The 54,971-nt window shown below is 68.3% G+C and carries 58 protein-coding genes (1 of these 58 running past the window's edge); 38 read left to right on the top strand and 20 right to left on the bottom strand.

Annotated elements, in window-relative coordinates; genetic code table 11:
- The 4 genes in view from VDQ18_RS03060 to VDQ18_RS03045 are tightly spaced (at most 4 nt apart) and all read left to right on the top strand, a layout consistent with a single transcriptional unit that may run on beyond the window.
- Positions 1–434, top strand: partial view of an ABC transporter permease gene (locus tag VDQ18_RS03060; RefSeq protein ID WP_323019543.1) — the 3' portion only. 355 nt of this gene lie to the left of the window's left edge; 434 of the gene's 789 nt are visible here — the last part of the coding sequence; the start codon falls outside the window, past its left edge; the stop codon is at positions 432–434.
- A gap of 4 nt (positions 435–438) precedes the next feature.
- Positions 439–1,497 (top strand): ABC transporter ATP-binding protein, encoded by a 1,059-nt coding sequence (locus tag VDQ18_RS03055; protein ID WP_323019542.1) that lies wholly within the window; start codon positions 439–441, stop codon positions 1,495–1,497.
- On the top strand, positions 1,494–2,813 hold the full coding sequence (locus VDQ18_RS03050) for an amidohydrolase (RefSeq protein WP_323019541.1): 1,320 nt from the start codon (positions 1,494–1,496) through the stop codon (positions 2,811–2,813). The genes VDQ18_RS03055 and VDQ18_RS03050 overlap by 4 nt, the downstream gene beginning before the upstream one ends.
- Positions 2,810–3,709 carry a nucleoside hydrolase gene (locus tag VDQ18_RS03045; RefSeq protein ID WP_323019540.1) on the top strand — a complete coding sequence of 300 codons (900 nt, stop codon included), beginning with the start codon at positions 2,810–2,812 and terminating at the stop codon, positions 3,707–3,709. Before VDQ18_RS03050 ends, VDQ18_RS03045 begins: the two co-directional genes overlap by 4 nt.
- Here VDQ18_RS03045 and VDQ18_RS03040 read toward each other — a convergent pair.
- A complete protein-coding gene (locus VDQ18_RS03040; protein ID WP_323019539.1) occupies positions 3,687–4,844 on the bottom strand; it encodes a M20 aminoacylase family protein in 1,158 nt (385 codons plus the stop codon). The genes VDQ18_RS03045 and VDQ18_RS03040 overlap by 23 nt on opposite strands.
- 73 nt (positions 4,845–4,917) lie before the next feature.
- On the opposite strand from VDQ18_RS03040, the gene VDQ18_RS03035 reads away from it, so the two are divergent.
- From VDQ18_RS03035 to VDQ18_RS03000, 8 genes are all read left to right on the top strand, one after another.
- Positions 4,918–5,604 (top strand): phosphoribosyltransferase, encoded by a 687-nt coding sequence (locus tag VDQ18_RS03035; RefSeq protein ID WP_323019538.1) that lies wholly within the window; start codon positions 4,918–4,920, stop codon positions 5,602–5,604.
- Between the two features lie 386 nt (positions 5,605–5,990).
- Positions 5,991–7,085, top strand: coding sequence for an acyl-CoA dehydrogenase family protein (locus VDQ18_RS03030; protein WP_323019537.1), 1,095 nt, complete (start codon positions 5,991–5,993; stop codon positions 7,083–7,085).
- 11 nt (positions 7,086–7,096) lie between these two features.
- On the top strand, positions 7,097–7,876 hold the full coding sequence (locus VDQ18_RS03025; RefSeq protein ID WP_323019536.1) for an enoyl-CoA hydratase/isomerase family protein: 780 nt from the start codon (positions 7,097–7,099) through the stop codon (positions 7,874–7,876).
- Complete coding sequence (locus VDQ18_RS03020) at positions 7,876–9,060, top strand: acyl-CoA dehydrogenase family protein (protein ID WP_323019535.1); 1,185 nt, start codon at positions 7,876–7,878, stop codon at positions 9,058–9,060. The genes VDQ18_RS03025 and VDQ18_RS03020 overlap by 1 nt, the downstream gene beginning before the upstream one ends.
- Positions 9,061–9,065: 5 nt before the next feature.
- Positions 9,066–9,818 (top strand): ABC transporter ATP-binding protein, encoded by a 753-nt coding sequence (locus VDQ18_RS03015; protein ID WP_323019534.1) that lies wholly within the window; start codon positions 9,066–9,068, stop codon positions 9,816–9,818.
- Positions 9,811–10,515: an ABC transporter ATP-binding protein gene (locus tag VDQ18_RS03010; RefSeq protein ID WP_323019533.1), complete on the top strand. Its 705-nt coding sequence runs from the start codon at positions 9,811–9,813 to the stop codon at positions 10,513–10,515. The genes VDQ18_RS03015 and VDQ18_RS03010 overlap by 8 nt, the downstream gene beginning before the upstream one ends.
- A gap of 3 nt (positions 10,516–10,518) precedes the next feature.
- Positions 10,519–11,403, top strand: coding sequence for a branched-chain amino acid ABC transporter permease (locus VDQ18_RS03005; protein WP_323019532.1), 885 nt, complete (start codon positions 10,519–10,521; stop codon positions 11,401–11,403).
- Positions 11,400–12,326, top strand: a complete 927-nt coding sequence (locus VDQ18_RS03000) for a branched-chain amino acid ABC transporter permease (RefSeq protein WP_323019531.1) — start codon at positions 11,400–11,402, stop codon at positions 12,324–12,326. Before VDQ18_RS03005 ends, VDQ18_RS03000 begins: the two co-directional genes overlap by 4 nt.
- A gap of 54 nt (positions 12,327–12,380) precedes the next feature.
- Here the strand turns inward: VDQ18_RS03000 and VDQ18_RS02995 are convergent, their stop codons facing one another.
- Positions 12,381–12,788 carry a RidA family protein gene (locus VDQ18_RS02995; protein ID WP_323019530.1) on the bottom strand — a complete coding sequence of 136 codons (408 nt, stop codon included), beginning with the start codon at positions 12,786–12,788 and terminating at the stop codon, positions 12,381–12,383.
- A gap of 88 nt (positions 12,789–12,876) precedes the next feature.
- Here VDQ18_RS02995 and VDQ18_RS02990 point away from each other — a divergent pair, with 88 nt between their 5' ends.
- Positions 12,877–13,602, top strand: coding sequence for a helix-turn-helix transcriptional regulator (locus tag VDQ18_RS02990; RefSeq protein ID WP_323019529.1), 726 nt, complete (start codon positions 12,877–12,879; stop codon positions 13,600–13,602).
- On the opposite strand, the gene VDQ18_RS02985 is transcribed toward VDQ18_RS02990, so the two are convergent.
- The 3 genes from VDQ18_RS02985 to VDQ18_RS02975 form a co-directional block, all read right to left on the bottom strand.
- A complete protein-coding gene (locus tag VDQ18_RS02985; protein WP_323019528.1) occupies positions 13,577–15,217 on the bottom strand; it encodes a long-chain fatty acid--CoA ligase in 1,641 nt (546 codons plus the stop codon). The genes VDQ18_RS02990 and VDQ18_RS02985 overlap by 26 nt on opposite strands.
- Positions 15,218–15,294: 77 nt before the next feature.
- Positions 15,295–16,944 carry an NAD(P)/FAD-dependent oxidoreductase gene (locus tag VDQ18_RS02980; RefSeq protein WP_323019527.1) on the bottom strand — a complete coding sequence of 550 codons (1,650 nt, stop codon included), beginning with the start codon at positions 16,942–16,944 and terminating at the stop codon, positions 15,295–15,297.
- Positions 16,945–17,111: 167 nt separating this feature from the next.
- Positions 17,112–17,891, bottom strand: coding sequence for an IclR family transcriptional regulator (locus VDQ18_RS02975; protein ID WP_107753888.1), 780 nt, complete (start codon positions 17,889–17,891; stop codon positions 17,112–17,114).
- A gap of 242 nt (positions 17,892–18,133) precedes the next feature.
- On the opposite strand from VDQ18_RS02975, the gene VDQ18_RS02970 reads away from it, so the two are divergent.
- The 8 genes from VDQ18_RS02970 (at position 18,134) to VDQ18_RS02935 (ending at position 27,396) form a co-directional block, all read left to right on the top strand.
- Positions 18,134–18,892 carry an SDR family NAD(P)-dependent oxidoreductase gene (locus VDQ18_RS02970; RefSeq protein ID WP_107753886.1) on the top strand — a complete coding sequence of 253 codons (759 nt, stop codon included), beginning with the start codon at positions 18,134–18,136 and terminating at the stop codon, positions 18,890–18,892.
- Between the two features lie 51 nt (positions 18,893–18,943).
- Positions 18,944–20,164, top strand: a complete 1,221-nt coding sequence (locus VDQ18_RS02965; RefSeq protein WP_323019526.1) for an ABC transporter substrate-binding protein — start codon at positions 18,944–18,946, stop codon at positions 20,162–20,164.
- Between the two features lie 64 nt (positions 20,165–20,228).
- Positions 20,229–21,137 carry an SMP-30/gluconolactonase/LRE family protein gene (locus VDQ18_RS02960; RefSeq protein WP_323019525.1) on the top strand — a complete coding sequence of 303 codons (909 nt, stop codon included), beginning with the start codon at positions 20,229–20,231 and terminating at the stop codon, positions 21,135–21,137.
- Positions 21,130–23,220 (top strand): acetate--CoA ligase family protein, encoded by a 2,091-nt coding sequence (locus tag VDQ18_RS02955; protein WP_323019524.1) that lies wholly within the window; start codon positions 21,130–21,132, stop codon positions 23,218–23,220. Before VDQ18_RS02960 ends, VDQ18_RS02955 begins: the two co-directional genes overlap by 8 nt.
- Positions 23,217–23,747, top strand: coding sequence for a nuclear transport factor 2 family protein (locus VDQ18_RS02950; RefSeq protein WP_323019523.1), 531 nt, complete (start codon positions 23,217–23,219; stop codon positions 23,745–23,747). The genes VDQ18_RS02955 and VDQ18_RS02950 overlap by 4 nt, the downstream gene beginning before the upstream one ends.
- A 15-nt stretch (positions 23,748–23,762) precedes the next feature.
- On the top strand, positions 23,763–24,266 hold the full coding sequence (locus VDQ18_RS02945) for a flavin reductase family protein (RefSeq protein WP_323019522.1): 504 nt from the start codon (positions 23,763–23,765) through the stop codon (positions 24,264–24,266).
- A gap of 4 nt (positions 24,267–24,270) precedes the next feature.
- On the top strand, positions 24,271–25,803 hold the full coding sequence (locus VDQ18_RS02940; RefSeq protein WP_323019521.1) for an SDR family oxidoreductase: 1,533 nt from the start codon (positions 24,271–24,273) through the stop codon (positions 25,801–25,803).
- 459 nt (positions 25,804–26,262) lie between these two features.
- The gene (locus VDQ18_RS02935) at positions 26,263–27,396 is read left to right on the top strand and encodes an acyl-CoA dehydrogenase family protein (protein WP_323019520.1); all 1,134 of its coding nucleotides are present in this window, start codon (positions 26,263–26,265) and stop codon (positions 27,394–27,396) included.
- Positions 27,397–27,414: 18 nt separating this feature from the next.
- Here VDQ18_RS02935 and rfbA read toward each other — a convergent pair whose 3' ends face one another.
- The 5 genes from rfbA to VDQ18_RS02910 all read right to left on the bottom strand — a co-directional run bounded on the left by rfbA (position 27,415) and on the right by VDQ18_RS02910 (position 31,449).
- Positions 27,415–28,290: a glucose-1-phosphate thymidylyltransferase RfbA gene (rfbA, locus tag VDQ18_RS02930; RefSeq protein WP_323019519.1), complete on the bottom strand. Its 876-nt coding sequence runs from the start codon at positions 28,288–28,290 to the stop codon at positions 27,415–27,417.
- Positions 28,287–29,138 (bottom strand): dTDP-4-dehydrorhamnose reductase, encoded by an 852-nt coding sequence (rfbD, locus tag VDQ18_RS02925; protein ID WP_323019518.1) that lies wholly within the window; start codon positions 29,136–29,138, stop codon positions 28,287–28,289. The genes rfbA and rfbD overlap by 4 nt, the downstream gene beginning before the upstream one ends.
- On the bottom strand, positions 29,135–30,190 hold the full coding sequence (gene rfbB / locus VDQ18_RS02920) for a dTDP-glucose 4,6-dehydratase (RefSeq protein ID WP_323019517.1): 1,056 nt from the start codon (positions 30,188–30,190) through the stop codon (positions 29,135–29,137). The genes rfbD and rfbB overlap by 4 nt, the downstream gene beginning before the upstream one ends.
- Complete coding sequence (gene rfbC / locus VDQ18_RS02915; protein ID WP_323019516.1) at positions 30,187–30,753, bottom strand: dTDP-4-dehydrorhamnose 3,5-epimerase; 567 nt, start codon at positions 30,751–30,753, stop codon at positions 30,187–30,189. The genes rfbB and rfbC overlap by 4 nt, the downstream gene beginning before the upstream one ends.
- A 279-nt stretch (positions 30,754–31,032) precedes the next feature.
- The gene (locus VDQ18_RS02910; protein WP_323019515.1) at positions 31,033–31,449 is read right to left on the bottom strand and encodes a hypothetical protein; all 417 of its coding nucleotides are present in this window, start codon (positions 31,447–31,449) and stop codon (positions 31,033–31,035) included.
- 232 nt (positions 31,450–31,681) lie between these two features.
- Here VDQ18_RS02910 and VDQ18_RS02905 point away from each other — a divergent pair, with 232 nt between their 5' ends.
- The 3 genes from VDQ18_RS02905 to VDQ18_RS02895 are packed head-to-tail and all read left to right on the top strand — an operon-like array spanning position 31,682 to position 35,669.
- A complete protein-coding gene (locus VDQ18_RS02905; protein ID WP_323019514.1) occupies positions 31,682–33,103 on the top strand; it encodes a mannose-1-phosphate guanylyltransferase/mannose-6-phosphate isomerase in 1,422 nt (473 codons plus the stop codon).
- A 23-nt stretch (positions 33,104–33,126) separates the two neighbouring features.
- Entirely contained in the window at positions 33,127–34,293 is a 1,167-nt protein-coding gene (locus VDQ18_RS02900; protein ID WP_323019513.1) for a nucleotide sugar dehydrogenase, read from the top strand.
- 11 nt (positions 34,294–34,304) lie between these two features.
- Positions 34,305–35,669, top strand: coding sequence for a phosphomannomutase (locus VDQ18_RS02895; RefSeq protein WP_323019512.1), 1,365 nt, complete (start codon positions 34,305–34,307; stop codon positions 35,667–35,669).
- 6 nt (positions 35,670–35,675) lie between these two features.
- Here the strand turns inward: VDQ18_RS02895 and VDQ18_RS02890 are convergent, their stop codons facing one another.
- The gene (locus VDQ18_RS02890) at positions 35,676–35,981 is read right to left on the bottom strand and encodes a hypothetical protein (protein ID WP_323019511.1); all 306 of its coding nucleotides are present in this window, start codon (positions 35,979–35,981) and stop codon (positions 35,676–35,678) included.
- A 1-nt stretch (position 35,982) separates the two neighbouring features.
- Positions 35,983–38,457 (bottom strand): DUF2793 domain-containing protein, encoded by a 2,475-nt coding sequence (locus tag VDQ18_RS02885; protein ID WP_323019510.1) that lies wholly within the window; start codon positions 38,455–38,457, stop codon positions 35,983–35,985.
- Between the two features lie 176 nt (positions 38,458–38,633).
- Here VDQ18_RS02885 and VDQ18_RS02880 point away from each other — a divergent pair, with 176 nt between their 5' ends.
- From VDQ18_RS02880 to acpS, 4 genes are all read left to right on the top strand, one after another.
- Positions 38,634–39,221, top strand: a complete 588-nt coding sequence (locus tag VDQ18_RS02880) for a hypothetical protein (protein ID WP_323019509.1) — start codon at positions 38,634–38,636, stop codon at positions 39,219–39,221.
- 70 nt (positions 39,222–39,291) lie between these two features.
- Positions 39,292–39,915 (top strand): LysE family translocator, encoded by a 624-nt coding sequence (locus VDQ18_RS02875; protein WP_323019508.1) that lies wholly within the window; start codon positions 39,292–39,294, stop codon positions 39,913–39,915.
- 77 nt (positions 39,916–39,992) lie between these two features.
- Positions 39,993–40,451, top strand: coding sequence for a hypothetical protein (locus VDQ18_RS02870; protein WP_323019507.1), 459 nt, complete (start codon positions 39,993–39,995; stop codon positions 40,449–40,451).
- Between the two features lie 24 nt (positions 40,452–40,475).
- Positions 40,476–40,877, top strand: a complete 402-nt coding sequence (gene acpS, locus VDQ18_RS02865) for a holo-ACP synthase (protein ID WP_323019506.1) — start codon at positions 40,476–40,478, stop codon at positions 40,875–40,877.
- A 4-nt stretch (positions 40,878–40,881) separates the two neighbouring features.
- On the opposite strand, the gene VDQ18_RS02860 is transcribed toward acpS, so the two are convergent.
- The 7 genes from VDQ18_RS02860 to folK all read right to left on the bottom strand — a co-directional run bounded on the left by VDQ18_RS02860 (position 40,882) and on the right by folK (position 48,276).
- Complete coding sequence (locus VDQ18_RS02860) at positions 40,882–41,370, bottom strand: NUDIX domain-containing protein (RefSeq protein WP_323019505.1); 489 nt, start codon at positions 41,368–41,370, stop codon at positions 40,882–40,884.
- Complete coding sequence (locus VDQ18_RS02855; protein ID WP_323019504.1) at positions 41,367–43,271, bottom strand: nucleoside-diphosphate sugar epimerase/dehydratase; 1,905 nt, start codon at positions 43,269–43,271, stop codon at positions 41,367–41,369. Before VDQ18_RS02855 ends, VDQ18_RS02860 begins: the two co-directional genes overlap by 4 nt.
- Before the next feature lie 357 nt (positions 43,272–43,628).
- The gene (locus VDQ18_RS02850) at positions 43,629–44,375 is read right to left on the bottom strand and encodes a pyridoxine 5'-phosphate synthase (protein ID WP_323019503.1); all 747 of its coding nucleotides are present in this window, start codon (positions 44,373–44,375) and stop codon (positions 43,629–43,631) included.
- Entirely contained in the window at positions 44,372–45,019 is a 648-nt protein-coding gene (locus VDQ18_RS02845) for a DUF2062 domain-containing protein (protein ID WP_107753784.1), read from the bottom strand. Before VDQ18_RS02845 ends, VDQ18_RS02850 begins: the two co-directional genes overlap by 4 nt.
- A 30-nt stretch (positions 45,020–45,049) precedes the next feature.
- Positions 45,050–47,212 (bottom strand): bifunctional (p)ppGpp synthetase/guanosine-3',5'-bis(diphosphate) 3'-pyrophosphohydrolase, encoded by a 2,163-nt coding sequence (locus VDQ18_RS02840; protein ID WP_323019598.1) that lies wholly within the window; start codon positions 47,210–47,212, stop codon positions 45,050–45,052.
- Positions 47,213–47,235: 23 nt separating this feature from the next.
- The gene (rpoZ, locus tag VDQ18_RS02835) at positions 47,236–47,592 is read right to left on the bottom strand and encodes a DNA-directed RNA polymerase subunit omega (RefSeq protein ID WP_107753816.1); all 357 of its coding nucleotides are present in this window, start codon (positions 47,590–47,592) and stop codon (positions 47,236–47,238) included.
- Positions 47,593–47,691: 99 nt separating this feature from the next.
- A complete protein-coding gene (folK, locus tag VDQ18_RS02830; protein ID WP_323019502.1) occupies positions 47,692–48,276 on the bottom strand; it encodes a 2-amino-4-hydroxy-6-hydroxymethyldihydropteridine diphosphokinase in 585 nt (194 codons plus the stop codon).
- Between the two features lie 112 nt (positions 48,277–48,388).
- Here folK and VDQ18_RS02825 point away from each other — a divergent pair, with 112 nt between their 5' ends.
- A complete protein-coding gene (locus VDQ18_RS02825; protein WP_107753782.1) occupies positions 48,389–48,973 on the top strand; it encodes an NYN domain-containing protein in 585 nt (194 codons plus the stop codon).
- Between the two features lie 63 nt (positions 48,974–49,036).
- Positions 49,037–49,429, top strand: a complete 393-nt coding sequence (locus VDQ18_RS02820; RefSeq protein ID WP_323019501.1) for a YqaA family protein — start codon at positions 49,037–49,039, stop codon at positions 49,427–49,429.
- Here the strand turns inward: VDQ18_RS02820 and VDQ18_RS02815 are convergent.
- The gene (locus VDQ18_RS02815) at positions 49,410–49,979 is read right to left on the bottom strand and encodes a TetR/AcrR family transcriptional regulator (protein ID WP_323019500.1); all 570 of its coding nucleotides are present in this window, start codon (positions 49,977–49,979) and stop codon (positions 49,410–49,412) included. The two genes, VDQ18_RS02820 and VDQ18_RS02815, sit on opposite strands and share 20 nt — an antisense overlap.
- Positions 49,980–50,062: 83 nt before the next feature.
- Between VDQ18_RS02815 and VDQ18_RS02810 the strand changes: the two genes are divergently transcribed.
- The 8 genes from VDQ18_RS02810 (at position 50,063) to trxC (ending at position 54,807) form a co-directional block, all read left to right on the top strand.
- Positions 50,063–50,458: a hypothetical protein gene (locus VDQ18_RS02810; RefSeq protein ID WP_323019499.1), complete on the top strand. Its 396-nt coding sequence runs from the start codon at positions 50,063–50,065 to the stop codon at positions 50,456–50,458.
- Positions 50,455–51,009 carry a hypothetical protein gene (locus VDQ18_RS02805; protein WP_323019498.1) on the top strand — a complete coding sequence of 185 codons (555 nt, stop codon included), beginning with the start codon at positions 50,455–50,457 and terminating at the stop codon, positions 51,007–51,009. Before VDQ18_RS02810 ends, VDQ18_RS02805 begins: the two co-directional genes overlap by 4 nt.
- 60 nt (positions 51,010–51,069) lie before the next feature.
- Positions 51,070–52,020 carry a 4-hydroxy-3-methylbut-2-enyl diphosphate reductase gene (gene ispH, locus VDQ18_RS02800; protein ID WP_323019497.1) on the top strand — a complete coding sequence of 317 codons (951 nt, stop codon included), beginning with the start codon at positions 51,070–51,072 and terminating at the stop codon, positions 52,018–52,020.
- A complete protein-coding gene (locus VDQ18_RS02795; RefSeq protein ID WP_323019496.1) occupies positions 52,017–52,628 on the top strand; it encodes a LysE family translocator in 612 nt (203 codons plus the stop codon). The genes ispH and VDQ18_RS02795 overlap by 4 nt, the downstream gene beginning before the upstream one ends.
- Positions 52,625–53,209, top strand: a complete 585-nt coding sequence (locus VDQ18_RS02790) for a class I SAM-dependent methyltransferase (RefSeq protein ID WP_323019495.1) — start codon at positions 52,625–52,627, stop codon at positions 53,207–53,209. The genes VDQ18_RS02795 and VDQ18_RS02790 overlap by 4 nt, the downstream gene beginning before the upstream one ends.
- Entirely contained in the window at positions 53,202–53,654 is a 453-nt protein-coding gene (gene rnhA, locus VDQ18_RS02785; protein ID WP_323019494.1) for a ribonuclease HI, read from the top strand. The genes VDQ18_RS02790 and rnhA overlap by 8 nt, the downstream gene beginning before the upstream one ends.
- On the top strand, positions 53,651–54,280 hold the full coding sequence (locus VDQ18_RS02780) for a trimeric intracellular cation channel family protein (RefSeq protein ID WP_323019493.1): 630 nt from the start codon (positions 53,651–53,653) through the stop codon (positions 54,278–54,280). Before rnhA ends, VDQ18_RS02780 begins: the two co-directional genes overlap by 4 nt.
- Positions 54,281–54,360: 80 nt before the next feature.
- The gene (gene trxC / locus VDQ18_RS02775; protein ID WP_323019492.1) at positions 54,361–54,807 is read left to right on the top strand and encodes a thioredoxin TrxC; all 447 of its coding nucleotides are present in this window, start codon (positions 54,361–54,363) and stop codon (positions 54,805–54,807) included.
- Positions 54,808–54,971: the final 164 nt, after the last annotated feature.

The raw sequence follows: 54,971 nt of genomic DNA, 5'->3' as shown, positions 1-54,971 counted from the left end.
TGCGCTCGGTCACGGTGCAGGCGGGGGTCCCGGTCTGGTACGCGCTCTTGATCGGCCACACGCTCCTGGTCATCCCCTATGTGATCCGCGTCGTCTCGGCCTCGCTGGCGTCCTTCGACTTCTCCATCGAGGAGGCCGCCATCAGCCTCGGCTCGCCGCCCGCGCGGACCTTCTTCACCATTGTCCTGCCCAACATCCGCTCGGGCGTGATCGCGGCCTTCATCCTGTCGTTCATCACCTCGATCAACGATGTCTCGGTCTCGCTGTTCCTGACCGGGCCGGGGGTTTCGACCCTGCCGATCCAGCTTCTCGCCCATATGGAGCAGTTCTTCGACCCGACCATCGCCTCGGTCTCGGTCGTGCTGATGCTGCTCACCATCCTCGTCATGATCATCGTCGAGCGCACGCTCGGCCTGGCCATCGTCGCGAAATAGACCCATGACCCAGCCTCTCACCATCGACCGCATCACCGCCCATTACGGCACCACCAAGGTGCTGGAAGACCTCTCGCTTTCGGTGGCCGAGGGCGAGCTTGTCTCGCTTCTGGGCGCCTCGGGCTGCGGCAAGACCACCACCCTGCGGCTGGTCGCAGGCTTCCTGCAACCGACCGCCGGGGCCATCCGGCTGGGCGACAAGGACCTGACCAGACTGCCCGCGCATCAGCGCGACATCGGGCTGGTGTTCCAGAACTACGCCCTCTTCCCCCATCTGACGGTGCGCGAGAACGTGGCCTTCGGGCTGAAACAGCGCAAGGTGGCGGGGCCTGAGCGACTGAAACGCGCCGATGCGATGCTGGACCGTGTGGGCCTCGCGCATCTGGCCGACCGGCTGCCGGCGGCCCTGTCCGGCGGGCAGAAGCAGCGCGTGGCGCTGGCCCGGGCGCTGGTGATCGAGCCGCCGCTTCTGATGTTCGACGAGCCGCTCTCGAACCTCGACGCCAAGCTGCGCGTCGACATGCGGGTCGAGATCCGCCAGCTGCAGCGCGCGAACGGCACCACGGCGCTCTATGTGACGCATGATCAGGAAGAGGCCTTCTCGATCTCCGACCGGGTGGCGATCATGCATCAGGGCCGGATCATGCAGCTGGACACGCCCGAGGTGCTGTATCAGCGCCCGGCCAATGCCTTCGTGGCGAATTTCGTCGGTTTCGAGAACCTGATCCCGCTGCGCGTCACCGCCCGTAACGGCGCCGACATCACCGCCCAGACCGCCGAGGGCGCCGCGCTCACCCTGTCGCAGGACCAGCTTGGCCCGATCCCCGACGCCTTCACGCTCGCCACGCGGCCCGACGGGCTGCAGGTCACCGTGACCGGCGGCGCGGGTCTGCCCGCCACGCTGGGGCTGCGCACCTATCTCGGCCGGGCCTATCAGTATCAGGCCAAAGCGGGGGGTCTGGCGCTTCTGGCCAATGGCCCCCTCTCGCAACCGCTCGACCCCGGGACCGCCGTGACGCTGGTCCCGAACCCCGAGCAATGCGCGATCCTCAAACCGGAATGAGCCTCACCCTCGCCAATGCCTGGGTGCTGACGATGGACCGGGGCCTGACCCAGTTCCGCAACGGCTGGGTGAGGATCGAAGGCGAGACCATCGCCGCCCTGGGCGAGGGCCCGGCGCCCGAAGGGGGCGAGGTTCTGGACATGGGCGGCGACGTGGTCATGCCCGGCATGGTCAACCCGCATTGCCACCTGCCGATGTCGCTGTTCCGGGGCCTGGGCGAGGATGTGGACGACCGCCTCTCCCGCTACATCCTGCCCCTCGAACGCAAATTCGTCTCGCCCGCGATGGTCCGCGCAGGCACGGCGCTCTCGGCGCTCGAGTCCATTCAGGGCGGCGTCACCACCATCGCCGACATGTATTATTTCGAGACCGAGATCGCCGAGGTGATGGACCGCGCGGGGCTCCGCGGGGTGCTGGGCCAGACGCTCGCCGATTTCGCCGCCCCCGATCATGCCAGCTTCGACGAGGGTTTCGCCCTCTGCGATGCGCTGGCGGACAGGCTGGCCGGCCATCCCCGCCTCATCGCCTCCATCGCGCCGCATGCGCCCTATTCCACCGGCCCCGCCGTGCTGGAACGCGCCGCGCGCTGGCACGACGACCACCCCGGCACCCTCGTGCAGATCCATCTGGCGGAAACCGAGGCGGAAATCGCCTGGGCCCAGCGCGAACACGGCATGTCGACCACGGCGCTGGCCGCGAAGTCGGGCATCCTGCGCCCCGGCACAATTGCCGCGCACTGCCTGCTGATGGACGACGCCGACATCGCGATCCTGGCCGAGACCGGCGCGGGCGTGGCCCATAACGCCCGCTCGAACGGCAAGGCCGGGCGCGGCATGGCGCGGGTCGAGGACATGCGCCGCGCGGGCATCCCGGTGGGCATCGCCACCGACGGGCCGATGAGCGGCAACACGCTCGACCTTTTCGCGCAATTCGGCCCGGTCTCGATCTTCGCCAAGATCCTCGGCCATTCCCGAAAGCCCCTTCCGGCGGCCGAGGTGGTCCGCATGGCCACGCTCGAAGGCGCGCGGGCGTTGGCGCTCGACGACAAGATCGGCTCGCTCGAGCCCGGAAAAAAAGCTGACATTGTCCGTATTTCGCTGGATGCTCCCCGCCTGCATCCCGTTTACGATGTCTATTCGATGCTGGTTTTTGCCGCTCAGCCCGCCGATGTGCGCGACGTCATGGTTGCCGGCCGCTGGCTGATGCGGGACAGGCAGGTCCAGACCCTCGACGCCGCCGAGGTCCTGTCAGATGCGTTGCAAGTTGCCGGTCAGTTCCGGGCCGAAATGAACGCCATCGACCAAGGGCAGACATGAAAGTCATCATCGACACCGACCCCGGCCTCGACGACGCCGTGGCCATTCTCTACGCGCTGAACGAGCCGCGCTTCGACGTGCAGGCGATCACCAGCGTGGCGGGCAATATCGGCATCACCCGCACCACCGACAACGCCCTTCGCCTTGTCGCCGTCTCGGGGCGGCAGATCCCCGTGGTTCAGGGCGCGACCGGCCCCCTCAGCGGCACCGGCCGCAACGAAGAGACGATCCATGGCGCCGACGGGCTGGGGGGCGTCACCCTGCCCCTCTCGCCCAACGGCTCGCTGTCGGATGCCACCGGATACGTGGCGAAGCGGCTGATGGCCGAACCGCCTGGCACGCTGACCCTTCTGGCGCTGGCGCCGATGACCAATCTGGCGATCCTCGCCCGCGATCACCCGGAGGCCTTCGCCCGCGTCGGGCATATCATCGCCATGGGCGGGGCGATCCACGAGAAGGGCAACGCCGGGCCCTTCGCCGAATACAACATCGGCGCCGATGGGCTGGCGGCCTCGATCGTGCTGGGCTCGGGCGTGCCGATCACCCTGATCCCGCTGGACGTGACCCGCCGCTTCCGCGCCACCCTGGCCGAGCTGGAGCCCTTGCGCGCCAGCGGCACGCCCGCGGGCGTCACCGCCGCCGCGCTGATCGAGGCCTATTTCCTGGGCTCGGCGCGCGAATCCCGGCCGCTGCACGACCCCTGCGTCATGCTGATGGCGCTGGCGCCCGAGCTCTTCGGCTGCGACGAGATGCGGCTGGGCGTCGATCTGGTCGAACATCCGGGCCGCCTGGTCCCCGACGCCAGCCGCCCGCCGATTCAGGTGGCGATGCGCATCGACGCGGTGGCGGTCAAGCGGATGCTCTGGGACGGGCTCATGCGCGCAGATCAGCCCTGACCAGCGCGCACCAATAGGCCACGCCCGGGGCAATCGCCGCGTCGTTGAAATCGTAACGCGTGTTGTGGTGCAGCGCCCCTTCCACCGCCGGGCCGTTGCCCAGCCAGGCGTAGCAGCCCGGCACCTCTTGCGAGAAAACCGCGAAATCGTCCCCCGCGGTCGAGGGCGGGAAGGCGGTCCGCACCTTGGGCAATGCTGCGCGGGCGGCGCCCAGCGCGATGGCGGTGGCGCCCGGGTCATTGACCACCGGCGGCACGCCCCGGCGATAGGTGAAGGCGGCGCTGAGCCCATAGGTCGCGGCGATGCCCCGGGCGATGCGGTCGAGCTCCGCCTCCAGCTGGTCGCGGACCCCGGGTGCATAGGCCCGGGCGGTGCCACCCACCCGCGCCGTGTCGGGGATCACGTTGAGCGCCGCGAAATCCCCCGCCTCAAGCGCGCAGGCGCTGACCACGGCGGGCGCCAGCGGATCGACCACCCGCGCCACGATGGTATGGATCGCGCTCAGGAAGGCCCCCGCCGCGGTGATCGGATCGCGGCCGAGATGGGGTTTGGCGCCATGCGTGCCCTCGCCGGTAAAGACCACCTCCCAGCGGTCGGAGGAGGCCAGCTGCGGCCCCTCGACCACGGCGATCTCGTCCGGGTCGAGGCCCGGCATATTGTGCAGCCCATAGACGCGATCCACGGGAAACCGCTGGAAAAATCCGTCCGCGACCATCCGCGCGGCGCCGCCCCGCCCCTCTTCCGCCGGCTGGAAGATGAAATGCACCGTGCCGTCGAACCCGCCGTCCCGCGCCAGTTCCAGGGCGGCGCCCAGCAGCATCACCGTATGCCCGTCATGGCCACAGGCATGCATCCGGCCGGGGTTGCGGCTGGCATGCGGCAGGCCGGTCAGCTCCGGCATCGCCAGCGCGTCCATATCGGCCCTGAGGGCGATCCGCCCCGGCCCGTTGCCGCGGGTCAGCGTACCGACGACGCCGGTGACCCCCAGCCCGCGATGCAGGGTGATCCCGGCCTCTTCCAGCACCCCGGCCACCAGATCGGCGGTGCGCGTCTCTTCGAACCCCAGTTCGGGATGGGCGTGCAGGTCGTGGCGCAGGGCCACAAGGCGGCTCAGCTCGTCGGGGGAAAGCGGCATGGCTTGTCAATCGGTCAGGAGGCTTGTCATATCCCACCTTGACCGATCCCTCCGCCGATTGCCAGAGAGCCCCATGATCCTTGAACCGCACGATTTCTGGCAGACGCTCTTCGCCCCCGGCAGCTTTCCCGTGGCGGGTGTCACCCATCGCGGCTTCTATCCCGCCACCCTGCCCGATGGCCGCCAGATCCTGCTGCCGATCCGCGTCCTGCCGGGCGACGGCGGGCAGGCGGTGGCCTCGCTGATCGTCAATCAGGCCTCGTTCGCGGTGCTGGACGCGCTGGCCGACGGCATGGTGTCCCTCTGGCACGAGGCCCGGCCCGAGGTGGTGATCGGCGTCCCGACGCTGGGCCTGCCCCTGGCCGAGGGCGTGGCGCGGCGGCTGGGGCACAGCCGCGTCGTGGCGCTGGGGACCTCGCGCAAGTTCTGGTACGACCCGGCGCTGTCCGAGCCGCTGAAGTCGATCACCACGCCGGGCGGCGGCAAGGACATCTACCTCGATCCCCGGATGCTGCCGCTGCTGAGCGGCAAGCGCGTGCTGCTGGTCGATGACGTGGTGAGTTCAGGCAGTTCGCTGGCCGCGGTCCTGCGATTGCTGGAGAAGGCCGGGATCGAGCCGGTCGGCATCGCCGTGGCCATGGAACAGGGCACCCGCTGGCAGCAGCAGATCCCCGGCGCCAACCGCATCCGCGGCGTGTTCCGCACCCCGATCCTGGAGGCTGACGCCGACGGGTTCCGCGATCCCGGCGACACGGCCTAGCGGTCCGCGCCGCGCACGCGTCGGCTGACCGAAGCGCCAAGGCCGGGGTCTCCTCCCCGACGCCCGGCCGACATGCCCCATCCCCGCCCAACCGGGCGCAGGCTGACACCGATCTGCGCCGCCCCTTCCCGCCACCCGCAGCGGGCGTGCCCGGCCTCCCCTCACCCCGGTCATTTCACACTTGTGAAACTGCCTTCCCAGCATGCGATAGGTTTTGACAAAAAGCCCCCGAACCCGCCTCCTGTAGCCGGAGCGCGTGGACCAGGGTCCCGCGGGGGAGGCCAATCCAGACAGCGAAACCGTTCGCCTTCGGGCGACGAGGGTCGCCTATTGCGCCGACCCTGCCGGGAGCCTGCCGCGCCGTTGATGCAACTGCCGGAGGCACCATGCCCCTCATCCAACTCGACGACCCCGACGCCACGCTGGCCATGCTGCGTGACAGCCTCGCTGCGCTGGCGGCCGAGGCCGATGGCCCCGCCACCTTCCGCCGCCGCCGCGCCGCCGGAGCCGATCTGGACCCGCAGGTCTGGACGGCGCTGGCCGAGGCGGGCTTTCTGGCCCTACCCCTGCCCGAGGATATGGGCGGGCTGGCGCTGGGTCGCCCCGAACTGACCGTCGCCGCCGAGGCGCTGGGCCGGTCGCTGATCACCGAGCCCTTCGCCACGCTCGCCGTCTTCCCCGGCGCCCTGCTGGCCGCGCTGCCGCCCGACGAGGGCCTGCGTGAACTCGGCGCCGGGCTGGGCCGGGGCGAGGCGATCCTGCCGGTCCTCTGGCAGGATGCCCGCGGCCGCACGGCGCCGCTGGCGCTGACCGACGACCTGCTGAACGGCACCGCGCATCTGGTGGCGGGCGCCAGTTCGGCCACCGGCTTCCTGGTGCTGGCAAATGACGCCGACACGCCCGTGCTGATCCACCTGCCCGCCGGGGCGCCCGGCCTGCGCGTCGTCACCCGCCCGGGCATCGACGGCGCGACGCTGGCAACCGTCTCGCTGCATGACGTGCCCGCGGGGCCGGTCCTGGCCCGCGGCGCGGCGCTGGAAACCGCGCTCGGGACCGCCATCACCACGACCCGCATGGCACTTGCCGCGGAATTGGCGGGCATCGGCGCCCGGGCGCTGGAGATCACGGTCGAGTACACCTCGAACCGGGTGCAATTCGGCAAGACCATCGCCAGTTTCCAGGCGATCCAGCACCGGCTGGTGGACATGTGGGCCGAGGCGGAATTCGCCTGCTCCGCCTGCACCAACGCCGCCACCGCGCCCGAGGGAGAGGTCGCGCAGGCCGTGCTCGCCGCCAAGGCGCGCGCGGGCGACAGCGCCACCTCGATCACCCGCAAGGCGATCCAGCTGCATGGCGCCATGGGCTTCACCGACCAATGCGACATCGGCCTCTACCTCAAGCGCGCGATCGCCCTGAACGCGACGCTGGGCCAACCCGAAGAGCTGCGGCTGGCGTTCCTCGCCGCCGAACGCGCTGCCTGAAAGGACATTCCATGCGAAACGAGCTGATCAAGACCGAGATCACCGACCACGTTGCCGTCATCACCATGGACGCGCCGCCCGTGAACGCCCAGTCGCGCGGCTTCATGGAGGAACTGATCGAGGTCTTCGACGAATTGAACGAAATCCCCGGCGTGCGCTGCATCGTGCTGACCGGCGCGGGCAAGTGCTTCTCGGCCGGGGCCGACATCAAGTCGCGCGCCAAGGTTGCCGACGGCGTGCCGGGCGACACCTATCGTCACCTGCGCCGCGCGCGCGAGGTGGGCTTCGTCATCATGGAGATGAACGTGCCCGTCATCGCCGCGGTGAACGGCCCGGCCTTGGGCGCGGGCATGGGGCTGGCGATCTGTTCTGACATGATCGTGGCCTCCACGAACGCCGTCTTCGGCCTGCCCGAGATCGACATCGGCCTGATGGGCGGCGTGCGCCACACGATGCGGGTCTTCCCCATGTCGCTGACCCGCCGCATGGTGCTGACCGGCTGGCGCGTACCGGCCGCGGAACTCTACCGCCGCGGCCTGATCGAGGCCTGCGTCGAGCCCGAAGAGCTGATGGACACGGCGATGGAAATCGCCCGCAACATCGCCTCGAAAAGCCCGGCCGCGATCCGTCTGGCCAAGCGCGCCCTCAACACGGTCGAGACGATGGGCCTGAAGGACGGCTACCGTTTCGAGCAGAACCTCACCGTCGAGATGACCCGCCATCCCGACAGCAAGGAAGCCATGCGCGCCTTCATGGAGAAGCGCCCAGCCGTCTTCGGGGATGGTCTGTGATGCTGACGAAGGCCGTGCCCGAGCAACAGGACTGGAACGCGCTGACGGATGACGACTTCCGGGCGATCTTCCGCGACTGGGTCGATCAGAACTGCCCCGCCCATCTGCGCTTCATGCGCAAGCAGCGCCCCGTCTTCGACGAGGTGGCGGAATGGTATCACGCGCTGGCCCGCAAGGGCTGGCTCTCGCCGGTCTGGCCGCAGGAACACGGCGGCATGGGCCTCAATGCCGCCAAGCACATCGTCTATGTCGAGGAATGGGCCCGACTGGGCTGCCCGCGTATTCCCGACCACGGGATCGGCCTGACCGGGCCGCTGCTGATCGAATTCGGCACGGACGAGCAGAAGGAGTTCTTCCTGCCCCGCATCCTGTCGGGCGAGCATGTCTGGTGCCAGGGCTATTCCGAACCCAACGCGGGCTCGGATCTGGCCTCGCTGCGGACCTCGGCCGTGCGGGATGGCGACGAATTCGTCATCAACGGGCAGAAGATCTGGACCACGCTGGCGCATTGCGCCAACTGGATCCTGCTCTTGGCCCGCACCGACAAGGAGGCCGCCAAGCCGCAGAACGGCATCACCGTGCTGTTGGTGGACCTCACCTCGCCCGGGGTCGTCGTCCGCACCATCCCCAACCTGCGCGAGGAGGCCGATTTCTGCGAGGTCTTCTTCGACAACGTCCGCGTCCCGGCCAAGAACGTCGTGGGCGAGGTCAATGCGGGCTGGGCCTTGGCCAAGGCCGTGCTGGGGCACGAGCGCATCTTCCTCGGCGCCCCCTCGCGCCCCGAATACGCGCTGACCCGGCTGGAGATGCTGGCCGAAGACCGCGGCGCCTTCGACGATCCCGCCTTCCGCTCGCGGTATGCGAAGCTCAGGCTCGACCTCTACGACCTCGGCTCGGCCTTCGAGCGCTTCGCCAAGGTGCTGCGCGAAGGCGGCACGCTGGGCGCCGATGTCTCGGTCCTGAAACTCTTCTGCACCGAACTCTATCAGCGCATCACCGAGGAAACGCTGGCTGTCGCCGGTGAGGAAGCGCGGTTTTACGACGACCTGCCGCTCGGCGACGGCGGCCATGTCGATGCGATGAACCTGTTCCTCGACGCCCGGGCGCCGGCGATCTTCGGCGGCTCGAACGAGATCCAGCGCAACATCCTTGCCAAGGCCGTTCTCGGCCTGCCCTCACGGTGACGGCGATGAGCGAATATGCACTCGAAGCGCGGGGGCTGACCAAGACCTTCGGCGGCTTCCATGCGGTCAAGGACGTGAACCTGAAGGTCAGGCGCGGGTCGATCCATGCGCTGATCGGCCCCAATGGCGCGGGCAAGACCACCTGCTTCAACCTGCTGACCAAGACCCTGACCCCGACCGCGGGTCAGGTGCTGTTGGACGGTCAGGACATCACCCGCCTGCGTTCGGCGCAGGTGGCGAAGCTGGGCCTCGTGCGCAGCTTCCAGATCTCGGCCACCTTCCCGCATCTGACCTGTCTGGAAAACGTCCGCGTCGCGCTGCAATCGAACAACGGCACGGCGTTCCAGTTCTGGCGCTCGCTGAAGGCCGTGGAACCGCTGAACGACCGCGCCCGCGACCTGCTGGCGCAGGTGGGGCTTGCCGGTCGCGAGGATACCCCCGCGACCGAACTCAGCTACGGCAAGAAACGCGCGCTGGAGATTGCGACGACCCTCGCGCTCGACCCCAAGGTGATGCTGCTTGACGAGCCCACCGCCGGGATGGGGCACGAGGATGTGGAGCCGATCACCGACCTGATCCGCAAGGTCTCGGCCGGGCGGACGATCCTGATCGTCGAACACAACCTGTCGGTGGTTTCCAGCCTCTGCGAACGGATCACCGTCTTGCAGCATGGCGAGGTCCTGACCGAGGGCACCTATGCCGAGGTCTCGACCGATCCCGAGGTGATCACCGCCTATATGGGAGGCGTCGATGACTGAGTCCCTGCTCAAGGTCCAGAATCTGGAAGCCTGGTACGGCGAGTCCAAAGCCCTGCACGGCATGAACTTCGACGTGCAGCCGGGCGAGCTGGTCACGCTGATCGGCCGCAACGGCGCGGGCAAATCGACCACGCTGCGCTCGATCATGGGCATCGTCGGCAAGCGCACCGGCTCCATCCGTTTCGACGGGCAGGAACTGATCGGCAAGCGGACCTTCCAGATCGCCCGCACCGGCATCGCCTATTGCCCCGAGGAACGGGCCATCTTCTCGTCCCTCAACGTGGCCGAGAACCTGACCCTGCCGCCAGTGCTGAAGGCGGGCGGCGTCGCCGATGACGACCTTCTTCGCCAATTCCCGAACTTGCAGCGGCGCCTGAAAAGCCAGGGCACCAAGCTGTCGGGCGGCGAACAGCAGATGCTGGCCATCGCCCGCATCCTGCGCACCGGCGCGCGGTTCCTGTTGCTGGACGAACCCAGCGAAGGGCTGGCACCCGTCGTGGTCAAGGAGATCGGCGAGCAGATCAAGCGGCTGAAATCACAGGGTTTCACCATCCTGCTGGTCGAACAGAACCTGTCCTTCGCCCGCAAGGTCGCCGACCGCCATGTGGTCGTCGAAAACGGCAAAGTGGTCGACACGCTGACCAATTCCGAGCTCGAGGCCGATATGGCCCGGGTCAAGACATACCTGGGGGTCTGAGCCATGTTCGACCACATCTCGATGCAACTGCTGCTGGGGCAATTGCTGATCGGCCTGATCAACGGGTCGTTCTATGCCATGCTCAGCCTCGGCCTCGCCATCATCTTCGGCCTGATCCATGTCGTGAACTTCGCCCATGGCGCGCAATACATGCTGGGGGCTTTCGTCGCCCTCCTGCTGCTGAACCATCTGGGCATCCCCTATTGGGGCGCGCTGTTCATTGCGCCAGTGGTGGTGGGGGCCTTCGGCCTATTGATGGAGCAGACCATCCTCAAACCACTGAGACACCTCGACCACCTCTACAGCCTGCTGGCCACCTTCGCGGCGGTGCTGATCATCGAGGGGCTGATGCGGCTCGAATTCGGTTCGACCGGGCTGCCCTACGCCTCGCCCCTGCCGGGCGGCGTGAACCTCGGCTTCATGTTCCTGCCCTACTACCGGGGTTGGGTGGTGATCTTCTCGCTGGCCGTCTGCATCGCCACCTGGCTCCTGATCGAGAAGACCAAGCTCGGCGCCTATCTGCGCGCGGCCAATGAACGGCCCGAGATTGTCGAAAGCTTCGGCATCAACGTCCCGCGGATGATGAGCCTGACCTATGCCTTCGGCGTGGGACTGGCGGGTCTGGGCGGCGTCTTGGCCGCGCCGATCTATCAGGTCTCGCCCTCGATGGGCTCGAACCTGATGATCGTCATCTTCGCCGTGGTGGTGATTGGCGGCATGGGCTCGATCCTGGGGGCGATCCTGACCGGCTATCTGATCGGCATTGTCGAGGGCCTGACCAAGGTCTTCTACCCCGAAGCCTCGAACCTCGCGATCTTCGTCATCATGATCATCGCGCTGATCCTGCGGCCCAATGGCCTGTTCTCTTCGCCGGAGTCCTCCCGATGACCCGCTATCTGCTTCTGGCCGCGCTGGCCGTGGTGGCCCTTGCCGCGCCGTTCTTCGTCTATCCGATCCTTCTGATGACCATCCTGTGCTTCATGGTCTTCGCCTCCAGCTTCAACCTGCTGCTGGGCTACGCCGGGCTCCTGTGCTTCGGGCACGCGATGTTCTTCGGCACCGGGGCCTATATCGGCGGCTGGCTGATGAAGGAGGGCGGGCTCACCATCGAGCTGGCCTTCGCGGCGACGACGCTCGCCATGGCGGCGCTGGGCTGGGTCGTCGGCCTGATCTCGGCCCGCCGGGGCGGGATCCAGTTCGCGATGATCACGCTGGCCATCTCGCAATTCGTCTATTTCCTGCTTTTGCGCGCGCCCTTCACCCATGGCGAGGACGGGCTGCAACGCATCCCGCGCTCGGCCCTCTTCGGGATGATCGACGTGTCGTCGAACCTGTCGCTCTATTACCTGATCCTAGCCATTTCGGTGGCGGCGATCTGGTTCTTCTACCGCATCGTGCATTCCCCCTTCGGCGAGGTGCTGCGCGCCATCCGCGACAACGAGGGCCGGGTGGAATCGCTGGGCTTCGTGCCCGAGCGGTTCAAGATCGTGGCCCTGACCCTCTCGGCCGGGCTTGCCGGGCTGGCGGGGGCGATGAAGGCCTCGGTCTATCAGATCGCCACGCTGCATGACCTGTCGTTCCATGTCTCGGGCACGATCATCTTCATGGCGCTGCTGGGGGGGCTTGGCACCATGGCCGGACCCATGGTCGGCGCCGCGCTGATCGTCATGCTGAACGACCACCTCGCCCAATTCGGCGAATGGGCGCTGATCATCCAGGGCACGGTGTTCCTGGTGGTGATCCTGTTCTTCCGCCGGGGGTTGGTCGGCGAGTTGCAGGCTTTCATCAGGCGCCGCTCGGCGAAAGCCTGACCATCGGCCAAAGAACAGCGAGGGGCGGGTCAATCCCGCCCCTTTGTCTTGCGCTCAGTCCAGCGCGACGACGGCCTCGACCTCGAACAGCATCGGCGGGAGGGCGAGGGCCGCGACCCCCACCAGAGTCTGCGCGGGCAGCCGGTCCCCGAACAGGGCCATCACCGCCTCGGTCAGCGGGCCCAGCTTGGACGGATCGTGATCCACGACATAGGTGGTCAGCTTCACCACCCGCTCGGGCCCGGCCCCCAGCCCTTCCAGCACCGCGCCGAGGTTGGCATAGGCCTGCCGGACCTGCGTGGCGAAATCGGGCGACAGCGCGCCCGTGTGATCCTGCCCGCCCTGCCCCGAGACGAACGCAAGCCGCGCCGCCGGGGCGATCACCGCCGTGCTGTAGCCGTTCGGGCTGGGATCGGGCAGCGGGCCGGGATTGACGATCTGGGGCAGGGTGCTGGCGGTCATGGCGACTTTCTCCTGTGTGTTGAGTGCCTGACAGGGGATAGCCAGAATTGGTGACACAAAATGTCACCAACCATGCTACCCTCGGCCCATGACCACGCGCAGCCGCCAGGACCAGCTGATCCGCCACCTCCGCCGCAACGGACTCACCACCGTCGAGACGCTGGCCCGCGAGGTCGGCACATCGCGGCGGACGGTGCTGCGCGACCTGTCTTGCCTGCGAGACGAGGGCTACCTGATCCATTCCGAGCCCGGCCCGGGCGGCGGGTTGCTGCTCGATCCGCAGGCCGCGCGCTCCGGCCCGCGCCTGTCGGTCAGCGAGGTCTTCGCGCTGATCGTCACCGTCTCGGCCATGCAGATCGCGCGGGACGTGCCCTTTGCGGATCTCGCCGACTCGGGCCTTGCCAAGATCGAGAAGAGCCTCTCGCCCGACCAGCTCCGCGACCTGCGCGCGCTTCTGGAGGGGCTGCATGTCGGCCGGCTGTCACCGTTGCAGGACCTGTCCGACCGGGGCGCCATGGACCCGGCCCTGCTGCCCTGTTTCGAGACGGCGTTTCTGGACCGCCAGCCGCTGACCTTCGACTATCGCGATGCGAAAGGCCGCGTGACCCGGCGGATGGCCGAGCCGCAGGCGATGCTGATCCTGCCGCCCCTGTGGTATCTGGTCGGCTGGGACCGCGAGCGGGGCGATTTCCGCCATTTCCGCATGGACAGGATCGCGCGGCCCGAGATTGCCCCCGGACCGCCGTTCCGGCGCCGCCGCGTTCCGTTCGAAGCGGATGTCTGCCCGTTTACCGCGCTGGAATCTCGGCTTTGACCAGGTGATCCTTCCACGCCTCGCGCAGGACCTTCTTGTCCAGCTTGCCGGTCGCCGTCAGCGGCAGGTGGTCGACGAAGACCACGTCATCCGGCAGCCACCAGCGCACCACCTTGTCGCCCAGGAAATCAAGGATCGCGCCCGGCTCGACCACCGCGCCCGGCTTCCTCACCACCAGCATCAGGGGGCGTTCTTGCCAGCGCTCGTGCGTGACGCCCACCACTGCCGCGGCCTCGACCGCCGGATGGCCTATTGCTGCGTTTTCCAGCTCGATGGAGCTGATCCATTCGCCGCCCGACTTGATCACATCCTTGGACCGATCCGTCAGGGTGACGAAACCTTCGCTGTCGATCTTCGCCACGTCGCCGGTCGCGAACCAGCCCTCCGCATCGACGACCTGCCCGCCGACCCCGCCGTAATAGCCCGAGGTCACCCAGGGCCCCCGCACCATCAGCTCGCCCGAGGCGCTGCCGTCCTGCGGCAGCTCCGTGCCATCCTCGCCGACGATCCGCAGCTCGACGCCGAACATCGCCCGCCCCTGCCGGGCCAGCACGTCGATCTGGCGCGCCTTCGGCAGATCCCGGTGATGCGGCAGCAGGGTGGCGACGGTGGCGACGGGGCTGGTCTCCGACATGCCCCAGGCCTGAAAGGCGTGGATCTCGGCGGCGTGGAAGCGTTCCAGCAGCGCCCGCGGCGCGGCCGAGCCGCCCATCAGCACCCGCTCGAACGGCAGGTCTTCGGTCTTCAGCCCGGCCTCGTCGAGGTATTTGAACAGCCCGATCCAGACGGTCGGCACGCCCAGCGAGAAGGTGCAGCCCTCGGCCCGCGACAGCTCATACAGCGCCTGGCCGTCCAGCTTCGGCCCCGGCAGCACCAGCTTCGCCCCGCAAAGCGCCGAGGCATAGGGAATGCCCCAGGCGTTCACATGGAAAAGCGGCACCGCCAGCAGCGTCGAATCGGCCCGCGACAGGTGCAGGCCGTCGACCTGACAGCACAGAAACGCATGCAGCACCGTCGAGCGGTGGGAATAGAGCACGCCCTTCGGGTTGCCCGTGGTGCCGGAGGTATAGCAGAGGCCCGAGGCCTGCTTTTCATCGAAGACCGGCCAGTCCAGCACGCCATCCTCGGCGGCCAGCAGATCCTCGTAGCAGGCCAGATCCGCGCGGCCCTCGGGCATATGCTCGGGATCGGTCAGCAGGACGCGGTGCCGGACGTGATCCAGCTTGCCCGCCAGCCCGTCCACCACGGGCAGGAAGGGCGTGTCCAGCAGCAGCACCTCGGCGGCGCCGTGGTTCAGGATATACTCGATCTGCTCGGGGAAGAGCCGGGGATTGACCGTGTGCAGCACGGCGCCGATCCCGGCAGCGGCGTAATAGAGTTCCAGATGCCGGTGGGTGTTCCAGGCCAGCGTCGCCACCCGGTCGCCGGGCTTCACCCCCAGGCGCCGCAGGGCCTGCGCGGCCTTCCGGGCCCGCGCGGCGATGCCCGCCCAGTCGGTGCGCACGACCGGCCCCTCGCAGGTGACCGACACGATCTCGCTGCGCGGATGGTAGCGTTCGGCATGGGTGAGAAGGGACGAGATCAGCAGCGGCCGATCCTGCATGAGACCCAGCATGGGATACCTCCGGGGTGACGGGGAGTGCCCGGCCGCGTCAGGCGCGGCCGGTGAAGGCGACATCGGGGGGAAAGGCCTCAGCCTACGACGGCTTCGGTTTCGTGCGCGGGCTCGAAGCTGAGGTCACGGTAGCCATTGGCTACCGCAGCCTCGCAGGCCTCGCGGTACTTGTGGAAACCGCCGGTGAACATGGACATGCCCTGTGGCTTGCCCTTCACGTTCGAGCCGGTCCACCAGGTCTTTGCCTTCAGCATCAGCGAGCGGCTGGCCAGCGTCTGGATCTGGTCCATCCAGGCATCCTCGGCCCGGGCCGAGGCCTCGACCGCGCCCTGCCCGGTCTTCTGCATATGGCCGATCACGTTGGCGATGAAATCGACGTCGTTCTCGGAAATGGTGAAGATATTGGCCAGCGCCGCCGGGCCATTCGGCCCCGTGGTCATGAACATGTTGGGGAAACCCGCCATCATGATCCCGAAAAGGGATCGCGGCCCGCCTTCCCACTTGTCCTTCAGCGCGACGCCGTCCTTGCCGGTGATCTCGAAAGCCAAGAGCGCGCCGGTCAGCGCATCATAGCCGGTGGCGAGTATCAGCACGTCCAGCTCATGCTCACCCGATTGGGTGCGGATGCCCTTTTCGGTGATCTCGACGATCGGGTCTTCCAGGCAGTCGACCAGATGCACGTTCGGTCGGTTGTAGGTCTCGTAATAGCCGGTATCGAGGCAGGGACGGCGGGCAAAGATCGGATAGCCGCGGGGCTTCAGCTTCTCGGCCACGGCCTTGTCGATCACCGTGTCATGGATGCGGTCGCGGACGAAATCGGCCACCTGATCGTTGGCCGCCTGATTGACCATCAGATCCGAGAAGATGCCGAGGAAGGTATGCCCGCCGTGCTGCCAGGCCTGTTCCATCAGCTCCTGCCGGTGGTCGGCGGGGATCGAGAAGAAGGGCCGGGTCGAAACGGGGCGCGCGCCGCCGGTGGGGTTCAGCCGGCAGGCGGCGCGGATCGAGGCGTAATTGGCCTTCAGTTCCGCAACATCGCGGTCGGTGACCTTGCGGTTGCGCATCGGCAGGGTGAAGCTGGGCGTGCGCTGGAAGACGAAGAGCTCGCAATCGGTGCGGCCCAGCGTCTGGATGATCTGCATCCCCGACGAGCCGGTGCCCAGCACGCCGATGCGCTTGCCTTTCAGATCGGGCTCCTCATGCGGCCAGCGGGCGGCGCGCAGGGTCAGGCCGTTGAAGTTGTTCAGCCCCGGGATGTCGGGATCGGTCGGCTTGGACAGCGGACCCGTCGACATGACGCAATAGGTCGCTTCCAGCACCTTGCCGTCATTCGTCCGCACCACCCAGAGCTGGCGGGCATCGTCCCATTTCGCGCTGTCCACGCGGGTGTTGAAGCGGTAATGCGGCCGCAGCTTCAGCCGGTCGGCGACGAAATTGGCATAGGCCAGGATCTCGGGCTGGGCCGCGAATTGCTCGGACCAGGTCCATTCCTGCTGCACCTCTTCCGAGAAGCCATAGCTGTAATCGACCGACAGCAGGTCGCAGCGCGCGCCCGGGTAGCGGTTCCAGTACCAGACACCGCCGACGTCGCCGCCTTCCTCGATGCTGACGATGTTCAGGCCCATCTCGCGGAACTTGTAGGTGGCATACATGCCGCCGAAGCCCGCGCCGACGATGACCATGTCAATCCGTTCGGCCCCCGAGGCGACCGTTTGCGCTCGACCCATGTCGATCCTCCCTTTGAACGATGGCGCGCGGCACCCGGCTGGGCGGGTCGGCGCCAGGGGCGGCCTCCTCGCCGCCCGATCTGGGGGGATGAAACGCCGTCTTGGTCCGGCGATCAACGATTACAGCATATCGGTCGCTGACATTCACATCCGTGAAAAACCGGGCATCACAGCTCGATATGGATCGGCGTGTCGAAATCGGGCTCAGCGGGGACCGAACGCGCCGCAAGACGCAGCGCGCCCAAGTACTTGTCGAAGTTCTTCTTGATCCGGTCGGTGACGCCGCCCAGCGCCAGCGTCACCGGACTGCCCAGGATCGTGCCCGGCATCAGCACGGCGATGGTGGCGCCGCCCGCAAAGGGCACATCCTCGGCCCAGCCATAGCCACGGGCGCGAATCTCGGCCACGCGCTGGAAGATCTCGGGCACCAGCACCCGCTCGGCCGGGTTCTGCGTGGCGATATTGGCGCGGCGGACCATGTTCTCGATCTTGTCGTCGCTCATGGTCGACATCAGCACCCAGCCCGCCGCCGAGCGGGTGATCGGCCGCACCGTCCCCTCGTCGATGAAGAAGCGCAGCGCGTGCAGGGATTGCTTGGTCTTCAGGTATTGCAGGTAGACGTCGTTGCGGGTGCCGACAAAGATCCCTTCGCTGGTCATCGCATGCACGTCGTTCATCGCGTCGATGACATGCCCCGACCCGAACAGCGCGCGCGGCACCCAATCGCCCAGCCCGGTGACCTTGGTCGTCGGGAAATAGACCCGCTTGCCGCGGTCATAGTTGAGGTAGCCGAGGTTCACGAGCGTCTTCAGCAGCACCGTGGTCGAGGACAGCGGATAGCCCAGATCGACCGAGAGTTCGGACATGGTGCGGGGCTGCTGGGTCAGGCGGAAATGTTCGAGGATCTCGAAAGCCCGCATCGCGGACTTGACCTGTGCGTTGGACATCGGCGGGACCTCCCCATCCCCGTTCGGCCGGAATTCACAAGTGTGAAACTCCACTTCACCGACGGAATTTTCTAGCCGCCTGCACGGACGCGTGCAATCCTTCCCTCACACCCAGAGACCAGCCGTATCCGGCAGGCAAGACCACCGGGACGGGCGCCACGGCGCCCCGGCCGCGTGTTGCCTGCACCCTCGGGGAGGGGGCATGCGGCGGGTCGCGGGATCGGGAGGAAAGGACGAAGACAATGGGAGGCAGACTTGCCAACCGGGTCGCCCTGGTGACGGGCGGCGGACGCGGGATCGGCCGCGCGATCAGCGAGGCCTATGCCCGTGAAGGGGCGAAAGTGGGCGTGCTGGACCTCAAGCTCGAGGTTGCCGAGGAATGCGCCGACGCCATCCGCGCCGCGGGCGGCGAGGCGCTGGCGCTCAAGGCCAATGTGGCCGACCGCGAAGAGGTTTTCACCGCGGCCGCGCAGCTGAAGCACGCATTCGGGCCGATCACGGTTCTGGTCAACAACGCGATGTACAACCGCTACGGCCCGCTGGAAGAGCAGACCGAGCCGATGATCTCGCGCATGATCGACGTGGGCTTCAAGGGCGTGATCTGGGGCTATCAGGCAGCGGTGCCGCAGATGCGCGCGGCGGGCGGTGGCGTGATCGTCAACATCGCCTCGCCCTCGGCCGTTCTGGCGATGAAACACGGCATCATGTACTCGGCCATCAAGGCCGCGGTGGCCGCTGCGACCCGCTCGGGCGCCGCCGAATTCGGCCCCGACAACATCCGCGTTACCGCCATCGCGCCCGGCCCCACCCAGACCGATGGCGCCAATATGGTGGTGAGCGAGGACGGCTGGGAACGCCGCCGCCAGCGCATGCCCATCGGGCGGCTGGGACAACCTGCGGACATGGCCAATGCAGCCGTGTTCCTGGCCTCGGACGAGGCCTCCTTCATCACCGGCGACATGCTGTTCGTGGATGGGGGCGTCACCTACGCTTTTTCGTGAACTGACCCGGCGGGGGAGAGGAGCCCCCGCCAAACCCAAGGGAGGAAGACCATGACACTGACCAAGACCGGCGCCCTGGCGCTGATGATGACCTGTACCGCCCTCACCGCCGCGCCCGCCTGGGCCGATTTCACCGACGGCGTGATCCGGATCGGCGTGATGAACGACCAATCCGGCCCCTATGCCGACAATTGCGGCGCGGGCTCTGTCACCATGGCGCGGCTGGCCATCGATGACCACGGCGGCGCCATCAACGGCGTGCCGGTCGAACTGGTGATCGCCGATGACCAGAACCAGCCCGACATCGGCGTGGCCACCGCGCGCCGCTGGGTCGAGGAAGAGGGCGTCGACGCCATCGTCGGCTGCTCGGCCTCGTCGATCGCGCTGGCCGTGCAGGACGTGATGCGCCAGCACGAGCGCCCCTATCTGATCGCCGGCACCGCCACGACCGAGACGACCAACAGCCAATGCTCGCCCATGACCACCAACTGGGCCTATGACACCTATACGCTGGCCCGCGGCTCGGTGAATGCGCAGATCGAGCAGGGCAACCTGCGCTGGTACTTCATCACCGTGGACTACACCTTCGGCCATGCCTGGCAGGCCGATGCCACCCGCTTCGTCGAAGCCGCGGGCGGCGAGGTTCTGGGCTCGACCCTGCACCCCTTGGGCGCCACCGACTTCTCCTCGCAACTGCTGCAGGCGCAGGCCAGCGGCGCGCAGGTCATCGGCATCGCCAACGCGGGCGCCGACCTTGCCAACGTCATCAAGCAGGCCGAGGAATTCGGCATCGTCGCCGCCGGTCAGCATCTGGCGCCGCTGGGCATCCTGACCAACAACATCCACGGCATCGGTCTGGAAGCGACGCAGGGCCTCGTGTTCTCGGCCGCGGCCTACTGGAACTACGACGACGCGAGCCGCGCCCTGACCGAGCGCTACAACGCCGCCTTCGACGGCCGCTATCCGAACGAAGCGCAGCTGGTCACCTATTCGGCGGTCAACCACTACCTCGAAGCGCTGTCTGCGCTGGGTTCGGACGAGGGTGTGGCGGTCATGGACCAGATGCGCGCGACGCCGGTGAACGATCCGCTGATGCATGACGTCTCGATCCGCGAGGACGGCGTCGTCATGCACCCGATGATCATGGTTGAGGTGAAATCGCCCGCCGAATCGACCGGCCCCTGGGATTACTACAACGTGCTGGGCCTGATCCCGGCCGACCAATCCTGGCGCAGCCGCGAAGAGAGCAGCTGCTCGCTCTTCACGCAGTAATCCTCCCCGCTGGCGGCCGGGCTCAGCCCCGGCCGCCCTTTTTTGCCTTTTGCGGACACCAGAGATGACCTCACCCTCCGACGCCAAGATCGTCGCAACCCGCGTCGGCTCGACGCCCGACCTTCTGGGCGAAAGCCCGCTGTGGGACGACCGCCGCCAGCGGCTCTATTGGGTGGATGGCGTCTCGCGCGTGATCCGCTTCCACGAACCCGCAACCGGGGCCGAAGGGCAGATCGCCACCCCCTCGATCATCGGCTCCATCGGCCTGTGCGAGGACGGGCGGCTGGTCGCGGGCCTGTTTGACGGGATCTATCTGGTCGATCCCGACAGCGGCACCCTCGCCCCCCTGCATGTGCCACCCAAGAACGAGCGCATGCGCTTCAACGACGGCAAGGTCGACCGCCAGGGTCGCTTCGTCTGCGGCGGCATGGGCATCTTCGCCGAGCCGGTGGGCGAACTCGTCCGCGTCGACGGCACCGGCCAGGCCGAGGTTCTGGCCAATGGCATCCGCATCTCGAACTCGCTGTGTTTCAGCCCCGACGGGCGGACGATGTATTTCTCGGACAGTCTGGACCGTTTCGTGCGGGCCTATGATTACGAGAACGGCGAACTGGCCCGCCCCCGGGTCTTTGCCGATACCCAGCAATTCAACTCGGGCCCCGATGGCGCCACCGTTGATGCCGAGGGGCAGGTCTGGGTGGCACTGGTCAATGTCGGCAAGATCGCCTGCTTCGCCCCCTCGGGCAAGCTGGAGCGCCTGCTGCCCGCCCCCACCGACATGCCCAGCTGCCTGGCCTTCGGCGGGCCGGATCTGGCCACGCTCTATGTCACCTCGATCAAGGACAGCGGCTCGGGCCGCGCGATTTCCCGCCATCCGCAGGGCGGATACCTCTTTGCCGTCGACGGGCTGGGCGTGAAGGGTCTGGCCGAGCCCCGGATGCGCCTTTCCGCTGGAGGAAAAGCCGATGCGTGACGCTTTCGACGCCCTCTTCGCCCCCGCCAGCGTGGCGCTGGTCGGTGCCTCGGACGATGCCTCGCGGATCGGCGGGCGTCCGCTGCGCTACCTGCGCGAGGCCGGGTTCAAGGGCCGCGTGCTGCCGGTGAACCCCAAGCGCGAAACGGTGCAGGGCCTGCCCGCCTATCCCTCGGTCACCGCCCTGCCCGAGGTGCCGGATACCGCCATCCTCGCCCTGCCCGCCGCCGCGACCCTGCAAGCGGTCGAGGAATGCGCGGCCAAGGGCGTGCGCTCGGCGGTGATCTTCTCGGCCGGCTTCGCCGAAACCGGGCACGAGGGCGAGGCGCTGCAAGCCCGCCTCACCGCCACCGCGCGCGAGGCCGGGATGCGGCTGCTGGGGCCCAATTGCCTCGGCGTCTTCAACCCCGCGCTCGGCTATTACGGCACCTTCAGCGTGATCCTCGACCGAGAGATGATCGCCCCCGGCCCGGTCGGCATCGTCTCGCAATCGGGGGCTTACGGTGCGCATATCGCCCATCTTGCCCGCGCCCGGGGCCTCGGCATCAGCCAGTGGATCACCACCGGGAACGAGGCCGATATCGACGTGGCCGAGGCGCTGATCCATATGGTCCGCCAACCGGATACCCGCGTCGTCATGGCCTATGCCGAGGGCGTGCGCGACCGCGACCTGTTCATCGAGGCGCTGGAAACCGCCCGGCAACTGCACAAGCCCATCGTCTTCATGAAGACCGGCCGCTCTGCCGTGGGCGCCGCCGCCGCCGCCTCGCATACCGCAGCTTTGGCAGGCTCGGATGGCGTGTTCGACGCGGTGCTGCGCCAATACGGCGTCCACCGCGCCGCGACCACCGCCGAACAGATCGACGTGGCCTATGCCGCCGCCTCGGGGCGGTTTCCCGCCGGTGACCGGGTCGGGATCTTCACCATGTCGGGCGGGTTCGGCATCCAGCTGGCCGACGATCTGGAGGCCGCGGGCCTCGACGTGGCGCCCATGCCGGAGGACGCGCAGAAGGAACTGCTGGACCTCCTGCCCTATGCCTCGCCCCGCAACCCGGTCGATGCCACGGCGCAGGCCGTCAGCGACCTGAACGTGTTGAAAGCCTGTGTGCGCACCATGATGGAACGCGGCGGCTATGACGCCTTCACCGCCATCCTCGGCACCGGCCCGGGGTCCAAGACCTATGCCGATCCCCTCCGCAAGGCGCTGATGGAGGCATTGGCAGGGCATGAGGACAGCATCCGCGCCCTCACCATGTCCGCCCCGGTCGAGGCCCAGCGCAGCTACGAGGCCGATGGCTTCCTGGTCTATGAGGACGGCTCGGCGCTGGCCCATGCGCTGGGGGCGCTGGCGCGGTTCCGGCGTGCCTTTGCCCGCCCCGCCTCGGCCCCGGCACCGATGGAACCCTTGTCCCTGCCCGCAGGCCCCCTCTCCGAAGCCAGCGCCAAGGCGCTGCTGAAGCAAGCCGGCATCCAGTTCCCCGCCGAACATCTGGCCACGACCCCAGACGCCGCGGTGCAGGCGGCAGAAACGCTGGGCTATCCGGTCGTCGTCAAGATCTGCTCGCCCGACATCGCCCACAAGACCGAGATCGGCGGCGTGGCGGTGAACCTGAAGGATGCCGCCGCCGTCCGGCAGGCGACCGACGACATCCTCGCCCGCGCTCAGGCCAAGGCCCCCGGCGCCCGGATCGAGGGCGTGCTGGTCGCGCCGATGGTCCCGGGCGGGGTCGAAGTCATCGTCGGCGTCACCCGCGACCCGGTGCTGGGGCCGGTGGTGATGGCGGGCCTTGGCGGGATCTTCGTCGAGGTCCTGAAGGACGTGACCTTCCGCGCCGCCCCCTTCGACGTGGCCGAAGCCCACCGCATGCTGCGCGAAATCCGCGGCTACGCGCTGCTCGAAGGCGTGCGCGGGGCCGAGCCCGCTGATATCGACGCGCTGGCGCAGCTCCTCTCGGACCTGTCGCGCTTTGCCGCCGCGCATCGCGAGGGCGTGGTCGGCATCGACCTCAACCCCGTGCGCGTCCTGCCCAAGGGACAGGGCGTCATCGCGCTGGATGCGCTGATCGAACTGGAGGCCAAATGACCGACCTTGCCGCCCAGGTGCAGGAACTGATGGACCGCGAGGCGATCCGCGATTGCCTCTACCGCTATTGCCGCGGGATCGACCGCGCCGACGAAGCCGCGCTGCGCTCGTCCTACTGGCCCGATGCCACCGACCGGCACGGCCCCTATTCCGGCCCGGTCGAGGGCTTCATCGACTGGGCAAAACGGGTCTGGGCGACGGGGCCGCGCAACATTCATGTGGTGTCGAACATCCTTATCACCTTCACCGGCCCGACCGGCGCCGCGGTGGAAAGCTATTTCACCGCCCATCAGCGCGGCGCGGGCGCGGATGGCGTGGTGCGGCAGGTCATGCTGATCGGCCGCTATTGCGACCGGTTCGAAAAGCGCGGCAGCGAATGGCGGGTGGCTGAGCGGGTCGTGGTCTATGACTGGGCCGAGGATCAGCCGGTGCCCGAGGGCAGCGAGGCCGAGCGCTTCGGCCCCCGCCAGCCGATCGGCGGCGCTTTCCCCGACGATCCCGCCTATCACATCGCGCCCCGGCCCTGAACGCAGGACATGCCCATGAAGGCCCCCACCCCCGCCGCCGTCTCGGTCGATGAGTACAAGAACGCGATGCGCCATGTCGTCTCGCCCGTCGCGGTCGTGACCTGGACCCATGCCGGTGTGCCCGAGGGGCTGACCGTCACCGCCATCTGCTCCGCCACCACCGAACCGCCGACGCTGGTCGTCTGCATCCGCGGCGATAAGACCGCGGCCGAGCGGATCCGCGAGGCCGGGCGCTTCGCGGTGAATTTCCTCAGCGACGAACAGGCCGAGATCGCCCGGCGCTTTTCCTCGCATCCGGGCGAGGAGCGCGAGGCCTTCGCGCCCGCGCTCTGGTCCACCGGCGCCAGCGGCGCGCCGGTTCTGGACCGCGCCGTGAGCCGGTTCGACTGCGCCGTCGAGGCGGCGTTCGAACAGGGCAGCCATTGGGTTTTCCTCGGCCGCGTCATCGACCTCGGCACCGCCCCGGGGGCGAGCCTGCTCTATCGCGACGGGTTCTTCCGCCGCCTCGGAACGGAGTGACACCATGAGCCGCACCTGCCTGATTACCGGCGCCGCGGGCGGCATCGGCCGCGCCCTGATCGCCGAACTCGGCGGCCCCGACAGCCGTATCATCGCCGTCGACCTGCCCGGCAGCGGCGTCACCGCGCTGCAAGGCGTCCTCGGCCTTGAATGCGACCAGTCGGACGAGGAACAGATCCTGTCCCTCTGGCGGCAGCTCGACGTGCTGGGGGAAAAGGTTGATGTGCTGGTCAACAACGCCGCCATCGGCCCGACCATGGCGCCGACGGTCGATACCGACCTCGCCCATTTCCGCCTGACCCTCAGGACCAACGTCAACGGCCCCTTCGTCATGGCGCGGGAGGCCGCGCGGCGCATGGGCGCGGGCGGCGTCATCGTCAACACCGCCTCGCTGGCGGGCGTCCTGGGCAACCCGACCCGCAACGCCTATGCCGCGTCGAAGGCCGCGCTGATCTCGATGACCCGATCGCTCGCCTGCGAATGGGCCGGGCGCGGCATCCGCGTCAACGCCATCGCGCCCGGCTATGTCCGCACGCCGATGGTCGCGGCGCTGGAGGCGGCGGGCAAGGCCGACCTCACCGCCGTGCGCCGCCGCATCCCGATGGGCAGGCTCGCCCGTGCCGACGAGATGGCCTCGGCCATCGGTTTCCTCGCCTCGGACCGCGCGCGCTATGTGACCGGCACGATCCTGGGTGTCGACGGCGGGTGGATGTCCTTCAACCAGCCGGGCGAGGCGCATCCGCCCGCCACCGAAGTCCCCGCTGACGAACTCGCCCGCCCCGAGGCCGCCCCCGGCCCCCGCCGCGTGGTCATCACCGGCGCTGCGGACGGCATCGGTGCGGCGATGGCTGCGCATTTCGTGGCGGCAGGCGATCAGGTGTTCCTGCTCGACCGCAACGCCGAGGCGCTGGCCGCCCGGGCGGCCGCGCTGGGCCCGCAAGCCACCGCCCTCCCCTGCGACGTGACGGACGAGGCGGCGGTGGCGGCGGCCTTCGCACAGATCGGCACGCTGGACGTTCTGGTCAACAACGCGGCCATCGCCGACAGTTTCAAACCGGCGCTGGACCAGGATTTCGCCGACCTCGACCGCACGCTGGAGGTCAATCTCACCGGCGCCTTCGCCTGCGCCAAGGCCGCGATCCCGCGCATGGCGCCGGGCCGGGGGGTGATCGTCAACATCGGCTCCATCGCCGGGCTGGTGCCGATGGCGCCGCGCCACGCCTATGGCGCCTCGAAAGCCGGGATCGACATCCTGACCCGCTGCCTCGCCGCCGAATTGGGGCCGAAGGGCCTGCGCATCGCCACCGTCGCGCCCGGCTATATCCGCACGCCCGGCGTGGCGGCGCTGGAAGAGGCGGCGCGGATCGACGCGGCCGCCATCCGCGCCCGAATCCCGATGGGCGATCTGGGCCGCCCCGAGGATATCGCCGAGGCCGTGGCCTTCATCGCCTCCCCCGCCGCCAGCTACATCAACGGCACGCTTCTGGGCGTGGACGGCGGCTGGAACGCCTTCGGCAGCGCCGGGAACGCCAACTAGATCTGGCCCGGCGCCTGTTCCGGTTCGGCTCGCAGCGCATCGGCATCCTCGCCAAACCCCTCCCCGGCCAGATCGGTCGGGGGAGGGACAGCGCCGGGATGCCGAAAGCGCGTCAGGTCAACGTCCCCACAGCCCCGGTTGTCAGGCATTTTTTCGTCTGCCCGTCCGGCTGCCTCATGATCCCCTGCCGCGTGGCGCGCTTCCCAACCACAACATCCTCGGGATTGTACCAGTTCTTCGGCCGAATCTGTCCCCGGACCACGCAGAAAGTTGTAATCCTGACATCGCAGAAAACGAGCGGGCACCGGCCAGCCACGCCGCCATCCTGACCGCGGCGTCGACAGGGGCCGATCTGCCGGGCACCCGAGACCGTTGATTACCGCGGCCCCCCGTGGTTACCAGTCAGGAGGGAAATTACCGGCGAGGCGTGGTCGAGCCGATGCAAAGGAGGGCCCCGCGATGATCCTGACCGAAGACCAGAGAATGGTGCGCGACATGGCGCGGCGCTTTGCCTCGGAACGGCTGGCACCGAATGCCGCCGAATGGGACGAAAAAGCCCATTTCCCGCGCGAGGTGGTCGCCGAGATGGGCGCGCTGGGCCTGATGGGCATGCTGGTGCCCGAAGAATGGGGCGGCGCGATGACCGACAGCGTCGCCTATGCCTGCGCGCTGGAGGAAATCGCCGCGGGCAACGGCGCGCTGTCCACGGTCATGTCGGTGCATAATTCGGTCGGCTGCGTGCCGATCCTGCGCTACGGCACCGAGGCGCAGAAGGAGGAATACCTCCGCCCGATGGCGGCGGGCGGCTGGCTGGGCGCCTTCTGCCTGACCGAACCGCAGGCGGGTTCCGACGCCTCGGCGCTGAAGACCCGGGCCACGCGCACCAACACCGGCTGGGTGCTGAACGGCACCAAGCAATTCATCACCTCGGGCAAGAACGCCGATGTCGCCATCGTCTTTGCCGTGACCGATCCGGCGGCGGGCAAGAAGGGCATCTCGGCCTTCATCGTGCCGACCAGGACCCCCGGCTGGCGCGTCGCCTCCATCGAGAAGAAGATCGGCCAGCACCTGTCCGACACCGCCCAGATCGCGCTCGAGAACCTCGAACTCCCGGCCGAGGCGCTGCTGGGTGACGAGGGGCAGGGCTACCGCATCGCGCTCTCGAACCTCGAAGGCGGGCGCATCGGCATCGGCGCGCAATCCGTGGGCATGGCCCGCGCCGCGCTGGAGGCCGCGGTTGCCTATGCGATGGAGCGCGAAAGCATGGGCAAGAAGTTGATGGACCACCAGGCCGTCGCCTTCCGTCTGGCCGATATGGCGACCCAGGTCGAGGCCGGGCGCCAGATGGTCCTGCACGCGGCGGCGCTGAAGGACGCAGGCCAGCCCGCGCTGGAAGCCGCCTCGATGGCCAAGCTCTTTGCCTCCGAGATGGCGGAACGCGTCGCCTCGGCGGCGATCCAGACCTTCGGCGGCTACGGCTATACCCGCGATTTCCCGGTCGAACGCATCTGGCGCGACGTCCGGGTCTGCCAGATCTACGAAGGCACCAGCGACATCCAGCGCCTTGTCATCGCCCGCGCGCTGGCCCAGTGAGCAAGGCCCGGCCGCGGATCAATCCGCGGCCAGACCCGCCAGATAGGCGCCGTATTCGTTCTTGCCGAACTGGCGCGCACGCTCGCGCAGATGGGCCTTGGTGATCCAGCCCATCTCGTAGGCGACCTCGTCGGGGGAGCCCACCTGCTGGCCCTGCCGGTTGGTCAGGGTGCGGACGAAATTCCCCGCGTCCAAGAGCGAGTCATGCGTGCCGGTATCGAGCCAGGCATAGCCCCGCCCCATCCGCTGCACCCTGAGCGCGCCATCGGCCAGATAGCTTTCCAAGAGCGTGGTGATCTCCAGTTCGCCCCGGGCCGAGGGGGTGACGGCGCGGGCCCGGGCCGGCGCCGTGCCATCGACGAAATAGAGCCCGGTCACGGCATAGCTGGACGGCGGCACCTGCGGTTTCTCGATGATCCCGCGCACCGTGCCGTCCGGGGCGAAATCGACGACACCATAGCGTTCGGGGTCCGACACCCGGTAGCCGAAGACCGAGGCGCCATTCTCCGACTGCCCGGCCTCGCGCAGGGCCTCGGGCAGGCCGTGGCCGAAGAAGATGTTGTCGCCCAGGATCATCGCCGAGGGGGCGCCGTCCAGAAACTCCTCGGCCAGGATGAAGGCCTGCGCCAGCCCGTCGGGGCTGGGCTGGGTGACGTAGCTGAGCGAAATGCCCCATTGGCTGCCATCGCCCAGCGTGCGGCGGAACTGGTCCTGATCGTGCGGCGTAGTGATGACCAGAATCTCGCGGATCCCGGCCAGCATCAGCACGGTCAGCGGGTAATAGATCATCGGCTTGTCGTAGATCGGCAGCAGCTGCTTCGAGACGGCCGTGGTGATCGGGTAAAGCCTGGTGCCGGAGCCCCCGGCCAGAATGATGCCTTTGCGGTCGGTCATGTCGGGATGTCCAGCTCTGTCAATGTCTGCGTGAGGGCTAGGCGCCAATCGGGCCGGGCAATGCCGAAGACCGCTTCGGTCGTCCGGCAATCGAGCCGCGAGTTCTGGGGCCGACGCGCGGGGGTCGGGTAATCGGTCGTGGGGATCGGGGTGACTTTGGTGGTTCGCCCCGCCCGGGCAAAGATCTCGCGCGCGAAATCGGCCCAGCTGACGTCCGGCGCGCCCGAGAAGTGATAGGTGCCGCTGGCGCCCGGATCGCGGCCCAGACGCGCGGCGATGGTCAGGCAGGCCTCGGCGATGGCCCGGGCGGGGGTCGGCCCGCCGATCTGGTCGGCGACCACGGTGAGGCTGTCGCGGGTCTCGGACAGCCGCAGCATGGTCTTCACGAAATTCGCGCCATGGGCGGAAAAGACCCACGAGGTCCGCAGGATCGCCTGCGCGCCGCCTGCGGCCCGCACCGCCTCCTCGCCCGCCAGCTTGCTGCTTCCATAGACGCCGAGCGGCCCGGTCGGGGCTCCGGGGGCGAAGGGCTCTGTCCCCGTCCCGTCGAAGACGTAGTCGGTGGAGATTGTGACAAAGGGCACGCCCAGCGCCGCGCATTCGCGGGCCATGGCGGCGGGGGCCTCGGCATTGACGCGGAAGGCCTGCGCCTCGTCACTTTCGGCGCGATCGACGGCGGTATAGGCGGCGGCGTTGATCACCGCCCGGGGCCGATGCGCCCGGATCGCCGCGGCGCAGGCCTCGGGGTCGGACAGATCCGCCGCGTCCCGTCCCAGCGCCACGACACCGGGATGCCGCCGCAATTCCGTGGCCACCTGCCCGGTCTTGCCGAAGACCAGCACGCTCATGCCTTGTCCCCCTTCCCCAGCCGCTGCCCGACGCCGCGACGCTCCAGCAGCGGGCGCCACCAGCTTTCGTTGTCCAGATACCAGCAAACGGTGCGCTCCAGCCCCTCCTCGACCGTGACCGAGGGCCGCCAGCCGAGTTCCTGCCGGATCCGCGACGGGTCGATGGCATAGCGCGCGTCATGGCCGGGGCGGTCGGTGACGAAGGTGATCAGATCGGCATAGGCGCCCGCCTCGCGCGGCACCAGCCGGTCGAGAATGCCGCAGATCGTGCGCACCAGTTCCAGATTGCTGCGCTCGTTCTCGCCGCCGATGTTGTAGCTGCGCCCATTCTGCCCGCGCTCCAGCACCAGAAGCAGCGCGTCGGCGTGATCCTCGACATAAAGCCAGTCGCGCACGTTCGAGCCGTCGCCGTAAATCGGCAGCGGCTTTCCGGCCAGCGCGTTCAGGATGATCACCGGGATCAGCTTTTCGGGGAAGTGGAACGGCCCGTAATTGTTGGAACAATTGGTCAGGACCACCGGCAGGCCATAGGTCTCGTGCCAGGCGCGGACCAGATGGTCGGAGCCGGCTTTCGAGGCCGAATAGGGGCTGCGCGGGTCATAGGCGGTGTCTTCGGTAAACTTCACCGAAGGGTCGGCGGGCAGCGAGCCGAACACCTCGTCGGTCGAGATATGGTGAAAGCGGAAGCCGTCGGGCCGCCCCTCGCGCAGCCAATAGCCGCGCGCGGCCTCCAGCATCGTGAAGGTGCCGACGATATTGGTTTCGATGAAATCGGCGGGCCCGTCGATGGAGCGGTCGACATGCGATTCCGCTGCCAGATGCATCACCGCATCGGGGCGGTGGCGGGCGAAACAGCCCTCGACCGCCGCCCGGTCGCGGATGTCGATCCGCTCGAAGGCATAGCGCGGGTTGTCCGCCACCGAGGCCACGTTGTCGAGGCAGGCGGCGTAGGTCAGCGCGTCGAGGTTCACCACCTCATGCCCGCGGGCAATCGCCAGCCGCACCACGGCCGAGCCGATGAATCCGGCGCCGCCAGTGATCAGGAGTTTCATGCCTCACCCTTCCAGACAAAGGGGCTGTCCAGATCCGCCAGCAACGGCGCCACGGCATCCTTGGCGCTCAGCACCGCCTCGCCCTGCAGCGGCCAGTCGATACCGATGGCGGGATCGTCCCAGCGGACCGCGCCCTCGGTCTCGGGCGCGTAATAATCGGTGCATTTGTAGACGATCTCGCTGTCAGGCTGCAGCGTCATGAAGCCATGCGCGAAGCCCGGCGGCACGTAGAGCTGCGCGCCATTCTCGGCCGACAGCTCAAACCCGACCCATTGGCCGAAGGTCGGGCTGCCCTTGCGGATATCGACCGCCACATCAAAGATCGCGCCGCGACCGCAGCGCACCAGCTTGCCCTGCGCCGAGGGCGGCGCCTGAAAATGCAGCCCGCGCACCGTGCCGACCTGCGCCGACAGCGAATGGTTGTCCTGCACGAAATCGGTGTCGATCCCGGCCGCGGCATAATCGCGGCGCGTATAGGTCTGGGCAAAGAACCCGCGATGATCGCCAAAGCGCCGCGGCACCACCCGGATCACGCCCTCGAGCCTGGTTGTGAACGTCTGCACTCGTACCCTCCGTTGCGGCCGGGGCGCTCCCCGACCCGTTTGCCTGTCGATAGCACAGGGCAGACCCGGATGCCCACGTCCCCTGCCACAAGGGCGGAACGCGCGCGCAGAATCGGACTGCCGCGTTTCGCCCGAGAGGTGCGCTAGGAATATGTCAAAGATTTGCCCGGAATTTTCGGATCTCGGACAAGTCGCCATCGGCACAGGCAAATCCGCGCAAGAGAAAGCCGGAGCACCCCCTCGGGTGCCCCGGCTCGTCGGACAGTTTCAGGCCCGGAGTCAGGCGGCGTCGAAGGCCAGCACAGCCTCGGGCGTGGCCGCGATCACCGCCTGCGCCGCGGCCCGCGCGGCCTCATCCTCGGCGATGGCCGCGCTCCCGCTGCCGGTCTGCTCCCCGGTCACGGGATCGACCACCGGCCCCTCGACCAGCAAAGGCAGGGCGAGCCGCGCCACCGCCTGCCGGTAGGCCGCCAGCCGGATGTTGAAGAGATTGGCCGCCACCGCCCGCAGCCGCGCGGGCTCGGCCGCGTCGCGCCAGGTGGCATAATCCGCGGGCGAGGCCTCGCGCATGGCCAGCGGCCAGTCGCGGTCCAGGATCGCCATGATCCGGTCGGTCAGTTGCTGCTTGGTCAACGGGGCCGCGCCCGGGACGAGCCCGGCATCGGCCAGCAGGGCCTCGATTTCGGCTTCGGTCATCAGATCCTCCAGATCCGGCAAGACCCGAAACCCTGCCCCCCAAGACCGAAAGAAACACGAAGCCGCGGCGCGCCGGCATCATCCTTTGGCAAGATTTCCCCGGCCGCATCGGGGCACTTCTGTGGCAGCGCGCCGCCCAGCGGACACGAGTTCCTTAATTTGGCCTCGATAAGGCCCAGGATGGCGGGCAAACACGCCGGGCAATGTTCGGTTTCGTAGCAGGAGATTCTCTGTGATCACCCCGGTTCTGTTATCCGGAGGGTCGGGCACCCGGCTCTGGCCGCTGTCGCGGAAATCCTATCCGAAGCAATTCACGCCGCTGATCGGCGAGGAAACGCTGTTCCAGGCCTCGGCCCGGCGGCTGTCGGGCCCGGGGTTCGCCAAGCCCCTGGTCCTGACCAATTCGGACTTCCGCTTCATCGTCACCGAACAGCTTGCCGCCGCCGGGATCGACCCCGGCGCCGTGCTGATCGAGCCCGAGGGCAAGAATACGGCCCCCGCCGTGCTGGCCGCCGCCCTCTGGCTGGCGCGCGAAAACCCCGAGGCGCTGATGCTGGTCGCGCCGTCCGACCATGTGGTGCCCGACGCCCCCGCCTTCCGCGCGGCGGTCGAACTGGGCCGCCCGGCCGCCCTGGCGGGCAAGCTGGTGACCTTCGGCATCGCCCCCGATCATGCCGAAACGGGCTATGGCTATCTGGAACTGGCCGAATGCCTGGACGGCGCGGCGCCCCGGGTCATGGACCTGCTGCGCTTCGTCGAAAAGCCCGACCTCGCGCGGGCCGAGGCGATGGTCGCCTCGGGCCGGCATCTGTGGAACGCGGGGATCTTCCTCTTTTCCGTCGCCGCGATCATCGAGGCCTTCCGCACCCACGCCCCCGACCTGATGGAGCCGGTCTCCGCCTCGCTCGACGCGGCGCGGCCGGACCTCGGCTTCCTGCGGCTCGACCCCACGGCCTGGAGCCGGGTGCGCGACATCTCCATCGACTATGCGGTGATGGAACGCGCCGACAATCTGGCCGTCGTGCCCTATTCCGCGGGCTGGTCGGACCTCGGCGGCTGGGACGCGGTGTGGCGCGCGGGCGAGCGCGACCAGAACGGCGTCGCCACCACCGGCCACGCCACCGCCATCGATTGCACCGATTCGCTCCTGCGGTCCGAGGATTCGCGCGTCGAACTCGTGGGCCTCGGCCTTCAGAACATCATCGCCGTGGCGATGCCCGACGCGGTGCTGGTGGCCGATGCCAGCCGGGCGCAGGACGTGAAACGCGTCGTCACCGCGCTGAAGGCCAAGCACGCGCGGCAGGCCGAATCCTTCCCCCGCGATCACCGGCCCTGGGGCTGGTACGAAAGCCTGGTGCTGAGCGAACGCTTCCAGGTCAAGCGCATCGTGGTCCACCCCGGCGCCGCCCTGTCCTTGCAATCGCACCATCACCGGGCCGAGCACTGGATCGTCGTCTCCGGCACGGCCGAGGTCACGATCGGCACCGAGGTCCGCCTCGTCACCGAGAACCAGTCGGTCTATATCCCGCTGGGCACGGTTCACCGGATGAAGAACCCCGGCAAGGTGCCGATGGTGCTGATCGAGGTGCAGACCGGCGCCTATCTCGGCGAGGATGACATCATCCGCTACGAAGACGATTACGCCCGCGGCTGAAGCGGGCAGGCTGGAGTACGATCATGAAAATCGCGGTGGTGGGGCTTGGCTATGTCGGCCTGTCGAACGCGGTGCTGCTGGCGCAGCACAACGAGGTCTCGGCGGTCGATATCGCGCCTGAAAGGGTGGCGATGGTCAATGATCGCAAAAGCCCCATCGAGGACGCCGAGCTGGAGGATTTCCTCGCCCGGAAGCCGCTGTCCCTGACCGCGACGACGCATCTGGCCGCCGCGGTCGAGGGCGCCGATTACGTGATCATCGCCACGCCCACCGATTACGATTCCGAGCATAACCATTTCGACACCTCCTCGGTCGACTCGACGGTGCGCGCGGTGCTGGCCGCCAATCCGGCGACGGTGATCATCGTCAAATCGACGGTGCCGGTCGGGCATATCCGCAAGCTGCGCCAGAAGGTCGGCTGCGACCGGATCATCTTCTCGCCCGAATTCCTGCGGGAGGGCCGGGCGCTGCACGACAACCTCCACCCCTCGCGGATCATCGTCGGCGACCGGGGCGAGGCGGCGCGGATCTTCGCCCGGCTGCTGCAGGAAGGGGCAGCGGAGCCGGATGTGCCGATGCTGTTCACCGACCCCGACGAGGCCGAGGCGATCAAGCTCTTCTCGAACACCTATCTCGCCATGCGCGTGGCCTTCTTCAACGAGCTGGACAGCTACGCCATGGCCGGGAACATGGACAGCCGCCAGATCATCGAGGGCGTCGGCCTCGATCCCCGGATCGGCAACCATTACAACAACCCCTCCTTCGGCTATGGCGGCTATTGCCTGCCCAAGGACACCAAGCAATTGCTGGCCAATTACCGTGGCGTGCCGCAGAACATGATCGCCGCGATTGTCGAGGCCAACCGCACCCGCAAGGATTTCCTCGCCGAGCGGATCGCCGCGACCAATCCCCGGGTGGTGGGCGTCTATCGGCTGGTGATGAAGGCGGGATCCGACAATTTCCGCCAATCCTCGATCCAGGGGATCATGAAGCGGCTCAAGGGCAAGGGGATCGAGGTGACGATCTTCGAACCGGTGATTACCGACGAGAAATTCTTCGGCTCGCGGGTGATCCGCGACCTTGGCGCCTTCAAGGCTGGGGCCGATCTGATCATCGCCAACCGCATGACGCCGGATCTGGAGGATGTGGCCGACAAGGTCTTCACCCGCGACCTGTTCGGCGCGAACTGAGGGGGCAGCCCATGCCGATGACCTGTTTCAAGGCCTATGACATCCGCGGCAAGCTGGGCGAGGATCTGGACGAGGGCATCGCCCGCGTCATCGGCCGCGCCTTTGCCGAAGCCTTGGGCGCGCGCCGGGTGGTGCTGGGCCGCGACATCCGCGCCTCGTCCGAAAGCCTGGCGGCGGCGGTGGCCGAGGGGCTGGTGGCGCAGGGGGTGGAGGTTCTGGACCTCGGCCTGTCCGGCACCGAAGAGATGTATTTCGCCACCAGCCATTTCGCGGCGGATGGCGGGATCTGCGTGACCGCCTCGCATAATCCGATGGATTACAACGGCATGAAGATGGTGAAGGCGGGGTCAGCCCCGCTCGACCCCGCAACCGACCTCGCCCGGGTCAAGGCGCTGGCCGAAAACGGCGCCTTCTCCCCGGCCCCGCAGCCCGGCCGGATCATCCCGGCCGAGGGCGCCCGCGACGCCTATGTCGCGCGGGTGCTGTCCTTCGTCGATATCCCGGCGCTCAGGCCGTTGAAACTGCTGGTCAACGCAGGAAACGGCGCCGCCGGCCCGACCTTCGACGCGATCATGACCGCGCTCGCGGCCAAGGGCGCGCCCCTCACCATCCAACGGATGCATCACCAGCCGGACGGCCGTTTCCCCAACGGCATCCCGAACCCGCTGCTCGACGAAAACCAGCCCGCCACCGCCGAAGCCGTCCGCGCTTGGGGCGCCGATCTGGGCATCGCCTGGGACGGCGATTTCGACCGCTGCTTCTTCTTCGATGCCGAGGGGCGCTTCGTCCCCGGCGAATATGTCGTGGGCCTGCTGGCCGAGGCTTTCCTCGCCAAGGAACCCGGCGCGAAGATCGTCCACGACCCCCGCGTCGTCTGGAACACGCTCGATGTGGTCAGCGCCGCCGGGGGACAGGCGATCCAGTCCCGCACGGGCCACGCCTTCATCAAACAGGCGATGCGCGAGACCGGCGCCGTCTATGGCGGCGAGATGTCGGCGCATCATTATTTCCGCGATTTCGTCGCCTGCGACAGCGGCATGATCCCCTGGCTGCTGGTGGTGGAACTGATGGGCCGCCGCGGCCGGACGCTGGCGCAGATGATCGACGCCCGCCGCGCCGCCTTCCCCTCGTCCGGCGAGATCAACTTCCGCGTCGCGGATACCGCCGCCGCCATCGCCCGGGTCGAGGCCGCCTTCGCCCCTGACGCCCTGTCACGCGATGACACCGACGGGCTGTCGCTGGCCTTCGCCGATTGGCGGCTGAACCTCAGGGCGTCCAACACCGAGCCGCTCCTGCGCCTCAATGTCGAGGCGCGGGCGAACCCGGATCTGGTCACCACCCGCGTCGACCAGATCCGCGCGCTGCTCACGGCCTGAGCCCGCTCAGACCCGCCATTGCAGGATGTCGACCCGTGCCGCCGCGGCCGGGGCCACGGCGAAGACCACCTTGTGGGTGACGCCCTCGACGCTGACGACATAGGCGTCGCCCGGCCCCTGCCGCTGCATGACGCCATCCTTCCAGACCACGCCCGGCTGATGGCCCGCCTTGCAGGCGAAGGTCTTGTTGGTGCCGTCCCCGACATAGGCCAGCGCGGTGGGCTGGGTCGCCCCGATCCGCTGCTCGAGACCGGCAATCCGCGCCAGAAGGTCGCGCAGGTTCAGGGCGGGTTTTTCGATACGGACGGTCATGTCATTGCTCCGCGATCATGCCGCCCGCCGCGCTGAGGGCGGTGGTGACGGCGGTGGTGGTGTTGGCGATGCGGCGCAGGCCCTGGAAATCGCTGCGGCCCGCGCTGGTGCCGACGTGCAGGAGCCCCGTCTCGGGGTCCTCGGCCAGCGCCGTCACCACGTCCGAGGCGCCATGGAGCGTGCCCTGCGCGCCGGGCAGGAACAGCGCCTTCTCGTCCTCGTGGATCTTGCGGATCTGCTCGGCCGAGGGCGCGGTCGCGCCGATCCGCCAGAGCGCGAGCGTGCCCGCGGTGAACGGATCCGCGCCGTTGACGGTGACGCCCAGCCGCATCACCGCGCTGGCGTTGCTCAGGTTCGCCGCATCCGCGGCCGACAGGTGCAGCCGCCCGTTCAGATAGAGCTGCGCCACGCCGTCCTTGCGCAGATAGGCGACATGCCCCCAGATCCCGGTGTTCATCGGCAGCGTGCCGGTCAGGGTCGCGCCACTGGAACTCGCGGTGAGCGCGCCGCCCGCGGTCGAGATCCGCAGCCGCGCCCCCGCCAGCCCGCTATCCTGCCGGGCGAAGACGCATTGCCCGGCGGTCCCGGTGAAGCGCAGCCAGCCCATGACGCAGAAATCGCCGGTCCCGAAGTCGAGCCCCGCGGTATAGGCCTGCTCCAGGTAATTGGCCGCCGACCAGCCGCCATAGCCGACCAGACCCGCCCCGCTCGCCACCGCTGTCCGGGTGATCGTGCCGGTCACGGTGAGGGGCATCGCATTGGCCGAACGGTCGGCCTCGGTCCCCCCGACCAGCGGCGCGGTGCTGGTGCTGGCAAGCCAGGCGCCCCTCACCGCGCCCGGCAGCCAGCCGGTGGTGTAGTCGCTGGTGATCCGGCAGTGGAGGTTGGTCTGGGGGCTCACCGCCCGCGCGCTGTTGGCGGACAGGAAGAGCCCGCCGCCGCCGCCCATGGCGACCTCCTGCCGGATCGGGGCCAGCGCCCTGGTGTCATGGAACGATCCGACCGGCCATTGGCTGGAGCCGGACCAGCCCAGATTGTTGTACTGGAAGGTATTGGGCGTGACCCCCGCCTGATCGGAGGCCGGAAGGGCGAAGCCGTAGACCGCCTCGGGCGCGCCGGTGTCGAAGACGGCGTAAACAATGCTGCCGCCGAAGGCGATCTTGGTCGCCACCGAGGTGGCGATGTCCACGACACTCCCGTCGTGCTTGATCACCGAGACCCCGCCCGCCGTCGCCACGGCAATCGTCGGCACGGGCAGGCCGGTGGTCGGATCGACCGGCGCATCGGGCAGGACGGTCATGGCGATGTCGTTGGCGACGGCGTTGATCATTCCCGGCGCACCATAGTCGCCCGGGAAGAGGGTCACGAAGCCGGTGAGGTCTGCCGGCCAGGACCCCAGGCCCGACGTACTCCGCTTCGATCCGGCGGTGAAATAGATCCGCGCACCATCGGCTGCGAAATCGAGGATGGCGCAGGCGATCGACGACCCCGAGTTGTTGCCGAACACGAGGCTGCCGTTCTGCATCGCGATGCACGACACCGCCCCAACCAGATACGAGAGCGTGAAGACCTTCCACATCGGCAGCGCGGGGTCGTCGCCGTCGTAGATGGTGACCTTCCCGGCCTCGGCGACGATCACCGCCACCGCCGGAAACTCCCGCCGGGCGCCGCGGGTGGCGGTGTTCAGGGTCTCGTTCCACCAGCTGGTGTGCTGGCAGCGCCGGCGCCAGACCCCGCCGTCGCTGTCGCGGCTGGTGTCATAGACCAGCACATCCACCGCCGTCACAGCCTTGCTCGCCGCCAGCGCCGCCAGGTCGAGCCGCGCCAGCGGCGCCAGCGCCAGTGCCACCGTGCCGGTGCCCGCCTCGATGCTCAGCGCCTCGTGCCAGGTGCTGCCATCGGCGCTGACCTTGATGTGGAAATCGTCGTCGCCCGCCAGCCCCATCTCGGCCCGGCCCGACCAATCGTCCTGAAACAGCAGCGACGCCGTGTCACCCGCCGCGGCCTTGTTGACCTTCAGCTGATGCCCGGCCCCCTCGTGGGTCAGCAGGGTATTGGCCGAGGCCACCGCCAGCCGGTTCAACCCGTCCGAGGTGGTGTTCACCCCGACCCCCGGCAGGTTCTGCAGCACCGGCCCCTCGGGCGCCACCCAGGCGCTGCCGGTCCACAGGCGCAGCACATCGGTGCCCGCCTGCGTCGCCATCCAGCCCGGCCGAGGGGTGACGAAGTGCCAATAGCCGTCGGCCAGCAGCGCCAGCTCGCCGTCATGGCCCAGCCAGTCGCCACTGGCGCCGAGGCCCAGGGCATAGACCTCGCCCTCCTGCGGCAGCGCGGGCGGAATCGTCTGGTCGAAGGCGACGAGGGTCAGCTGCGTCACCATGTCGAGGATCCGCAGCGCCTCGTTATGGGTCACGTGCTTCTGGGCTTGCGCGGATTGGAGATAGGGCAGGTCAAGCCGGGGCGAATGGTCGGACATCGGGGCTCCTCGCGATTTGCCCCGGAGTGATAGCCACGCCGCCCTTAACGACCGCGAAGCCCCAGCGCGCCGCGTTCACCTTCTGTCAACGCCCGGCCCTGCGCCACCCCTCGACAAAATCCCGGTTCCGGTGATCATGGCGAGGGCCCGGGCGATCCCCGGAGGAGGGCTGCGCGATGATGACCGGGTCGGAACTGTCGCTGGTGCTGATCCTGATCCTGCTGGTGCGGACGGTGCTGATCGCCTCGCCCTGGCCCGCCGCCCTGCTGGTCGCGGCCAGCGCCGCCGAGGCCGGGCTGGCCAGGGGGCTGGCCGCTGCCGCCGGGGTGGTCCTGGCGGTGCTGGGCTGGGTCCTGCTGGGCTGGTCGGGATTGGCGGCGGGCGCCTTGGGCGGCCCCTGGCTGACCGCGCTTTCGGCGCTGGTGCTGCTGGGGCTGGCCGGGTGGGCGGCGCGGGTCGCGCTGGGCCGGGCGCCGCAGGGACCGGGATCGGCGGCCGCGGCCATGGGCCTCGCCGCGCTCCTGCATGGCACGCAGCCCGGCGTCGCCCTGCGCTGGGCCAGCGAGCCGGGGCAGATCGCCGATCTGGGCTGGAGCGCGCTGCCCGGGCTGGCGCTGGTCGCCGTCCTTTACGCCGCGCTCGCCTTCAGCCTGTCGCGCCCCCGCCCCCGCGCCGCCTATGCCCGCCATGCCCGGGTGCTGCAGAGCGCGCTGGCCGGGCTTTACCTGCTTGGTGCCCTGATCGCCCTTCTCAACCTGGCCTGAGCGCCACTTGCCGCTTGCGCCGCGCCCGCGGCCCGATACTCTCAGCCCCGACCCACCCCCGGAGCCTGCCATGCCGCTGTCCGACCTGATCCCGATCCTCGTCGCCTGGGTGATCGCCATTTCCTCGCCCGGTCCCGCCACGCTGGCCATCACCGGCACGGCAATGGGCGCCGGACGCGCGCGCGGACTGGCGGTGGCGCTGGGCGTCGTCGCGGGCTCGGCCTGCTGGGCGCTGGTCGCGGGCATGGGGCTGGGCGCGGCGATGATGAGCCACGCCTGGGCGCTGGAGGCGCTGCGCTACGCGGGGGCAGGCTATCTGGCGTTCCTGGCGTGGAAATCGGCCCGCTCGGCGCTTCGCCCCGGTGCCGCCGCAGCCCGCGACGCGGGGGCGGAGAGCCTGCGCCACGCCTGGGCCCGCGGTGCGCTCATCCACCTGACCAACCCCAAGGCGGTGCTGTTCTGGGGCGCGGTCTTTGCCGTGGCGGTGCCGCCCGGTGCGCCCGCGTCGGTCCTCTGGCAGGTGGGGCTTTCGTGCCTCGCCACCTCGGTCCTGACCTTCACCACCATGGCGCTCGCCTTTTCCGCCCGCCCCGTCGCGCGGGCCTATCTGCGGGCGCGGCGCTGGTTCGACGCCGCCTTCGCGGTGCTCTTCGGCTTTGCGGCCTTCAAGATCCTGACCGCCCGGCTCACCTGACCTCACGTCTTCGCGCGGGGCGTTGCCCGGGGCGGTCGCATCGGGGATGATACGGGCTTTCAGACCCGGAGATTGCCATGAAACCCGTTTTCGCCGCCGCCCTCTCGCTCCTCGCCACCCCGGCCATGGCGCAGGTCATCACCGATTGCGACTGGATCGGCAATCCGGGCAATATCGTCGAACCCTGGGAGCAGAACTCGCGCACCTTCGCCAATGGCGCCATCCGTGTGGCCTGGCTCGATACCGGGGGCGAGCCCGCCTGTTGTTCCTCGCATCTGCTGATCCTGTCGCCCAATGGCGACGGCAGCGCAGAGCCGATCTTCCGCCAGTGCCGAGTCGCCTCGGCCTCGACGGGGATGGGGTTCTACGGGCTCGACATCCAGCGCATCACCGCCGATTACGACCCGGCGCGCGGGCTGCTCTTGTCGTTGCCGGTGTTTCACTGGCATCAGGGCGTCGAGAACGGCGCGCCGCCGATCGAGGAGCGGATGGAAATCCGCATCAATCAGGCGACCGGCGCGGTGACGGCGGAATGAGGACGGCGACGTGAGGAACGGGGCGTGATTCTGGGCATCGGGACCGATCTGGCCAATATCGACCGGATCCAGGGCACGCTCGACCGCTTCGGCGACCGCTTCCGGCGGCGGGTCTTCACCGATCTGGAACTGGCCAAGGCCGCCCGCCGCAAGGACGAGGCCGGGACGCTGGCCAAACGCTGGGCCGCGAAAGAGGCCTGCTCCAAAGCGCTGGGCACCGGCCTTGCCATGGGCATCTCGTGGAAGGACATGGGCGTGGTGAATCGCCGCGGCGGGCAGCCGACCATGGTGCTGACCGGCTGGGCGGCCGAGAGGCTGGCGACGATGACCCCGCCCGGACACGAGGCCGTCGTGCATGTCTCGCTGACCGATGACCACCCCTGGGCGCAGGCCTTCGTGGTGATCGAGGCCCGCCCGCTGGCCTGAGCGCCTACCAGCAGGCGCTTTGCGCCAGACCCTCGACAATCTCGCGCATGCGGCGCTCGGTGCCGGGATCGGTGTCCTGCGGCAGATCGTCGAGGCCGAAATAGCCGATCTCGGCGATCTCGACGCTGGCGGGCTTGCCGGGAGCCCGGCCGCTGACCTCGCACAGATAGGCCAGCACATGGTCGCGTTTGCTGACCTTGCCGTTGTAGAAGACGCCGTGCAGCACCGGACGGCCGACCAGTTCCAGATCCGTCTCCTGCAGCAATTCCCGCCGCAGGGCGGTCTCGGTCGTCTGGCCCTTTTCGACCCCGCCGCCGGGGAAATGCCAGCCGGGGGTATAGGTGTGGCGCACCAGCAGGAACTTCCCGTCCGCCGACCGCACCATGGCCCGGACGCCGATCGTAAGGCTTCGGCGCATCAGGAAATAGCTGTGCAACAGACGGCTGAACAGGGCGCGACCGAACCCGCCCTGTCGGTCTTCGGCATGGATCATGGCCGCGGGCTCGGCTGGATCAGGGCCTCGGAGCCCTGCTCGGCGCCCCACAGCCGGTCCGAGACGTCGGTGTTGAGCGGCGCATATTCCAGCGGCAATTCGTGCAGCATGGCCAGGATCGTCGGCAGGTCGAACGCCTCGCAGGCCTTGAACAGCCGGTCCAGCGCCTCGGAAAGGGCCGCGCGCGGCAGGGCGACTTCCGAGGCGGTCATGATCCGCGGATGCGTGGTCGGCGCCGGATTGTTGCCGATCAACAGCTCTTCATACAGCTTCTCGCCCTTGCGCAGCCCGGTCACGCAGATCGGGATATCGCCCTTTTCCGACAGGAACTGATCGGGGTGATCGACCAGATAGGGGGTCAGGCCGTGCAGCTTCACCATGCTGAAGGCAAGGTCGATGATCTTCACCGGCTCGCCCATGTCCAGCACGAAGACATCGCCCCCCTGCCCCAGCGCACCCGCCTGAATGACCAGCTGCGCGGCTTCGGGGATGGTCATGAAATAGCGGTTGATGTCCTTGTGGGTGACCGTGACCGGCCCGCCGCTTTCGATCTGGGCGCGAAAGCGCGGGATCACCGAGCCCGAGGACCCCAGCACATTGCCGAAGCGGACCATGGAGAAGACCGTGCCCGAGGGCTCCTGCGCCTCGGCCTGGCAGATCAGCTCGGCGATGCGTTTGGTGGCGCCCATCACATTGGTCGGCCGCACCGCCTTGTCGGTCGAGATCAGGATGAAATTCTCGACCCCGCATTTCTTGGCGGCGGCGGTGATGGCGAGCGTGCCGAAGACATTGTTGCGGATGCCCTCGACCACGTTCTCCTCGACCAGCGGCACATGCTTGTAGGCGGCGGCGTGATAGATGGTCTGGACCTTGAACGCCTTGATCGCCATCTCCAGCCGGCGGCTGTGCTGGACCGAGCCCAGGATCGGCTCGATCCGCGTCTGGTAGCCCAGCCGCTTCGAGGTTTCCGTCAATTCGCCCTCGATGGCATAGAGCGCGAATTCCGACATCTCATAGAGCACCAGCACCGTGGGCCGCTGGCTCAGGATCTGGCGGCAGAGTTCGCTGCCGATCGATCCCCCCGCGCCCGAAACCATCACCACCCGTCCGGTGATGTTGCGGCTCAGAAGCTCGGGATCGGGGGCCACGGGGTCGCGCCCCAGCAGATCCTCGGCCGAAACCGTCCGCAATTCCGAGATCTTGGCCTTGCCGCTGATGATGTCCGACATGCCGGGGATCGTCTTGATCTCCAGCTGCAGGTCTTCCAGCGCGCCGACGATCTCGCGGCGACGCACGCGTCCCATGCTGGGGATGGCCAGAAGCACGACCTGCGCGCCGGTTTCCTTCATCAGCGCCGGGATCTGGTCCGAGGGAAAGACCTTGAACCCGCCGACCGTCATGTTCTGGATGCTGGGATCATCGTCGACCAGCGCGACCGGCGCGTATTCGCGCCCGTGAAAAAGGGCGTTCAGCGTTTGAAGACCGGCTTCACCGGCGCCGTAGATGATCACCGGCCGCTTGTTCAGCGTCCGCGGGCTGCGGAAATAGGTCCGGGCCAGAAAACGCGAGCCGCCTACCGAAAAGAAGACGAACATCAGCATGATCACCGGGACGGATCGGGGAATGCCCGCGCCGAAGACCAGATTGGCCAGCGCCAGCGCCAGCGCCGAGCCAACGGCGCCCTTGCCGACCGTCACCAGGATCTTGCCGGTGATGAACCTGACCAGCGAACGGTAAAGCCCCAGCCAGCGGAAGGCCAGCAACGTCGCGATCACCGCCACAAGGAGCGAAAGCCAGACCGCAGGCCGGGCCAGAAAGAAGAGGCTCTCCAATCGGAGAAACATCGCCATGATGAACGAGGCGGCGATGAGCGCCCCGTCCCACAGAAGCTGAAGGGCCACTTTTGCACGCCGGTCCAGGGCAGCCAGCGTCTTAACGTATGTGGGCGTCAATCGATGTTCCAATATGTTACGAGCGATCCCTTCGCCGTACGTGCCGAACGAAGCGACCACAGGTTAGCAACCCCAGGCGAAAGAGCTGCCGTTCAGAGACAATACCTCGAACGGACACTGGGCCGGGCGACCGCGAATGCCGGACAATCGGCGCGGCTCGCCCGGTGCGCTCGCGCCAGGTACCGCCCTGATCCATACTGCACGACAAGGCTCAATGCCAGTCTCGCAACCGCAGCGAGAGGCCTCTTCGGCCCCGGAGCGCCGATGGCTGCAGAGCGCGCCGGGCGACGCCCGGACAGGCGGGGCTCAGCCCCGCGCCGCGTCCATCAGCCGCCGCATTTCGCGGATCGCCGGATCGAGGCCCAGGAACACCGCCTCGGAAATCAGGAAATGGCCGATGTTCAGCTCGCGGATTTCCGCCGTCGCCGCGAAGGGCGAGACGGTGGCGAAGCTCAGCCCGTGGCCCGCGTGGACCTCCAGCCCCAGCGAGGCCGCGAACCGCGCGCCCTTCATCAGCGCCGCCAGTTCCAGCGCCGCATCCTCGGCCCGGCCCTCGGCCACCAGATCGCAATAGGCGCCGGTGTGCAGCTCGATCACCGGGGCGCGGACCTGCACCGCCGCCTCGATCTGCCGGGGATCATGGCCGATGAACAGGGACACCCGGCACCCGGCCTCGGACAGGGGCGCGATGAAATCGGCCAGACGCCCGATATCGCCGGCGACATCGAGCCCGCCCTCGGTCGTGCGCTCCTCGCGCTTTTCCGGCACGAGGCAGACGGCATGCGGCCGGTGGCGCAGCGCGATGGCCTGCATCTCGGCCGTGGCCGCCATCTCGAAATTGAGGGGCACGCGCAAGGCCGCCATCAGCGCCTCGATATCGGCGTCGCGGATGTGGCGGCGGTCTTCGCGCAGATGCGCGGTGATGCCATCCGCCCCGGCCTCTTCGGCCAGAAGCGCGGCCCGCACCGGGTCGGGATAGGCCGAGCCGCGCGCGTTGCGCAGCGTCGCCACATGGTCGATGTTCACACCCAGACGCAGGGGGGCCTTGCTCATGTCTCGTCTCCGGCTTCGAGCGCCCGCTGGCGCTGCCGCGCGGCCTCGAACCGCGCCTTCAACCGCTTGGCACGGCTGCGCTGATAGGCGCGCACCAAGGGCAGATGCACGAAATACGCAGCCACCGCAAAGGGCAAGCCCAGAAGCAGCCCACCCACCATATAGGGCAGGTAGACGTTGGAATAGAACCCGATCAGCCGGTCCCATTGCGCCGTCTCGCCGGTGAAGACGCTGACGAGGTTGTGCATCAGCTCGCTGCCCGCGCGCCCGACGACGCCGACGATCCGCGTGACCGAGACCCGCACCTCGGTCCCCAGAAGCCAGCTGCCCAGCTCCATCCCCCCCGCCGCCATCAGCGGGAAGGTCAGCGGGTTGCCATAGAAGGTGCCCAGCAGCGCCGCCAGGATATTGCCGCGAAAGATCCAGGCGACCAGCGCCGCGGTCAGGAAATGCAGCCCATAGAGCGGCAGGAACGAGACATAGAGCCCGGCGGCGATGCCGATGCAGATCCGCTCGGGACTGTCGGGCAAGCGCCGCATCCGGTGCAGCACATAGGTCGCAGCCCGACGCCAGCCGCCGCGGGGCCAGAAGAACTCGCCAATGGCCCGCAACAGCGGTCTGGGATTTCGGCGCTTGAAGATCACGCGCGGCGGTCCGTGTTCAGGGGGCCCCGGTCAGGGCTTCAGGCTAAGGTCGCGAATCCTGGTGACCTGGGCCACGTCGGTTTCGGCCGAAAGGACGGTCAGGATACGGTGCAAGTGCTCGGCATCCGATACCTCGATTTCTACCGCAATGAGGAAAAAGTCGGGCTTGGGGTCCTTGAACACCAGATTCGAGATATTGGCCCCCTGCTCGCCGATCAGCGTGCAGCAGCGCCCCAACACCCCCGCGCTGTTCGAGATCGTCATCTCCAGCGTGACCTTGTTGACCGCCGCGTGCTTGCCCTCCAGCCAGCGCAGATCCACCCAGCGCTCGGGCTGGTTGTCCAGATCGGCCAGCACCGGGCAATCAATGGCATGGGCAAAGACGCCCCGCCCGCGATAGGTGATGCCGACCATCCGCTCGCCCGGCAAAGGCTGGCAGCAGCTGGCGCGGCGGAAGGGGATGTCCTTGTCCAGACCCATCACCGGGTGGCTCGCATCCACCTCCACCTCGGCCATGGTCGAGGTCTCGGGGTAAAGCTGCGCCACCACGGCCCGCGCGCTGATCTCCTCGGAGCCGATGCGCGCCAGCAGATCGTTCGCGCCCTTCAGCCTGAGGGTCTTTGCTGCCGTATCCAGCGCCTTGTCGGTCACCCGGCGGCCCACCTTGTCGAAGGCCACGCGGCACAGCTCGCGCCCCAGCCGCACGAACCGCTCGCGGTCTTCCTCGCGCAGGGACCGCCGGATCGCGGCCTTGGCCCGGCCGGTGTGGACCAGCTCGATCCACATGGTCTGCGGGCGCTGGCCGTCGGCGGTGATGATCTCCACCTGCTGACCGTTGCGCAGCCGGGTCCAGAGCGGCACGCGCAGGCCGTCGACCTTGGCCGAGACGGTGGCATTGCCGATCCGGGTATGGATCGCATAGGCGAAATCGAGCGGCGTCGCGCCCTTGGGGAGCTGGATCACGTCACCCTTGGGCGTGAAGCAGAACACCTGATCGGCGTACATCTCCAGCTTGACGTGTTCCAGGAACTCGTCGTGATCCTCGTCCTTGTCGACATCCAGCCGCTGCGTCAGGCTCTCGATCCACTTGGCCGGGTCGATGGCGAAGGGGTTCACCGCCCGCATCCCGTCCTTGTAGGACCAATGCGCGGCGACACCGGCCTCGGCGACCTCGTGCATCTCGCGCGTGCGGATCTGCACCTCGACCCGCTTGCCGTCACGGCCCGAGACCGTGGTGTGGATCGAGCGGTAGCCGTTCGATTTCGGCTGGCTGATGTAATCCTTGAACCGCCCCGGCACGGCCCGCCAGCGCTGATGGATTAGGCCAAGCGCCTGATAACATTCCGATACGTCATCGACGATGATGCGGAAGCCGTAGATGTCGGAAAGGCGGCTGAACGCCAGATCCTTCTCCTGCATCTTGCGCCAGACCGAATAGGGCTTCTTGGCCCGGCCATAGACGGTGCCGTCCAGATTGGCCTTTTCCAGCTCGAAGCGGATATCGGCGGTGATCCGGGCGATCACGTCGCCCGATTCGCGCTGCAGCGTGATGAAGCGGCGCAGGATCGAATTGCGGGCTTCCGGGTTGATGACGCGGAAGGCCAGATCCTCCAGCTCCTCGCGCATCCATTGCATGCCCATCCGGCCGGCCAGCGGCGCGAAGATCTCCATCGTCTCGCGCGCCTTCTGCAGCTGCTTGTCGGGACGCATCGAGCGGATGGTCCGCATGTTGTGCAGCCGGTCGGCCAGCTTGACCAGGATCACCCGCAAGTCGCGGGACATGGCCATCAGCAGCTTGCGGAAATTCTCGGCCTGCTTGGCCTCGGCCGAGGCGCGGCGCCCCTCGCCGCTGGAGGGGTCGGCGGCTGACAATTGCAGATTGGTCAGCTTGGTCACGCCATCGACCAGCTCGGCCACGTCATGGCCGAACATCCGCTCGACCTCGGCATAGGTCGAGCGCGTGTCTTCGATCGTGTCGTGCAACAGCGCGGTGACGATGGTCGCATCGTCGAGCCGCATCTCGGTCAGGATCGAGGCGACCGCGACCGGATGCGTGAAATAGGGCTCGCCGGAATGGCGCATCTGCCCGGCATGCATGGATTCGCCGTACTCCCAGGCACGGCGGATCAGCGCTTCGTCACAGCTCGGGTTGTAGTTGCGGACCAGCGCAACCAGGTCATCGGGCGTGATCAACATCGGACCCTGCCCGAGCCATCTCAGTCTTGCTCGATCTGCGCCGCGACAAGTTGCCGCAGCATCTGCTCCTCGGTCAGATCGTCAAGCTGCGGACGGTCCGCCTGGTTGCCCATGCGCATCGCCATGTCGTCGTCTTCGGGCATGTCGACTTCGTTCTGGGTACGCATCGATTCGATCAGCCGCTCGCGCAGCTGGTCGGCACCCTGGGTCTCGTCGGCGATCTCGCGCAGGGCGACCACCGGGTCCTTGTCGTTGTCGCGATCAATGCTGATCGGCGAACCAGCCCCGATCTCGCGCGCACGATGGGCGGCCAGGATCACCAGCTCGAACCGGTTCGGAACCTTGTCAACGCAATCTTCGACCGTCACGCGGGCCATCAAGCACTCCATCTGCATGGGAGGGGTCAGCCTTTGGCATGTAACGGCATTTGCCGGGCTTGACAAGCGCAGCCCGGCCCGTTTCGGCCACCCTGACCCTCAAATCGGCCTGATCGCAGCGATTTCCGCCGGATCGAGCGCCGCCAGCATCGCCCGAACGCTCTGTCCGGTCAAGGGATGGACCCAGTCCGGCGCCACATCCGCCAGCGGCACCAGGACGAATCCGCGCTCGTGCATCCTGGGGTGCGGCAGGATCAGCCGGTCGGGCGCGCGGCGCATCTGCTCGTCCAGCGGCAGCGCCATCCAGTCGCGCAGCGCTGCCTCGTCGGGCAGCACCCGCTCGCCCGAAGCCAGCAGGTCGAGGTCGATCACCCGCTGCCCCCAGCGCTCGCGCCGGACCCGGCCCATCGAGGCCTCGACCCGGTGCAGGATGGCCAGAACGTCCTCGGGCGGCAGCGGACTCTCTACAACCAGAGCGGCATTGACGAAATCCGGGCCCGCCCCTGCGGGGAATGCCGGGGTAGAAAACAGCCGGCTCAGACGCCGGGTCGCCAAACCTTCTGCCTTGATCTCGGCGACAGCTTGCTTAAGTAGCTCGGCATTGGAGTGTTCCCGCTCCGTCGCGTTGCTGCCGAGCGCCACGAGGTGCAGGTTGCTGTGGACGGTGCGCGTAATTTTGTCCAATCTGGTTCCGGTCGCATATGGTCGCCCGCCAGACCGTGACTCCACCCAGGGGCGGCAGGCCAATCGTGGCGACGCTTATTTCAATGACGCTGCGATTTTGAAAGGAATTGCGATGTTTTACAAGGATGAGCGGCTTGCCCTCTTCATCGACGGGGCGAACCTCTTCGCTGCGGGCAAGGCGCTCGGCTTCGACATCGACTACAAGCTGCTCCGGCAGGAGTTCATGCGCCGCGGCAAGCTGCTGCGCGCCTTCTACTACACCGCGCTGCTGGAGAATGACGATTATTCGCCGATTCGCCCGCTGATCGACTGGCTGAACTACAACGGCTACACGATGGTGACGAAGCCGGCCAAGGAATACACCGATTCCATGGGCCGCCGGAAAGTGAAGGGCAACATGGACATCGAGCTGACGGTCAACGCGATGGAAATCGCGCACCGGCTCGACCACGCCGTGCTCTTCTCGGGCGATGGCGACTTCCGCCCGCTGGTCGAATCGCTGCAGCGCCAGGGCGTGCGGGTTTCGGTCGTCTCGACCATCCGCTCGCAGCCGCCGATGATCGCCGATGAACTGCGCCGTCAGGCCGACAATTTCATCGAGCTCGACGAACTCCGCGACGTGATCGGCCGCCCGCCGCGCGAACCTCGCCCGGCGCGCGAGGATGTCACCGCCGACGAAGCCAATACGCAGGGCTGATCGCTGCTCGCCACGGTTTCCGCCCTCTCGGGCCTGTTTGCCGCGGCCTTCATCGCGGCAACCGTGCTGCCCTTTCAGTCCGAACTGATTTTCGCCGCCCTGCAGGTGGCGGAGGCGGCGCCGGTGTGGCTGCTGATTGTCGTGGCCTCGGTCGGCAACACTCTGGGCGCCTTCGTCAATTACTGGCTGGGCTGGAAGCTGGAGACGGCGGGCGGCCACCGCTGGTTGAAGATCCCCGAGGACAAATTCGCCAAGGCCCGCGGCTGGTGGGACCGCTGGGGCGTCTGGACGCTGCTGCTGTCCTGGCTGCCGATCGGAGACCTGACGACGGTGCTGGCCGGGGCCATGCGCACACCGCTGTGGCTGTTCACCCTCTTCGTCGGCGCCGCCAAGACCGCACGCTATATCGTGCTGGCGGGCATCACCGCCGGGCTGTTCACCGGCCTGACGGGCTGAGCAGCGCCGCGGTCAGCACCGCCAGATCCCCGGCCAGCTGCGCCCGGTCCCTGATCCCCTGATGCACGGCGCCGGTATAGGCCATGAGGATCAGCCGCGCCGCCTGCCCCGCCCGGGCGGCCTCCAGTCCCATCCCCGCCAGCAATCCCTCCAGATAGGCGGCCCGTGCGCGGTCGGCCTGCGCCTGCGCCTGCGCCGCCTCGAGATCGGTCCGTGCCCAGTCACGAATCGCCGCCTCGGTCGACAATCCGCCATAGGGCTCCGCCAGATCGCCCGTCGCCAGCTCCATCAGCCGGGTGAGGCGCAGGGCGGGATCACTGCCCCCCGCCTCCGCCAGAGCCACGATCCGCGCTGTCGCCTGATCCAGCCAATGCGCCAGCATCCGCGCCTTCAGATCCGGCAGGTCCTTGAAGTGCCAATAGAAGCTGCCCTTGGACACGCCCAGATCGCGGGCAATCGCCTCGGCCCGGACAGCGGCGATCCCCCCCTGCCCCAGACGGCGAAAGGCGGCGGCGATCCAGTCTTCGGGGGTCATGCGGTCACGGCTCATGGCAGCACCATACGGCAGCGTATTGACTCGGGCAAGCCGAGGCGCCATCCATACGCCACCGTATGCTTGTCCCGGAGTCGCCGATGCCCGCCCGCCCCTCGCCCCGCCTGATGACCGCCGCCGCGCTGCTGGGCTTGACCGCGGCCGTTCATGTCCTCATGGGGGCGCCCGAAGTCTACGACCCGCTTCGCGCCGCGACCGAGGCCCCGGTGCTGCGCCTTTACCTCGCGCTGCTCTGGCATTTCGTGACCGCTTTCTTCGTGCTGGGCGCGCTGGCGGTCGGCTGGGCCGCCTTCGCCCCCCGGGCCCGGCGCCAGACGGCGGTGGCCGTGGCCTTGCTGCTGCAGGCCATGGGCGCGCTTTTCGCGGGTTTCGGGCTGGCCGTGCTGGGCGAGCTTTGGACCGCGCCGCAATGGCTGATAGCGCTGGTCATCGGCACCTTGCTCCTCTGGCCGCCCCGCGCGGAGGAACCGGCATGACCCTCCGCCGCCTCCACCGCCTGAACGCCGTCGCATTGGGCCTCTTCCTCGCCCTGCACCTGACCAACCACGCCGCCCTTCTGGCCGGACAGGCTGCCCATGCCGGGGTGATGGCCGCCTTGCGCCCCCTCTACCGCAATCCGCTGGTCGAACCGGCGCTCATCGCCCTCTTCGCCGCGCAGATCGTCCTCGGCCTGACCCTCGCCTGGCGCCGGGGCAGGCCCGGCAGCGGCTGGGCAGGGGCGCAACTCGCCTCGGGCCTCTATCTCGCGGTCTTCCTGATGCAACACATCCCCGCCGTGCTGCTCGCCCGCCCCGCGACCGATACCGACATCGCCTTCGCCGCCGCCACGGTCGAGAGCCTGCCGAAAGCCCTCTATTTCGCGCCCTATTACCTGCTGGCCGTCACCGCGCTCGCCACCCATCTCGCCGCCGCGCTCCGCTTCGCCCGCTGGCCCGCGCCACCCGGCGTTTGGGCCCGGACCCTGCCCGGGATCGGTGCTGCTTTCGGCCTTGTGATCCTTGCCGGGCTGTGGGGCGCCTTCGGCTGAGCCAAGGCGCTGGACCTCGCCCGCCCCAACGCTTACCTCTGGTCCGAACCGGAGTGACGCATGACCAAGCCCCCCCTGACCCTCTATCTCGCCGCGCCGCGCGGCTTCTGCGCCGGCGTCGACCGCGCGATCAAGATCGTCGAGTTGGCGCTGACCAAATGGGGCGCCCCGGTCTATGTCCGCCACGAGATCGTCCACAACAAATACGTCGTCGACAGCCTGCGGGCCCAAGGCGCCGTGTTTGTCGAAGAGCTGGACGAATGCCCCGATGACCGCCCGGTCATCTTCTCGGCCCATGGCGTGCCGAAATCCGTCCCTTCGGCGGCGCAGGCCCGCAACATGACCTTCGTCGATGCCACCTGCCCCCTGGTCTCCAAGGTCCATATCGAGGCCGAGCGCCACCACGAGGCCGGGCTGCAAATGGTCATGATCGGCCACGCCGGCCACCCCGAGACCGTCGGCACCATGGGCCAGCTGCCGGAGGGCGAAGTCCTGCTGGTCGAAACGGTCGAGGATGTGGCCACCATCACCCCCCGCGACCCCGCGAAACTGGCCTTCATCACCCAGACCACCCTCTCGGTCGATGACACGGCCGGCATCGTCGCCGCGCTGCAGGCCCGCTTCCCGGCGATCATCGGCCCGCACAAGGAAGACATCTGCTACGCCACCACCAACCGGCAGGCCGCGGTGAAACAGATCGCGCCCAAGATCGATGCGCTGCTGGTGATCGGCGCGCCCAACAGCTCCAATTCCAAGCGTCTGGTCGAAGTGGGCCGCGCCGCCGGCTGCGCCTATGCGCAACTGATCCAGCGCGCCGTGGACATCGACTGGCGCGCGCTTCAGGGCATAAGCGCCGTGGGCCTGACCGCCGGAGCCTCGGCCCCCGAGACCCTGGTCAACGAGGTGCTCGACGCCTTCGCCGCCCGCTACGACCTGACCACCGAAATCGTCGAAACCGCCGTGGAATCGGTCGAGTTCAAAGTGCCCCGCGTCCTGAGGATCCCCGCATGAGCCCCGAATTCCTGCTGACCGCCTTCATCGTCTGCCTCGCCCCCGGGGTCGGTGTGATCTACACGCTCTCGACCACGCTCGGCCGGGGCCTTGCCGCCGGGCTCTGGGCGGTGCTGGGCTGCACGCTGGCCACCATGCTGCACCTCGGCTTCGCCATGGCGGGGCTGGCGGCGGTGCTGCAGACCTCGGCCGTGCTGTTCACCACCATCAAATACGCGGGCGTCGCCTATCTGCTCTGGATGGCCTGGGGCACGCTCAGGGGCGCGGGCGCCCTGCAGATCACCCCGGACACCAGCCGCCACGGCGCCGCCACGCTGGTCCGCCGCGGGATCCTGCTGAACCTCTTCAACCCGAAACTGCCGATGTTCTTCGTGGCCTTCCTGCCGCAGTTCATCCCCGCCGGCAGCCCCGACGCTGCCGCCCTGCTGGTCGAACTCGGCCTCGGCTTCACCGCCATGACCGGGGGCACCTTCCTGCTCTACGCGCTGGCCGCGGGCTGGCTGCGCCACCGCATCCTCGAATCCGAACGCGCCATGACCTGGCTGCGCCGCGCCTTTGCCGCCTCCTTCGCCGCGCTGGGTGCCCGCCTCGCGCTCGAACGCGCGTGAGCGCCGATCCCGACACGCTCGCCGTCTACGCGGCCCGCGCGGCAGATTACGCGGCGATGGCCGAAGGGCTGGACGACCAGCCCCTCGCCGCCTTCCTCGCCCTGCTGCCGCCCGGCGCCCGGATCCTCGACCTCGGCTGCGGCCCGGGCGTGCAGGCGGCGCAGATGGCCGCGGCGGGTCATCACCCCGACCCGGTCGATGCCGCGCCCGAGATGGTGGCGCTGGCCAAGGCCCGGGGCCTGCCCGCCCGCCGCGCCGATTTCGACGCGCCCCTGCAAGGCCCCTATGACGCCGCCTGGGCCAGCTTCTCGCTTCTCCACGCACCCCGCGCCGACCTGCCCCGGCATCTGGCCGCGATCCATGCCGCGCTGAAACCCGGCGCCCCCTTGCATCTGGGCATGAAGCTGGGGCATGGCGAGGGCCGCGACGCCCTCGGGCGCTTCTATACCTATTACACGCGCGAGGACTTGCTCGACCTGCTCACCGCCGCCGGGTTCACCGTGACCCGCGCCGACGAACGGATCGAGACCGGCCTCTCCGGCCAGCCCGCGCCCGGCCTTCTGGTGACTGCCCATGCCTGACCTTTTCGCCTGGACCGACGGCGCCTGTTCCGGAAACCCCGGCCCCGGAGGCTGGGGCGTGCTGATGCGCGCCATGGAGGGCGCGACCGTGGTCAAGGAGCGCGAGCTGCAAGGCGGCGAGCCGCAGACCACCAACAACCGCATGGAGCTGATGGCCGCGATCAGCGCGCTGGAGGCGCTGACCCGGCCCACCACGCTGACCATCACCACCGACAGCGCCTATGTGAAGAACGGCGTGACCCAGTGGATCCACGGCTGGAAGCGCAACGGCTGGAAGACCGCCGACAAGAAGCCGGTCAAGAACGCCGAACTCTGGCAGCGGCTGGACGAGGCCCAGCGCCGCCATACGGTCACCTGGGCCTGGATCAAGGGCCACGCCGGCCATGCCGAGAACGAACGCGCCGACGAACTGGCCCGGGCGGGCATGGCGCCCTACAAGCCATGACGCTGCTTCAGGGCCTCGATTACCTCTCGGTCTTCATCTTCGCCCTGACCGGGGCGCTGGTCGCCAGCCGGGCACAGCTGGACCTCGTGGGCTTCCTGTTCATTGCCTCGCTGACCGCGGTCGGCGGCGGCACGGTGCGCGACGTGCTGCTGAACCGCGAGGCGGTGTTCTGGATCGCCAACCCCTGGTACATCGCCATCGCCTGCTGCGCGGCGGTGCTGGTCTTCTTCACCGCGCACCGGCTGGAGAACCGCCGCCGGGCCATCGACTGGCTGGATGCGGGCGCGCTGGCCGTGGCGGTGCCCGCCGGGGTCGGCGTGGCGCTCAGCCTCGGGCACGGGCCGGGCGTGGTGGTGATGATGGGCATGATGACCGGCGCCTTCGGCGGGCTCATGCGCGATGTGGTCTGCAACGAGGTTCCGCTGGTGCTGCGCCAAGGCGAACTCTACCTGACGGCGGCCTTCGCGGGGGCGGTGTCGGCGCTGCTGGTCCGCTGGGGGATCGGCCCGACGCCGGTGGCGCTGCTGGCCTGCGCCGCGGTGACCTTCCTGTTGCGCGCGGGCTCGATGCTCTTTGGCTGGAAACTGCCGGTCTACAAATCGCGCCCGCCCCGCAACAGGATTTGAGGCAATCGCATCTGACAGGCTTGACAGAGCGGGCGCCGCGCCCCATTTCGCATTCAAACCTCTGAATGCGAGTTGCTCCCATGTCGCAGAAGATCCGCCTCACCTGCCCCGAATGCGGCCAGGCCAACCAATTTCCCCAGGACAAGGCCGGGGCCGCGCCGAAATGCGGCATCTGCGGCCATGCGCTGAACGCGGGCAAGGTCTCGCCGGTCGATTTCCGCACGCTCGAGAAGATGGCGAAAACGGACGGCCTGCCGCTGCTCGTCGATTTCTGGGCCCCCTGGTGCGGCCCCTGCCGGGCCATGGCGCCTGAATTCGAGAAGGCGGCCAAGGCGCTGGCGCCGCATGTCCGGCTGGCCAAGATCGACACCCAATCGCATCCCGACGCGACGGTGCGCTACAACATCCGCGGCATCCCGGCCTTCATCCTCTTCGCCCAGGGGCGCGAGGTCGCCCGCCTCGCCGGCGCCCGTCCGGCCGCGGATGTGGTGCGCTTCGTTCAGGAAAAGCTCGCCCTGATCGCCTGAAGCGCGCGTGGGACTTTCCTAAGATTCCCTGAATCCGCTCCCACAAGCCCTTGGAATTGCTAGAACGCCGAAGCGTCCCACGCATGGGACACCCCTGTTCATCTTTGTTCTTCAAATATCCACGGGGATTTTCAAGGGGGGCGTGCCCCCCTTGAAGCAGGGGG

It is taken from the genome of Pararhodobacter sp., assembly GCF_034676075.1.
GTDB lineage: Bacteria > Pseudomonadota > Alphaproteobacteria > Rhodobacterales > Rhodobacteraceae > Pararhodobacter.
This window is presented reverse-complemented; position numbering and strand designations above follow the sequence as displayed.

Excerpts from the sequence above, each read along its gene's own strand:
- VDQ18_RS02950 (WP_323019523.1), top strand. The coding sequence starts at position 23,217 with ATGACCGACCTTGCCGCCCAGGTGCAGGAACTGATGGACCGCGAGGCG.
- VDQ18_RS03005 (WP_323019532.1), top strand. The coding sequence starts at position 10,519 with ATGTTCGACCACATCTCGATGCAACTGCTGCTGGGGCAATTGCTGATC.
- VDQ18_RS02805 (WP_323019498.1), top strand. The coding sequence starts at position 50,455 with ATGACCCTCCGCCGCCTCCACCGCCTGAACGCCGTCGCATTGGGCCTC.
- VDQ18_RS02875 (WP_323019508.1), top strand. The coding sequence starts at position 39,292 with ATGCCGCTGTCCGACCTGATCCCGATCCTCGTCGCCTGGGTGATCGCC.
- VDQ18_RS02955 (WP_323019524.1), top strand. The coding sequence starts at position 21,130 with ATGCGTGACGCTTTCGACGCCCTCTTCGCCCCCGCCAGCGTGGCGCTG.
- ispH (WP_323019497.1), top strand. The coding sequence starts at position 51,070 with ATGACCAAGCCCCCCCTGACCCTCTATCTCGCCGCGCCGCGCGGCTTC.
- rnhA (WP_323019494.1), top strand. The coding sequence starts at position 53,202 with ATGCCTGACCTTTTCGCCTGGACCGACGGCGCCTGTTCCGGAAACCCC.
- VDQ18_RS02965 (WP_323019526.1), top strand. The coding sequence starts at position 18,944 with ATGACACTGACCAAGACCGGCGCCCTGGCGCTGATGATGACCTGTACC.
- VDQ18_RS02945 (WP_323019522.1), top strand. The coding sequence starts at position 23,763 with ATGAAGGCCCCCACCCCCGCCGCCGTCTCGGTCGATGAGTACAAGAAC.
- rfbD (WP_323019518.1), bottom strand. The coding sequence starts at position 29,138 with ATGAGCGTGCTGGTCTTCGGCAAGACCGGGCAGGTGGCCACGGAATTG.
- VDQ18_RS02795 (WP_323019496.1), top strand. The coding sequence starts at position 52,017 with ATGAGCCCCGAATTCCTGCTGACCGCCTTCATCGTCTGCCTCGCCCCC.
- VDQ18_RS02990 (WP_323019529.1), top strand. The coding sequence starts at position 12,877 with ATGACCACGCGCAGCCGCCAGGACCAGCTGATCCGCCACCTCCGCCGC.
- VDQ18_RS02780 (WP_323019493.1), top strand. The coding sequence starts at position 53,651 with ATGACGCTGCTTCAGGGCCTCGATTACCTCTCGGTCTTCATCTTCGCC.
- VDQ18_RS03045 (WP_323019540.1), top strand. The coding sequence starts at position 2,810 with ATGAAAGTCATCATCGACACCGACCCCGGCCTCGACGACGCCGTGGCC.
- rfbA (WP_323019519.1), bottom strand. The coding sequence starts at position 28,290 with ATGACCGACCGCAAAGGCATCATTCTGGCCGGGGGCTCCGGCACCAGG.
- VDQ18_RS02940 (WP_323019521.1), top strand. The coding sequence starts at position 24,271 with ATGAGCCGCACCTGCCTGATTACCGGCGCCGCGGGCGGCATCGGCCGC.
- VDQ18_RS03015 (WP_323019534.1), top strand. The coding sequence starts at position 9,066 with ATGAGCGAATATGCACTCGAAGCGCGGGGGCTGACCAAGACCTTCGGC.
- VDQ18_RS03050 (WP_323019541.1), top strand. The coding sequence starts at position 1,494 with ATGAGCCTCACCCTCGCCAATGCCTGGGTGCTGACGATGGACCGGGGC.
- VDQ18_RS02880 (WP_323019509.1), top strand. The coding sequence starts at position 38,634 with ATGATGACCGGGTCGGAACTGTCGCTGGTGCTGATCCTGATCCTGCTG.
- VDQ18_RS02995 (WP_323019530.1), bottom strand. The coding sequence starts at position 12,788 with ATGACCGCCAGCACCCTGCCCCAGATCGTCAATCCCGGCCCGCTGCCC.
- VDQ18_RS02970 (WP_107753886.1), top strand. The coding sequence starts at position 18,134 with ATGGGAGGCAGACTTGCCAACCGGGTCGCCCTGGTGACGGGCGGCGGA.
- VDQ18_RS02810 (WP_323019499.1), top strand. The coding sequence starts at position 50,063 with ATGCCCGCCCGCCCCTCGCCCCGCCTGATGACCGCCGCCGCGCTGCTG.
- VDQ18_RS02885 (WP_323019510.1), bottom strand. The coding sequence starts at position 38,457 with ATGTCCGACCATTCGCCCCGGCTTGACCTGCCCTATCTCCAATCCGCG.
- VDQ18_RS03010 (WP_323019533.1), top strand. The coding sequence starts at position 9,811 with ATGACTGAGTCCCTGCTCAAGGTCCAGAATCTGGAAGCCTGGTACGGC.
- VDQ18_RS03035 (WP_323019538.1), top strand. The coding sequence starts at position 4,918 with ATGATCCTTGAACCGCACGATTTCTGGCAGACGCTCTTCGCCCCCGGC.
- VDQ18_RS02860 (WP_323019505.1), bottom strand. The coding sequence starts at position 41,370 with ATGATCCATGCCGAAGACCGACAGGGCGGGTTCGGTCGCGCCCTGTTC.
- VDQ18_RS02980 (WP_323019527.1), bottom strand. The coding sequence starts at position 16,944 with ATGGGTCGAGCGCAAACGGTCGCCTCGGGGGCCGAACGGATTGACATG.
- VDQ18_RS02825 (WP_107753782.1), top strand. The coding sequence starts at position 48,389 with ATGTTTTACAAGGATGAGCGGCTTGCCCTCTTCATCGACGGGGCGAAC.
- VDQ18_RS02975 (WP_107753888.1), bottom strand. The coding sequence starts at position 17,891 with ATGTCCAACGCACAGGTCAAGTCCGCGATGCGGGCTTTCGAGATCCTC.
- VDQ18_RS03055 (WP_323019542.1), top strand. The coding sequence starts at position 439 with ATGACCCAGCCTCTCACCATCGACCGCATCACCGCCCATTACGGCACC.
- rpoZ (WP_107753816.1), bottom strand. The coding sequence starts at position 47,592 with ATGGCCCGCGTGACGGTCGAAGATTGCGTTGACAAGGTTCCGAACCGG.
- VDQ18_RS02900 (WP_323019513.1), top strand. The coding sequence starts at position 33,127 with ATGAAAATCGCGGTGGTGGGGCTTGGCTATGTCGGCCTGTCGAACGCG.
- VDQ18_RS03040 (WP_323019539.1), bottom strand. The coding sequence starts at position 4,844 with ATGCCGCTTTCCCCCGACGAGCTGAGCCGCCTTGTGGCCCTGCGCCAC.
- VDQ18_RS02935 (WP_323019520.1), top strand. The coding sequence starts at position 26,263 with ATGATCCTGACCGAAGACCAGAGAATGGTGCGCGACATGGCGCGGCGC.
- VDQ18_RS02890 (WP_323019511.1), bottom strand. The coding sequence starts at position 35,981 with ATGACCGTCCGTATCGAAAAACCCGCCCTGAACCTGCGCGACCTTCTG.
- VDQ18_RS03025 (WP_323019536.1), top strand. The coding sequence starts at position 7,097 with ATGCGAAACGAGCTGATCAAGACCGAGATCACCGACCACGTTGCCGTC.
- rfbB (WP_323019517.1), bottom strand. The coding sequence starts at position 30,190 with ATGAAACTCCTGATCACTGGCGGCGCCGGATTCATCGGCTCGGCCGTG.
- VDQ18_RS03030 (WP_323019537.1), top strand. The coding sequence starts at position 5,991 with ATGCCCCTCATCCAACTCGACGACCCCGACGCCACGCTGGCCATGCTG.
- VDQ18_RS02870 (WP_323019507.1), top strand. The coding sequence starts at position 39,993 with ATGAAACCCGTTTTCGCCGCCGCCCTCTCGCTCCTCGCCACCCCGGCC.
- VDQ18_RS02960 (WP_323019525.1), top strand. The coding sequence starts at position 20,229 with ATGACCTCACCCTCCGACGCCAAGATCGTCGCAACCCGCGTCGGCTCG.
- VDQ18_RS02985 (WP_323019528.1), bottom strand. The coding sequence starts at position 15,217 with ATGCTGGGTCTCATGCAGGATCGGCCGCTGCTGATCTCGTCCCTTCTC.
- VDQ18_RS02910 (WP_323019515.1), bottom strand. The coding sequence starts at position 31,449 with ATGACCGAAGCCGAAATCGAGGCCCTGCTGGCCGATGCCGGGCTCGTC.
- VDQ18_RS02815 (WP_323019500.1), bottom strand. The coding sequence starts at position 49,979 with ATGAGCCGTGACCGCATGACCCCCGAAGACTGGATCGCCGCCGCCTTT.
- VDQ18_RS03020 (WP_323019535.1), top strand. The coding sequence starts at position 7,876 with ATGCTGACGAAGGCCGTGCCCGAGCAACAGGACTGGAACGCGCTGACG.
- VDQ18_RS03000 (WP_323019531.1), top strand. The coding sequence starts at position 11,400 with ATGACCCGCTATCTGCTTCTGGCCGCGCTGGCCGTGGTGGCCCTTGCC.
- VDQ18_RS02895 (WP_323019512.1), top strand. The coding sequence starts at position 34,305 with ATGCCGATGACCTGTTTCAAGGCCTATGACATCCGCGGCAAGCTGGGC.
- trxC (WP_323019492.1), top strand. The coding sequence starts at position 54,361 with ATGTCGCAGAAGATCCGCCTCACCTGCCCCGAATGCGGCCAGGCCAAC.
- VDQ18_RS02850 (WP_323019503.1), bottom strand. The coding sequence starts at position 44,375 with ATGAGCAAGGCCCCCCTGCGTCTGGGTGTGAACATCGACCATGTGGCG.